General features: G+C 71.0%; 51 protein-coding genes (2 of these 51 running past the window's edge). 21 read left to right on the top strand and 30 right to left on the bottom strand.

Going from position 1 to position 57,057, the window contains the following annotated elements:
- Together AB0E94_RS12980 and AB0E94_RS12975 are read left to right on the top strand one after the other, a co-directional pair.
- A protein-coding gene (locus AB0E94_RS12980) for a BTAD domain-containing putative transcriptional regulator (protein WP_360325773.1) crosses the window boundary here: on the top strand, nt 1–1,573 show its 3' portion. The gene continues 1,124 nt to the left of window position 1, outside the view; only the last 1,573 of its 2,697 coding nucleotides appear in the window; its start codon lies off the left edge, out of view; its stop codon occupies nt 1,571–1,573.
- A gap of 65 nt (nt 1,574–1,638) precedes the next feature.
- Nucleotides 1,639–3,063, top strand: a complete 1,425-nt coding sequence (locus AB0E94_RS12975; protein WP_360325771.1) for a WGR domain-containing protein — start codon at nt 1,639–1,641, stop codon at nt 3,061–3,063.
- 1,371 nt (nt 3,064–4,434) lie between these two features.
- Here AB0E94_RS12975 and AB0E94_RS12970 read toward each other — a convergent pair.
- The 7 genes from AB0E94_RS12970 to AB0E94_RS12940 form a co-directional block, all read right to left on the bottom strand.
- Nucleotides 4,435–5,952 carry a VCBS repeat-containing protein gene (locus tag AB0E94_RS12970; RefSeq protein WP_360325769.1) on the bottom strand — a complete coding sequence of 506 codons (1,518 nt, stop codon included), beginning with the start codon at nt 5,950–5,952 and terminating at the stop codon, nt 4,435–4,437.
- Nucleotides 5,953–6,011: 59 nt separating this feature from the next.
- Nucleotides 6,012–6,677, bottom strand: coding sequence for a response regulator transcription factor (locus AB0E94_RS12965; RefSeq protein WP_360325767.1), 666 nt, complete (start codon nt 6,675–6,677; stop codon nt 6,012–6,014).
- On the bottom strand, nt 6,674–7,843 hold the full coding sequence (locus AB0E94_RS12960) for a histidine kinase (protein ID WP_360325765.1): 1,170 nt from the start codon (nt 7,841–7,843) through the stop codon (nt 6,674–6,676). Before AB0E94_RS12960 ends, AB0E94_RS12965 begins: the two co-directional genes overlap by 4 nt.
- 177 nt (nt 7,844–8,020) lie before the next feature.
- Nucleotides 8,021–8,791 (bottom strand): ABC transporter permease subunit, encoded by a 771-nt coding sequence (locus AB0E94_RS12955; RefSeq protein WP_360325763.1) that lies wholly within the window; start codon nt 8,789–8,791, stop codon nt 8,021–8,023.
- Nucleotides 8,788–9,666: an ATP-binding cassette domain-containing protein gene (locus AB0E94_RS12950; protein ID WP_360325761.1), complete on the bottom strand. Its 879-nt coding sequence runs from the start codon at nt 9,664–9,666 to the stop codon at nt 8,788–8,790. Before AB0E94_RS12950 ends, AB0E94_RS12955 begins: the two co-directional genes overlap by 4 nt.
- A 94-nt stretch (nt 9,667–9,760) precedes the next feature.
- Nucleotides 9,761–9,979, bottom strand: a complete 219-nt coding sequence (locus AB0E94_RS12945; protein WP_360325759.1) for a hypothetical protein — start codon at nt 9,977–9,979, stop codon at nt 9,761–9,763.
- A 220-nt stretch (nt 9,980–10,199) separates the two neighbouring features.
- Nucleotides 10,200–10,439 (bottom strand): hypothetical protein, encoded by a 240-nt coding sequence (locus tag AB0E94_RS12940; RefSeq protein WP_360325757.1) that lies wholly within the window; start codon nt 10,437–10,439, stop codon nt 10,200–10,202.
- Nucleotides 10,440–10,783: 344 nt separating this feature from the next.
- Here AB0E94_RS12940 and AB0E94_RS12935 point away from each other — a divergent pair, with 344 nt between their 5' ends.
- The 5 genes from AB0E94_RS12935 to mmuM all read left to right on the top strand — a co-directional run bounded on the left by AB0E94_RS12935 (nt 10,784) and on the right by mmuM (nt 14,755).
- Nucleotides 10,784–11,674: a helix-turn-helix transcriptional regulator gene (locus AB0E94_RS12935; protein WP_360325755.1), complete on the top strand. Its 891-nt coding sequence runs from the start codon at nt 10,784–10,786 to the stop codon at nt 11,672–11,674.
- Nucleotides 11,664–11,876, top strand: a complete 213-nt coding sequence (locus AB0E94_RS12930) for a DUF397 domain-containing protein (RefSeq protein ID WP_360325753.1) — start codon at nt 11,664–11,666, stop codon at nt 11,874–11,876. Before AB0E94_RS12935 ends, AB0E94_RS12930 begins: the two co-directional genes overlap by 11 nt.
- Before the next feature lie 134 nt (nt 11,877–12,010).
- Nucleotides 12,011–13,057, top strand: coding sequence for a magnesium and cobalt transport protein CorA (locus tag AB0E94_RS12925; RefSeq protein WP_360325842.1), 1,047 nt, complete (start codon nt 12,011–12,013; stop codon nt 13,055–13,057).
- 36 nt (nt 13,058–13,093) lie between these two features.
- Nucleotides 13,094–13,843, top strand: a complete 750-nt coding sequence (locus tag AB0E94_RS12920) for a maleylpyruvate isomerase family mycothiol-dependent enzyme (RefSeq protein ID WP_360325751.1) — start codon at nt 13,094–13,096, stop codon at nt 13,841–13,843.
- A 12-nt stretch (nt 13,844–13,855) separates the two neighbouring features.
- The gene (gene mmuM / locus AB0E94_RS12915; protein WP_360325749.1) at nt 13,856–14,755 is read left to right on the top strand and encodes a homocysteine S-methyltransferase; all 900 of its coding nucleotides are present in this window, start codon (nt 13,856–13,858) and stop codon (nt 14,753–14,755) included.
- 1 nt (nt 14,756) lies between these two features.
- On the opposite strand, the gene AB0E94_RS12910 is transcribed toward mmuM, so the two are convergent.
- From AB0E94_RS12910 to msrA, 4 genes are all read right to left on the bottom strand, one after another.
- Nucleotides 14,757–15,323 carry a hypothetical protein gene (locus AB0E94_RS12910; RefSeq protein ID WP_360325747.1) on the bottom strand — a complete coding sequence of 189 codons (567 nt, stop codon included), beginning with the start codon at nt 15,321–15,323 and terminating at the stop codon, nt 14,757–14,759.
- A 317-nt stretch (nt 15,324–15,640) separates the two neighbouring features.
- Nucleotides 15,641–16,582, bottom strand: a complete 942-nt coding sequence (locus tag AB0E94_RS12905; RefSeq protein WP_360325745.1) for a hypothetical protein — start codon at nt 16,580–16,582, stop codon at nt 15,641–15,643.
- A 66-nt stretch (nt 16,583–16,648) separates the two neighbouring features.
- Entirely contained in the window at nt 16,649–17,500 is an 852-nt protein-coding gene (locus AB0E94_RS12900; protein WP_360325743.1) for a helix-turn-helix transcriptional regulator, read from the bottom strand.
- Between the two features lie 55 nt (nt 17,501–17,555).
- On the bottom strand, nt 17,556–18,059 hold the full coding sequence (gene msrA, locus AB0E94_RS12895) for a peptide-methionine (S)-S-oxide reductase MsrA (protein WP_360325741.1): 504 nt from the start codon (nt 18,057–18,059) through the stop codon (nt 17,556–17,558).
- 155 nt (nt 18,060–18,214) lie between these two features.
- Between msrA and AB0E94_RS12890 the strand changes: the two genes are divergently transcribed.
- Nucleotides 18,215–18,562: a hypothetical protein gene (locus AB0E94_RS12890; RefSeq protein ID WP_360325739.1), complete on the top strand. Its 348-nt coding sequence runs from the start codon at nt 18,215–18,217 to the stop codon at nt 18,560–18,562.
- Nucleotides 18,563–18,566: 4 nt separating this feature from the next.
- On the opposite strand, the gene AB0E94_RS12885 is transcribed toward AB0E94_RS12890, so the two are convergent.
- Genes AB0E94_RS12885 through AB0E94_RS12870 form a run of 4 tightly spaced genes read right to left on the bottom strand, consistent with a single transcriptional unit; the run spans nt 18,567 to nt 21,368 of the window.
- A complete protein-coding gene (locus AB0E94_RS12885; RefSeq protein WP_360325737.1) occupies nt 18,567–19,685 on the bottom strand; it encodes an acetylhydrolase in 1,119 nt (372 codons plus the stop codon).
- On the bottom strand, nt 19,682–20,017 hold the full coding sequence (locus AB0E94_RS12880) for a transcriptional regulator (protein ID WP_360325735.1): 336 nt from the start codon (nt 20,015–20,017) through the stop codon (nt 19,682–19,684). The genes AB0E94_RS12885 and AB0E94_RS12880 overlap by 4 nt, the downstream gene beginning before the upstream one ends.
- Complete coding sequence (locus AB0E94_RS12875) at nt 20,014–20,688, bottom strand: hypothetical protein (RefSeq protein WP_360325733.1); 675 nt, start codon at nt 20,686–20,688, stop codon at nt 20,014–20,016. The genes AB0E94_RS12880 and AB0E94_RS12875 overlap by 4 nt, the downstream gene beginning before the upstream one ends.
- Nucleotides 20,689–20,720: 32 nt before the next feature.
- A complete protein-coding gene (locus tag AB0E94_RS12870; RefSeq protein WP_360325731.1) occupies nt 20,721–21,368 on the bottom strand; it encodes a hypothetical protein in 648 nt (215 codons plus the stop codon).
- Nucleotides 21,369–21,470: 102 nt separating this feature from the next.
- On the opposite strand from AB0E94_RS12870, the gene AB0E94_RS12865 reads away from it, so the two are divergent.
- The 4 genes from AB0E94_RS12865 to AB0E94_RS12850 all read left to right on the top strand — a co-directional run bounded on the left by AB0E94_RS12865 (nt 21,471) and on the right by AB0E94_RS12850 (nt 28,428).
- On the top strand, nt 21,471–24,446 hold the full coding sequence (locus AB0E94_RS12865) for a BTAD domain-containing putative transcriptional regulator (protein WP_360325729.1): 2,976 nt from the start codon (nt 21,471–21,473) through the stop codon (nt 24,444–24,446).
- Nucleotides 24,447–24,536: 90 nt separating this feature from the next.
- Nucleotides 24,537–25,160: a TetR family transcriptional regulator gene (locus AB0E94_RS12860; protein WP_360325727.1), complete on the top strand. Its 624-nt coding sequence runs from the start codon at nt 24,537–24,539 to the stop codon at nt 25,158–25,160.
- A gap of 83 nt (nt 25,161–25,243) precedes the next feature.
- Nucleotides 25,244–27,016, top strand: a complete 1,773-nt coding sequence (locus AB0E94_RS12855; RefSeq protein ID WP_360325725.1) for an NAD(P)/FAD-dependent oxidoreductase — start codon at nt 25,244–25,246, stop codon at nt 27,014–27,016.
- Entirely contained in the window at nt 27,013–28,428 is a 1,416-nt protein-coding gene (locus AB0E94_RS12850) for an MDR family MFS transporter (protein WP_360325723.1), read from the top strand. Before AB0E94_RS12855 ends, AB0E94_RS12850 begins: the two co-directional genes overlap by 4 nt.
- A 215-nt stretch (nt 28,429–28,643) precedes the next feature.
- On the opposite strand, the gene AB0E94_RS12845 is transcribed toward AB0E94_RS12850, so the two are convergent.
- From AB0E94_RS12845 to AB0E94_RS12825, 5 genes are all read right to left on the bottom strand, one after another.
- Nucleotides 28,644–29,111, bottom strand: a complete 468-nt coding sequence (locus AB0E94_RS12845; protein ID WP_360325721.1) for a flavin reductase family protein — start codon at nt 29,109–29,111, stop codon at nt 28,644–28,646.
- A complete protein-coding gene (locus AB0E94_RS12840) occupies nt 29,108–30,094 on the bottom strand; it encodes an amidohydrolase family protein (protein ID WP_360325719.1) in 987 nt (328 codons plus the stop codon). The genes AB0E94_RS12845 and AB0E94_RS12840 overlap by 4 nt, the downstream gene beginning before the upstream one ends.
- A gap of 2 nt (nt 30,095–30,096) precedes the next feature.
- Nucleotides 30,097–31,137: an LLM class flavin-dependent oxidoreductase gene (locus AB0E94_RS12835; RefSeq protein WP_360325717.1), complete on the bottom strand. Its 1,041-nt coding sequence runs from the start codon at nt 31,135–31,137 to the stop codon at nt 30,097–30,099.
- A gap of 11 nt (nt 31,138–31,148) precedes the next feature.
- The gene (locus AB0E94_RS12830) at nt 31,149–32,360 is read right to left on the bottom strand and encodes an MFS transporter (protein WP_360325715.1); all 1,212 of its coding nucleotides are present in this window, start codon (nt 32,358–32,360) and stop codon (nt 31,149–31,151) included.
- 119 nt (nt 32,361–32,479) lie between these two features.
- Complete coding sequence (locus AB0E94_RS12825; protein WP_360325713.1) at nt 32,480–33,394, bottom strand: LysR family transcriptional regulator; 915 nt, start codon at nt 33,392–33,394, stop codon at nt 32,480–32,482.
- A 38-nt stretch (nt 33,395–33,432) separates the two neighbouring features.
- Here AB0E94_RS12825 and AB0E94_RS12820 point away from each other — a divergent pair, with 38 nt between their 5' ends.
- Complete coding sequence (locus AB0E94_RS12820) at nt 33,433–34,365, top strand: LysR family transcriptional regulator (protein ID WP_360325711.1); 933 nt, start codon at nt 33,433–33,435, stop codon at nt 34,363–34,365.
- Here AB0E94_RS12820 and AB0E94_RS12815 read toward each other — a convergent pair.
- On the bottom strand, nt 34,303–34,881 hold the full coding sequence (locus tag AB0E94_RS12815; protein WP_360325709.1) for a TetR/AcrR family transcriptional regulator: 579 nt from the start codon (nt 34,879–34,881) through the stop codon (nt 34,303–34,305). The genes AB0E94_RS12820 and AB0E94_RS12815 overlap by 63 nt on opposite strands.
- A gap of 313 nt (nt 34,882–35,194) precedes the next feature.
- Here AB0E94_RS12815 and AB0E94_RS12810 point away from each other — a divergent pair, with 313 nt between their 5' ends.
- On the top strand, nt 35,195–35,563 hold the full coding sequence (locus AB0E94_RS12810; protein ID WP_360325707.1) for an SgcJ/EcaC family oxidoreductase: 369 nt from the start codon (nt 35,195–35,197) through the stop codon (nt 35,561–35,563).
- A gap of 566 nt (nt 35,564–36,129) precedes the next feature.
- On the opposite strand, the gene AB0E94_RS12805 is transcribed toward AB0E94_RS12810, so the two are convergent.
- Nucleotides 36,130–36,837, bottom strand: coding sequence for an SDR family oxidoreductase (locus AB0E94_RS12805; protein ID WP_360325705.1), 708 nt, complete (start codon nt 36,835–36,837; stop codon nt 36,130–36,132).
- A 43-nt stretch (nt 36,838–36,880) separates the two neighbouring features.
- Nucleotides 36,881–38,116: an MFS transporter gene (locus AB0E94_RS12800; protein WP_360325703.1), complete on the bottom strand. Its 1,236-nt coding sequence runs from the start codon at nt 38,114–38,116 to the stop codon at nt 36,881–36,883.
- A gap of 96 nt (nt 38,117–38,212) precedes the next feature.
- On the opposite strand from AB0E94_RS12800, the gene AB0E94_RS12795 reads away from it, so the two are divergent.
- Nucleotides 38,213–38,719: a helix-turn-helix domain-containing protein gene (locus AB0E94_RS12795; protein WP_360325701.1), complete on the top strand. Its 507-nt coding sequence runs from the start codon at nt 38,213–38,215 to the stop codon at nt 38,717–38,719.
- Nucleotides 38,720–38,728: 9 nt separating this feature from the next.
- Here AB0E94_RS12795 and AB0E94_RS12790 read toward each other — a convergent pair whose 3' ends face one another.
- A complete protein-coding gene (locus tag AB0E94_RS12790; RefSeq protein ID WP_360325699.1) occupies nt 38,729–39,481 on the bottom strand; it encodes an SDR family NAD(P)-dependent oxidoreductase in 753 nt (250 codons plus the stop codon).
- 101 nt (nt 39,482–39,582) lie between these two features.
- Here AB0E94_RS12790 and AB0E94_RS12785 point away from each other — a divergent pair, with 101 nt between their 5' ends.
- Nucleotides 39,583–40,425, top strand: coding sequence for a helix-turn-helix transcriptional regulator (locus tag AB0E94_RS12785; RefSeq protein ID WP_360325697.1), 843 nt, complete (start codon nt 39,583–39,585; stop codon nt 40,423–40,425).
- On the opposite strand, the gene AB0E94_RS12780 is transcribed toward AB0E94_RS12785, so the two are convergent.
- Nucleotides 40,417–40,941 (bottom strand): TetR/AcrR family transcriptional regulator, encoded by a 525-nt coding sequence (locus AB0E94_RS12780; protein WP_360325695.1) that lies wholly within the window; start codon nt 40,939–40,941, stop codon nt 40,417–40,419. The genes AB0E94_RS12785 and AB0E94_RS12780 overlap by 9 nt on opposite strands.
- An 83-nt stretch (nt 40,942–41,024) precedes the next feature.
- On the opposite strand from AB0E94_RS12780, the gene AB0E94_RS12775 reads away from it, so the two are divergent.
- Nucleotides 41,025–42,257 carry an MBL fold metallo-hydrolase gene (locus AB0E94_RS12775; RefSeq protein ID WP_360325693.1) on the top strand — a complete coding sequence of 411 codons (1,233 nt, stop codon included), beginning with the start codon at nt 41,025–41,027 and terminating at the stop codon, nt 42,255–42,257.
- A 92-nt stretch (nt 42,258–42,349) separates the two neighbouring features.
- A complete protein-coding gene (locus tag AB0E94_RS12770) occupies nt 42,350–42,781 on the top strand; it encodes an ATP-binding protein (RefSeq protein WP_360325691.1) in 432 nt (143 codons plus the stop codon).
- Between the two features lie 330 nt (nt 42,782–43,111).
- Here the strand turns inward: AB0E94_RS12770 and AB0E94_RS12765 are convergent, their stop codons facing one another.
- Complete coding sequence (locus tag AB0E94_RS12765) at nt 43,112–44,449, bottom strand: MFS transporter (RefSeq protein WP_360325689.1); 1,338 nt, start codon at nt 44,447–44,449, stop codon at nt 43,112–43,114.
- Nucleotides 44,450–44,525: 76 nt separating this feature from the next.
- On the opposite strand from AB0E94_RS12765, the gene AB0E94_RS12760 reads away from it, so the two are divergent.
- On the top strand, nt 44,526–47,723 hold the full coding sequence (locus AB0E94_RS12760) for a BTAD domain-containing putative transcriptional regulator (RefSeq protein WP_360325688.1): 3,198 nt from the start codon (nt 44,526–44,528) through the stop codon (nt 47,721–47,723).
- Entirely contained in the window at nt 47,720–48,904 is a 1,185-nt protein-coding gene (locus AB0E94_RS12755) for a PLP-dependent aminotransferase family protein (protein ID WP_360325686.1), read from the top strand. Before AB0E94_RS12760 ends, AB0E94_RS12755 begins: the two co-directional genes overlap by 4 nt.
- On the opposite strand, the gene AB0E94_RS12750 is transcribed toward AB0E94_RS12755, so the two are convergent.
- Together AB0E94_RS12750 and AB0E94_RS12745 are read right to left on the bottom strand one after the other, a co-directional pair.
- On the bottom strand, nt 48,891–49,100 hold the full coding sequence (locus tag AB0E94_RS12750; protein ID WP_360325684.1) for a 2TM domain-containing protein: 210 nt from the start codon (nt 49,098–49,100) through the stop codon (nt 48,891–48,893). The genes AB0E94_RS12755 and AB0E94_RS12750 overlap by 14 nt on opposite strands.
- Nucleotides 49,087–49,794, bottom strand: a complete 708-nt coding sequence (locus AB0E94_RS12745) for an alpha/beta hydrolase (protein WP_360325682.1) — start codon at nt 49,792–49,794, stop codon at nt 49,087–49,089. The genes AB0E94_RS12750 and AB0E94_RS12745 overlap by 14 nt, the downstream gene beginning before the upstream one ends.
- Nucleotides 49,795–49,930: 136 nt before the next feature.
- Between AB0E94_RS12745 and AB0E94_RS12740 the strand changes: the two genes are divergently transcribed.
- Nucleotides 49,931–52,480, top strand: coding sequence for an FAD-dependent oxidoreductase (locus AB0E94_RS12740; protein ID WP_360325680.1), 2,550 nt, complete (start codon nt 49,931–49,933; stop codon nt 52,478–52,480).
- 423 nt (nt 52,481–52,903) lie between these two features.
- On the opposite strand, the gene AB0E94_RS12735 is transcribed toward AB0E94_RS12740, so the two are convergent.
- Nucleotides 52,904–54,118 (bottom strand): Wadjet anti-phage system protein JetD domain-containing protein, encoded by a 1,215-nt coding sequence (locus AB0E94_RS12735; protein ID WP_360325679.1) that lies wholly within the window; start codon nt 54,116–54,118, stop codon nt 52,904–52,906.
- Nucleotides 54,115–57,057 carry the 3' portion of an SbcC/MukB-like Walker B domain-containing protein gene (locus AB0E94_RS12730; protein ID WP_360325840.1) on the bottom strand. It continues 378 nt past the right edge of the window, so only the last 2,943 of its 3,321 coding nucleotides appear in the window; the start codon falls outside the window, past its right edge; its stop codon occupies nt 54,115–54,117. Before AB0E94_RS12730 ends, AB0E94_RS12735 begins: the two co-directional genes overlap by 4 nt.

Genomic DNA, 57,057 nt, shown 5'->3' with positions numbered 1-57,057 from the left:
GGAGCCGCTCGGGGTGAGCGGCGAGCAGCTGCTGCCGGTCGACCCGCTGCCCGCCACCGCGGCGATCGCGCTGCTCACCGACCGGATCGCGGCCCAGCGCCCGGACTGGCAGCCGGACGCCGCCGACACCGCGCACCTGGCGCACATCGCCGCGGCGCTCGACGGCATCCCACTCGCCCTCGAACTCGCCGCCGCCCGGTCCCGCATGATCGGTCTCGGTGATCTCAGCGCGATGCTCGGCGACCGGTTCCCCGCCCTCGGCACCGTCCCGCGTGGCGCGATCACCCCGCACCAGACGCTGGAGGCGGCGGTCGCGTGGAGTGTGGACCTGCTCCCACCCGACGACCGGGCGCTGCTGCTACGGCTGTGGCCGTTCGAGGGCGGGTTCCCGCTGGCCGCCGCCGACGACGACCTCGACCGGCTGTCCGCCCTGGTCGCCCGGTCGGTGGTGGCCGCCGACCCGGACGTGACACCGACCCGCTACCGGCTGCTGGAGATCATCCGGGCGTACTGCCGGGCTCATGATCCAAAACCGGCTTCCAGCCGGGAGACCCATGCCGCATGGGTACGCGAACTCGTCGCCCACTGGATCCCGGAGCTGTCCGGCGAGCACTCGCCGCACGCCATGCGCGTGCTGCACCGGGACCTCGCCAACGTGCACGCCGGCATCGAACACGACCTGACCGCGGCACCCGAGGCGGCGCTGCGTACCGCCTCGCTGATGCCCTGGTTCTGGTTCCGCAGCGGCCACACCGCCACCGGGCTGCGGCTGCTCGACGCCGCACTGGCCGCCGCACCTGACGCCCCGGCCGCCGACCGGGCAAGAGCACTGGGGGCCGGAGCGACGGTACGGTTCATCAGCGGCGATCTGGCCGGCGCCCGGCAGTGGCTGGCCCAGGCACACCAGGTCCTGCCGGCACCCGCTCACCGGGCCGAACGCATCGTCTACGCGCAGATCCACTACTACGACTCGGTCGTCCACCACGGGGCGGAGGACTACGCCACCGCCGAAGCACGCGCCCGCGAGTCCGCCGAATCCGCCCGCCGGTTCGGTGAGGAGTGGATCGTCCCGTCCGCCGAGGTGTGCCTCGGGTTCGCCCTGACCGGTCTCGGCCGCCTCGACGAGGCACACGCCGTGCTCACCCGGGCGATCGCCGACGCCACCGCACAACGGCAGGGCTGGGCCGCCGCCCTCGGCGAGATGGGACTCGGCTGGCTCGGCCTGAGCGGCGCGTTCCTGGGCGGCGCCGGCTCACCCGTCCCGCCGGACGAGGCGCTGGCCGCGATCCGCCGCTCGCTGCGCCTGTTCCGCGTCGAGGACGACCTCGGCAACCTGCTGACCTGCCTGTACATGGGCGCGCAGGCGCTCGCCCTGACCGGGCACCGGGACACCGCCGCGGTGCTGCTCACCGCGGTACGCGGCTACGCGGTCCGGCGTGGTCTCGACCCGACTCTGGTCAGTCCTCAGTTGACGGCGGCCATCGAGGCGATGCTGCACGACGCCGACTGGGCCGCGGCCGCCGAAGCCGCCCAGCACCTCGGCGAGCAACAGATGATCGAGCTGCTCGGCTGATCGGTTTTGTCGTACCCCCCGGCTAAGTTCATCCGCGTTCCCCCTCCTGCCGAAAGGTGGCCCGGATGCCGGCCGAAACGACGTATCTCGAACTGTCCGAAGACAGCGGGAGCGCCCACAAGTTCTACGAGGTGACAGTCGACGGCACCGACCTGACCGTCCGTTATGGCCGCATCGGCGACCGCGGCCAGGTCAAGCAGTCGTCGTTCACCACCGAGGACAAGGCACGGTCCGAGGCCGCCAAGAAGATCGGCGAAAAGGTTCGCAAGGGCTACGCCCCGGCGGTCATCGGCGGGCGGCCGCCCCGATCGGTGACCCGGCGGCAGATCGTCAGCACCCGCTCCACCGCCAAGAGCGCGCCGGTCCTGTGGCGTTACCGGTCCGGCAGCCCCGCGTTCGGCGTGTTCGTCGACGACGACGTCTGCATGGTCGGCAACGAGGCGGGCCTGATCACCACGCTCAACCACAAGGCCGAGGTGCAGCAGCAGTTCCGCCTGCCCGACGGGGTGAAATGCATCGTCGCCGACGACAGGTGGATCTACGCGGGCTGCGACGACGGCAACGTCTACGACCTGTCCGGCAAGGTGCCCCGCTTGGCGTACCGGATCGCGCCCGAGATCGACATCTACTGGCTGGACATCCACGACGGTGTCCTCGGTGTCTCCGACGCCAACGGCGGCATCTCGGCGATCGACCACGAGGACGAGTTCCTGTGGCAGCGGCCCGGCCGCGGCTCGTCGGCGTGGATGGTCCGCTGCGACGACAACGCCGTCCACCACGGGCACAGCGCCGGCGTGACCAGCTACGACTGGCGGACCGGCCAGGAGCTGTGGCACTCCGGCACCCGTGGCGCGGTGCTGTTCGGCTGGCAGGAGCGCGACACCGTCTACGCGGGCACGTCCGACCGGCAGGTGGTCGAGCTCGGCAAGGACGGCACACACCGCCAGAGCTACCGGTGTGACGCCGCCGTGTTCTCGTGCGCCGCCGCCGAGGACGGCCGGTACATCTTCGCCGGCGACAGTTCGTCCTCCATCTACTGCTTCGACGCCGCCGGCAACCGCCTGTGGAAACTCGCGACCGGCTGCGGCTCCGCCTACTCCATGCAATATCACGACGAGCGCCTCTACATCGTCACCACCGACGGTTCGCTGGCCTGCATCGACGCCAGCGAGCAGGCGATCCGCTCGGCCGTCGACGGCACGGTCCCCCAGGTGATGGACGTGAAGGCGCCGCCGCGGATGGCCGAGGTCGCCCCGTCCACCACGGTCGAGATCGTCCACGACCCAGCCGACGGCATCGTCGTCGAGTGCGTTGAGGAGTCCGGCCGCCTCCGCATCCGGGTGGTCTCGGCGGGTTACCGAAGCGACTGGCAGGTCCAGTTCCCGAAGGGCATCCGAGAGAACGGCACCCGCTACGTGGTGACCGGCATCCGAGAGGCATCGCGAGGCGGTTTCTACCGCGCCTACGGCGACATCCGCCGCCTGAGCTGACCCGAGGCCGGCACAACCCCGGCCAAACGGCGACCACCCTCGAGGGCAGCCAGGCCTTCGAGGGCGTTCGCCCCTTCAGCGGCAACCGACCCCTTGGCTGCCTTCTCCCGCGCGGCTTTCCGACGTCGGCCCGGTCATCGTGCACCTCGCCCGCCGACCCGGTAGGTCTGAACTCCACACCGAGCACCAACCGCAAGATCTACTTTCGGGTGGATGCCGGCCAGCCCGGGAGTGGCTACGTGGTTCCAGTCGCCGTCGGGGTTTCGCCATGGTCGCCGCGACGACAGGAGCACACGTTGGCCTTGTGTGTGCCCGGGTCGTCGCGGGGACGTGGACGAACGCACGCGATTGGCTCAACGTGTGCGCCCGCCCTCGCCGGGACAACGACCAGCGATCACGATCGGCCAATGTGTGCGCTGATCGTCGCCACCAGCGCAGAGCATCCGGAAAGCGCGAAGGTCGAGCACACGCTTTGCAGATCTTGCACGATTCTCCAGGTCAGGGAAGCGTCTTCAAGGCTTTCGCTGTGTCCGAGCTCGATCCCTCTGCCGGGCGATGACTTCGCGCCCGGCCTGCGGACTGTCGCACCAGTTACTCCGGCGACCGGGACACTGGAAACGAAATGTCGTGCTGGAAACTGGGAACGAAATGTCGTGCTTGCAGAGGATTCAGCCCCGGCCAGCCGCGTAGATCTTGCACGATTCTCCGCCTTCGCGGCGATCTTGCAGGTTTCTTCATGCCTGGGTGTGGTTTGTCGTGCAAGGTCTACTGCGCCGGGGAGACCTTGCAGCTTTCTTCCCGTCGGGACATGGAAAGGGCTGCAAGATCGGCGCGAGGGTGCAGAATCGTGCAAGATCCGCGGCCGGCGAGCGGCGAGCCACGGGCAGCGAACCGGGGTGCCAAGCCGTGCGGAACCAGGCACAAGCCGCCGAGACGCCAAGCCAGGGGGAGGCGTCACGGGCGAGGAGACGTCATTCGCCTGAGGGCTGAGTCTCATGAGATCTGTCAGTTTTGAGGTCCCGGTACATGTGTCACCCAGTGGCGATCTTGGGCCGGCTGGGTGGGACTTGCCCTCGACCCGCTGGACAGCCCGGGAATGCGGCCGGCCCGGCAGGACGCTGCCCGGCGGAACGCTGACCCGGCAGGACGCTGGCCCGGCGGAACGCTGACCCGGCAGGACGCTGACCCGGCCAGACGCTGACCCGGCGAGACGCTCGCCCGGCCAGACGCTCGCCCGGCCAGACGCTCGCCCGGCCAGACGCTCGCCCGGCCAGACGCTCGCCCGGCGGGACGCTGGCCGGGTGGGACGCTGGCCGGGTGGGACGCTGGCCGGGTGGGACGCTGGCCGGGTTTGGGTGGGTTTGCTTCGGGTCAGCCGCCGAGGATCACCAGTTCGGTTCGGCCGCTTGCGGTTCCGGTTTTCTGGACCATCATCAAGTCGGGGCGGGTGTCGGTGTTCCAGTCGGTCACCAGCAGGTCGAGGTGGGCTGACACGCCCGGCGCGGTGTCCACCACGGCCAGCTGGCGGCTCAGCTTGGCCGCGCCGTCGAGGACCCGCACCTGGGTCTTGCCGTCGGTGGTCGTCGACGTCCGCATCACCAGCACGTCGGGGTGGCGGTCGTTGTTGTAGTCGGTCACCGCGATCCGGCGGTCCGCGTTCGCCGGCTCGGCCGTGGCCGTCACCGGGAGCAGGTGGCGCTGGAAGTTCGTGGCGCCGTCGAGCACCTGCACCTCCATCTTTCCGCTGGCGGTGCCGGACGTCTGCGTGACCACCAGGTCGACCCGTCCGTCACCGTTCCAGTCGGCGGCCGAGAACCGGGACCTGTCGTCGGTGGCCGGCAGCGCCGTGGCGACGTGGTCGGCCAGCAGCCGCCGGAACGCCGAGGCACCGTCGAGGACACTCACCTCGGTGTGGCCGCCGGCGGTGCCGGAGCGCTGCACCACGATCAGGTCGGGCCGGCTGTCGCCGTTGACGTCGGCGACCGCGTACGCATGCCGGTCGTCGGTCGCGCCGAGCGCGGTGCTCCTGGTCAGCAGCAGGGTCGCGAAGCCGGTGGCGCCGTCCATGATGCGGACCTCGGTCTTGCCGGTGGCCGCCGACGAACCCTTGACGAGGATCAGGTCGGGTTTCTTGTCCGCGTTCCAGTCGGCGAGCGCCAGCTCGTGCCGCCCGTCGAGCGCACCCAGCTCGGTGCCGGTGGCGACGAGCGCCTTCTGATAGGGGCCGGACGGCACGGCGGGAGGAACCGGGGCGACGGGCGTCGGTGCAGGCGCGGGCCGGCCCCACAGCGCCGACACGATGAGCGACGCGTCGTGCGCCTCCGGCGTATAGGCCAGCGGGAACGCCGACCGTTGCACACGCTGGCAGATCGCCCCGATGTCGCCGCTCATCCAGCTGTCACCCGGGTACTTGCGCAGCATCGAGTCGAGGAACGCGTTCGTGGCGTACACCGGGTCGAGCAGCTGGTCGGGCCGCCCCCACCCTTGCGAGGGCCGCTGCTGGAACAGGCCGAGGCTGTCGTGGTCGTAGGCGACCGCATGGTTGTGCAGGGTGCTCTCGGCGATGGCCGTGGTCAGCGCGATGACCGCGGCGCGGGGCCCGAGCCCGCGGGCCTGCACGGTGTCGATGATCGCCCGGGCGCAGGTGATGCTGCGGCCGCTGACCGCCGGGCCGAGCCGTCGCCCGTTCATCGCCGGCCGGAGCTGGTCGGCGACCGATTCGTCGGCGGCCGTGGTCACACCCGGCTGGCACGGGGCGAGCGCGCTCTGGTGCGGTGGCCGCGCCGTGACAGCCGGCCCAACAGCCTGTGCCGTGGTGGGCGGATAGAGGACCGCCGCCGCGATCGTCGCCGCGGAGAAGCCCGCTCGCCGTGCCCGTTTCGATGCCATGTAGTACCCGACCCCCGTCGTCGAACCACCTGCCGCCCTAATCTGCCACACATCCCCGTTCACCCGAAAGGCGTAGAGCGGGGCGCGAGTCCGTTCTCGTAGGCGTAGACCACGATCTGCACGCGGTCCCGGAGTTCGAGTTTGGCGAGCAGCCGTCCGACGTGCGCCTTCACGGTCGCCTCGGACAGGTGCAGGCCGGCGGCGATCTCGCTGTTCGACAGGCCCCGGGCGACACAGGTGAGTACCTCGCGTTCGCGGTCGGTCAGCCGGTCCAGGCGCTGGTCGGTCACCGGCCGGGGCAGGTGCGGCAGGGCGATGTCGAGCAGCCGCCTGGTCACGGCCGGGGCGACCACGGCGTGCCCGCCGACGACCGCGTGGACGGCGTTGACCAGTTCGGCCGGTGGCACGTCCTTGAGCAGGAAACCGCTGGCCCCGGCACGCAGTGCGGCGTACACGTACTCGTCGAGGTCGAAGGTGGTGAGCATCAGGATGCGGGCCGGGCTGCCGGAGCCGACGATCTCGCGGGTCGCCTCGATGCCGTCGAGGACCGGCATCCGTACGTCCATGAGCACCACGTCGGGCCGCAGCGCCCGGGCCATGGTGACCGCCTGGGCGCCGTTGCCCGCCTCGCCGACGACGGTGATGCCCGGTTGCGCCTCCAGCACCAGGCGGAGTCCGAGCGACAGCAGCGGCTGATCGTCGGCGAGCAGCACCGACACGGTCATCCCGGAACCTCCAGACTCGTGTGGACCCGCCACCCCGGCCCGTCGCGTGGCCCGGCCTCGACCCGGCCGCCGTACGCGGTGGCGCGTTCCGCCATGCCGGCCAGCCCGTGCCGGTCGCGGACCCCGGCCGGCCGCGCGACCCGGCCGGCCCCGTCGTCGACGACTGTCACCTCGACCGACTCCGGGCGGTAGCGCAGCCAGACCTCGGCCTCGGCCCGCGGCCCGGCGTGTTTGAGGGTGTTGGTGAGCGCCTCCTGCACGATCCGGTACACGGCCAGTCCGGTGCCCGGCCCCCACTCGCCGGGCATCCCCTCCCGGTGCAGGCTCACCCGTACTCCCGCGGCTTTGACTCTCTCGACCAGCGCATCGATGTCGCCGAGCCCGGGTTGCGGCACCCGGATGCCCGGCTCCGGCCGGGCCGTGCCGCGCAGCACCCCGACCAGCCGCCGCATCTCCCCCAACGCCTGCCGGCCGGTCGCCGAGACCTGGCCCATCACGTCGGCGGCGCGCTGCGGCGCCGACGCCGCGGTCACCGCGGCGCCGTCGGAGAGAGCGACCATCACCGCGAGATGGTGGGCGACCACGTCGTGCATCTCGCGCGCAACGCGCGCCCGTTCATCGGCGACGGCGAGCCGGGCCCGCTGATCGCGGTCCTGTTCCAGTCGCTGGGCGCGATCTTCCAAGGCCATCAGGTACGCGGTACGCGTCCGCTGGTTGACGCCGACCAGGACGACGGCGACCGTGACCGCGGACACCGCCGCGAACGCGCCCCAGGCCGGCCCGTCCTCGATCCGGTTGCCGAACCCGGGCAGCACCGTGATCACGGCGGCCGGCCACGCGAACCGGGCCGGACGGTAGCGGGCGACCGCGTGCAGGGCGGTGAGGGTGACGGCCAGCGCGGCCGGCGACTGGGCGCCCATCATCTGCGAGACGATGAACAGCCCGGTCGCCGCCGCGAAGACCAGGACCGGCGCCCGGCGGCGCCAGATCAACGGCACCGGGAGCACAGCCACCGAGATCCAGTCCAGCGCGTCGGTGGGTTCCAGGGTCGCGCCGGTACGGCCGGTGAGCACCAGTGCGCAGGCCAGCGCCACGAGAGTGGCGATCCCGGCGTCGGCCAGCAGCGGGTGGCGGCGGGCAGCGGACCGGAGGACGCTCAGGCTCACCGTTCCATTGTGGCCCGCCCGCCCGCCCGCTCGCGCCCGCCCGCTCCCCGGCACCCGCCCTTTCCTCGGCACTCGCCCCCTCCCCGGCACCGGCCCGTTCCTCGGCGTCGTCCCGTTCCTCGGCACCGGCCCGCTCCTCGGCACCGGCCCGCTCCTCGGCGCCGGCCCGCGAAGAGGTCACGGGTCGCGGCGCCACAGCATCGTCCCGCCTGCGGCCAGGGTCAGGACCGTCCACGCGACGACGATCAGGGCGGCCGGGCCCGGCGCCAGCATCTGGAACGGGTTGCCGGTGTCGACGGCGTACATCGCCTGCGCGGCCGCCACCGGCACGTATCGCACCACGTCGTTGGCGAGGTGTTCGGGCAGCGCGGGTTGCAGGATCGCCGGCAGCACCAGCATGGTCAGCACGTAGACGGTGATCGCGGCGGCGGTGTGCCGGACCAGCGCGCCGATCCCGAGCCCGATCAGGGCCAGCGCGACCGGGGCGGCGGCCGCTCCGAGCAGGGCCCGGGCCGGGATGCCGGCGTGCTGTCCGGCCGGGAGCAGCGCCTGGCCGGCGATCATGGCGGCCAGGCAGGCCAGCAGCGTCGCCGGGAACGCCACCAGGATCAGCGCGACCGCCTTCGCGAGCAGCACCGGCACCCGGCGGGGCACGGCCGCGAACGTCGCCCGGATCAGCCCCGAACCGAACTCACCGGTGATCATCAGGACGCCGAACACGCCCAGGATCAGCGAGATCACGTCGACACCCAGGAACGACTGCGCGGTCAGCGCGCGGGGTGAGACCTCGGCCCCGGCCGTACGATAAATGTTGATGTTGATCGCGATCGCAAGGCCGACGGTGATCAGCGCGGCGGCCGACAGCACCGCCCAGGTCGAGCGCAGGACGATCAGTTTGCCGAGTTCGGCGCGGGCCACCCGGGCGAACGAGATCCGGTGGGCGCTCATCGGGTGAGGTCCATGTAGGCCTGTTCCAGCGAGGCCCGATGTGGGGTCAGCTCGTGGAGGATCGTGCCGTGCGACGCCGCGAGCTCGCCGATCCGTTCCGCGGCCAGCCCCGCCACGACGAGCGTTCCCGCCTCGCCCACGGTGACCGTGGCGCCGGCGGCGGTCAGCGTGGTGTGCAGGAGGTCCGGATCCGGCGAGCGGACCAGGCACCGGTTCACGCCGGCCCGCGCGATCAACTCGTCGATGCCCATGTCGGCGAGCAGCCGCCCGCCGCCGATGACCAGCAGATGGTCCGCGGTCACCGCGGTCTCGCTCATCAGATGGCTGGACACCAGGATCGTCCGGCCCTGTGCCGCCAGATCCTTCAGCAGCGTCCGGATCCAGAGCACGCCGTCCGGGTCGAGGCCGTTGACCGGTTCGTCGAGGATCACCACCGCCGGGTCGCCGAGCAGCGCCGACGCCACCCCGAGCCGCTGGCTCATCCCCAGCGAGAAGCCTCCGGCCCGCCGATCGGCCACCGCGCCGAGGCCGGCCGCCGCCAATACCTCGGTCACCCTGCGGGCGCCGATCCCATGGGTACGGGCGAGGCCCGCCAGATGCTGCCGTGCGGTACGGCCGCGGTGCACGGCCCGTCCCTCCAGCAGCGCGCCCACCGCGCAGAGCGGCGCCGGCTGAGTCCGGTAGGGCCGGCCGTCGACAGTGGCCGTACCCGAGTCGGGCCGGTCCAGCCCGATGATCATCCGCATGGTGGTCGACTTGCCGGACCCGTTCGGCCCGAGGAACCCGGTGACCCGTCCCGGCCGAACCGTGAACGACAGCCCGTCGACGGCGGTCGTCGCGCCGAAGCGCTTGGTCAATCCCCGTACTTCAATCATGCGGCCGACGCTATGGGCGCTCGCGCCTGCCCGGGGAGCGCCTGAGGTCGCGTTCCGGCGCCCGCCGGCTACGACCTGGGTAGCATCCGGCCGGTCAGAGGATCGAGGTGACGTCGAACCCGAGCAGGTACGCCGCCGAGGTGATCGCGATCGCGATGACCATGGCGAACCCGATCAGCAGCCCGAGCCCCGCCCCACCGATCAGAACGGTCCGCCCCACCGTGAGCGAACTGTCGACGATCGCCCGCCCCAGCGAGGGGTACACGATCGGGGCGGACTGGAAGGGCGGGAGCTCGATGCGCTGTGCGTTCATGCCGAGAACGATCCACCCGCCACCTCAAGCCAACCTCCAGCGACCGTCAAACCCGGCGCAAACGTCGGGGCCGGTGTCCATCCAAGGGATGGATTCCCGGTTGCCGATTCCCAACACCCTTGTCGTTGGCCTATAGTCTCGTGCATGGACCACGGCTCGTTCACCTGCACTGATGTCGGCGCCCGGGGCACCCGGCGTCCGCGCGATCGGAGGGGTGACGTCATGCCGCCCACCTGACGAAACGCTCGGCCAGCTCGCTCACCGGCTCGTGGCGCAGCGGGCCCATCACGGCGTGCTCCAGCTCGTTCCACATGCGGATGGCCAGCTGCGGGCGGTCGTGACCCATGGTGACGATCAGGTATTCGCGGGCCGGGTCGCACGGCCAGGGCTTCAGGCAGCAGAGGCATTGGTACGACGTACGGTCCGCCTGGTGGGCCAGGCCCATCTCCTCAACGGTCACGACGACCACGTGCCACGAGCTCGGGCCGGCAGGCGATGCAGTCGAGCGTTCGCCCGCATCCCGGGCACCATCGGCCCCGATTTCGTCCGCACAGCAGTCCGGCGATCAGGCCGGTGCAGAGTCCCACAATCGCAGCGATGGCGAACATCGTCACTCCCGGGTGGTCGGTTACGTCGTGCGGGTTCCGATATTCGACGTTTCGGATTTCCGATGGCAACACTTCAGCGCTGTTTTCTCGATTCGATCAAGGCAATTCACCCCGATCGGCAAATGACCTATCAGAATGACGCTCGAAACCTTCCAATCGGTAACCCTGACGCCTCTCAGAACGAACAGGGGAACATGTGTCAGCATCCACCAGCGTCGGTTCCACCATTCCCCGCCGGACACTCGGCATCGCTTTGCGCAGAGCGCGCGAGGATGCTCAGGTCACCATGACCGACGCCGCCGAGGTGATCGGCCAGACCGTGCAGAGCCTGCGCCGGATCGAGCACGGCGCGGTCTCCACCCCCAAGGGCAAGGTCACCCTGCTGTGCCGCTACTACGGTGTCCCCGAGACCACTCGCACGGTCCTCGAGCAGCTGGCCGGCGAGACCAGGTCCAAGGGCTGGTGGCACTCCTACGGCGATGTCGTCCCAGCGTGGTTCGAGCTCTACGTCGCCCTGGAACAGACCGCCGACCGCATCCGGACCTTCGAGCCGTGGCTGATGCCGGGCCTGCTCCAGGACATCGGCTACATGGAGGCGGCGATACTGGCCGTCGAGCCGGGCCTGGGGCCGGAGCAGGTCGCCGCCCGCGTCAAGGTGCGCCGGTCGCGGCAACGGCAGCTGAGTCGCGCGTTTCCGCCGCCACCCCGTTTCGAGGCGATCATCGCCGAATCGGTTCTGCTCGCCGAATTGCCGGCGGGGGTCATGCGCGCTCAGATCTGGCGCCTATTGCAGGCGACCGAGTTGCCCAATGTCTCCTTACGGGTGATTCCACTCTCGGCGGGTTTGCACCGCGCGTCGGTCTCCGGAGCATTCGGATTGCTCGACTTCCCAGCTGAGAACGGAAATAGGCCACCGAGCACCGTCTACAGCGAGAGCCAGACCGGAGCAATTTACCTAGACAAACCATCCGAGATAGATGTATATATGGACGTATGGGCGGCCATGGAGAGAGCCGCACTCACCGAATCCCAATCGGTCGAGTCAATGTCACAAAGGTTGAAGGAGCTGAACGATCATGAATGCTGATCTCACCGGCGCGGAGTGGCGGAAGTCGGCCCGGTCCGGCGGCAGCGGTAACTGTGTCGAGGTCGCCCTCGACCTGCCCAACGCCGCCGGCCACGTCGCGGTCCGGCACAGCCAGCGGCCAGGGGCCGAGGTGATCCTCTACACCGACTCCGAGTGGGCCGCGTTCGTCGGCGGCGTCCGCGACGGCGAATTCGACAAGTAGTCACCGAGCCGGGCCGGTGGTGGGCGCCCGCCACCGGCCCGGCTTGACGTCGAGCGGCTTCTTGCGTACCCCCGGAAAAGCCGTAACGTCGACCCGACGCGGACCGTGACCAATCCGGGGGTGAATCGATCTTGGTGGCGCGTGGCTCCTGGCAACCGCCCCGGCGGGCCGACCACACCGCGATCGTGGGTTGCGACCTGTTCGTCGACGGGGTGTCCGTCGAGAGTCCCGGCTCGGCCGCCGACCTGGAACGACTGCACGAGAGGGCGCGGGAGCAGGCGGACGGCTTCGTCTGGCTCGACCTGCACGAGCCGACCGAGGCGGCGCTGACCCGGGTCGCCGGAGTGTTCGGCCTGCATCCGCTCGCGGTCGAGGACGTTCTGCATCGTGAGCAGCGGGTGAAGATCGAACGCTACGACGACGTGGTGTTCCTCGTGATCCGGGCCGCGCACTACGCCGAGCACGAGCAGTTCACCGCCACCAGCGAGATCGTCAGCACCGGGTTCGTCAGGTTGTTCGTCGGCCCGCACTTCGTGATCGCGGTCCGGCAGGGCACCGTCATGGAGCTCAGCTCGCTGCGGTTCGAGTTGAGCACCAGCCGGAAAAGGCTCGCCGGCGGCCCCTGGTCGGTGGTGCACGAGATCCTGGACCGGCTCGTCGACGTGTACAACGACGTCGCGGCGGCGCTCCAGACCGACGTCGACCTGATCGAGGCGGCCGTCTTCACCCCCGGGCACGACGTCGCGATCGAGCAGATCTACCAGCTGAAACGGCAGCTGTTGCGGTTCAAGGCGGCGGTGCTTCCGCTGCACCGGCCGCTCGTCGCGCTGGCCGGAAGCCAGTTCGCCGACCTGCCCAAGGAGACCCGCCGCTATCTGCGTGACGTCGCCGACCACCACGCGGCGGCCGTCGAAGAGGTGGTCGCCCTCGACGAGGTGATGAACGCGCTGCTCCAGGCCCGGCTGACGCAGCTGAGCGTGAACCAGAACAACGACATGCGCCGCATCGCCTCCTGGGCGGCGATCGCCGCGCTGGTCACCACGATCGCCGGGATCTACGGCATGAACTTCACGAACATGCCCGAACTGAGCTGGCGGTACGGCTACCCGAGCGTGACCCTGTTCATGCTGGTCAGCGTGGCCGTCCTGTACCGGCTCCTACGCCGCGCCGGCTGGCTGTAGCACCGCTGTCACGGACCGGCGTGCCAGGATGAGCGAATGCTTGTCGATCAGTTCGTCGAGACACTCCGGGTCGATGGCGAGCGGCTGGCCGGGGCGGCCGAACGGGCCGGCCTCGACGCCCCGGTGCCCACCTGCCCCGGCTGGCGGGTCACCGACCTGGTGCGGCACGTCGGCGGGGTGCATCGGTGGGCGGCCGCCCACGTCGTACAGCAGCGGAAGAAGCCTTTCGAACCGGATGACGAACGCGTGTTCTTCGCCGCCCCCGACGACGACGGGCTGCTCGACTGGTTCCGGGACGGGCACCACGCCCTGACCGTCGCGCTCGGCGCCGCCGATCCGGGGCTCGACTGCTGGACGTTCCTGCCCGCCGGATCGCCGCTGGAGTTCTGGGCCCGGCGGCAGGCCCACGAGACCGCCATCCACCGCGCCGACGCCGAGGCCGCGACCGGCGCCCGGCCGCTGTGGCGTCCCGAGTTCGCCGCCAACGGCATCGACGAGATCCTCAACTGCTTCTTCCAGCGCCGGCCGGAACGGCTCGCCGCCGACCCCCCGTTGAGCGTGTCGCTGCGCGCCACCGACATCGAACAGTCCTGGACTCTGAGGATGGAGAAGGACCGGCTGTACGTGGACGCCGGGCACCGGCCGGCCGGTCTGAACCTCACCGGAACCGTGTCGATGCTCTACCTGCTGCTGTGGAACCGGGCCGGCACCGAGGACCTGACCGTCGACGGCGACCCGGAGATCTGGGAATCCTGGCGCGGCCGGGCCACCATCAACTGGACCTGAGAGGCATCCACCGTGGAATCCCTGGCCACCGCGTTGTCCGCCGGCCCGGTCGTGCTCGACGGCGGCCTGGCCACCGAGCTCGCCGCCGCCGGCCACGACCTGTCCGACCATCTGTGGTCGGCCCGGCTGCTGCACGACGAGCCGGCGGCGATCATCGCCGCGCACCTGGCGTTCCTGCAGGCCGGTGCACAGGTCGTGATCACCGCCAGCTATCAGGCCACCTTCGAAGGACTGGCGCGGGCCGGTTTCGGCGACGACGTGGCGACGGCGCTGCTCACCCGGAGTGTCACGCTGGCCCGGGAGGCCAGGCAGCGCGCCGGCACCGACCGGCCGCTGTGGGTGGCGGCCTCGGTCGGGCCGTACGGAGCGATGCTCGCCGACGGCTCCGAGTACCGCGGCCGTTACGGGCTGAGCGTCGACGAGCTGGCCCGGTTCCATCGACGGCGGATGGGGGTGCTCGCCGAGGCGGGCGCCGACGTGCTGGCGCTGGAGACGGTTCCGGACGTGGACGAGGCCGAGGCGATGCTGCGGGTGGCCGGGGAGCTGGGGATGCCGGCGTGGCTGTCGTACACGATCGACGGCGACCGGACCCGGGCCGGCCAGCCCCTCGACGAGGCGTTCCGGCTGGCCGCGGGCGTGCCGGAGGTGATCGCGGTGGGCGTGAACTGCAGCGACCCGGGCGATGTGGCGCACGCGACCGGGGTCGCCGCCAAGGTGACCGACAAGCCGGTGGTGGTCTACCCGAACAGCGGCGAGATCTGGGACGCCACCGCCCGCGAGTGGACCGGCTCGCCGGGCTGGGGCCCGGAGCCGGTGCGCTCGTGGCTCGACGCCGGGGCGAGACTGGTCGGCGGCTGCTGCCGGGTCTCCCCGGCCCAGATCGCCGGCCTGACCGGCCACATGCGAGCCTGACTCAGCCGGCCGGTTTGCTGATCGCCTGGATGTACAGCTCGTAGGCCAATGGCGCCAGCTCTTCCTGCCCGGCGACCTCGGTGAACTTGATCGGCCGGGGCCAGCCGCCGCGGTGCCGGAACGCGAACATGGTCCGCGCTTTGGCGCCCACCACCTTCACCTGCATCTGCAGTGGAACGCCCATGCCGTCGATGCGGGCCAGCCGGTGCCACGGGATGGTGCGGATCACCCGGCCGGTCGGGCCGGTGGCGACGTAGCCGCCCGGATAGAGATAGATGGCCCGGCGGGTGACGTTGCCGATCGCGAGTTGGGCGAGCAGGTACGCGAGCCCGCCGCCGACGACGGTGTAGATCAGGACGACCAGCCACTCCGGTTCGCGGCCGGAGCCGGCCAGGTACATGACGATCGACCCCACCATGACCAGCAGGAGGGCGGCGACCATCGCGAAGTAGGCCCAGGTGATGACCGCGAAGACGCGGGCGTTCGGGTGCCGGAACCGCTGCACCAGCGGTCCGAAGTCGGCGGTCTCGGCGGCGTTGCGGACGCGGGGCGGAACGATCTCTGGCACAGGCTCTCCCGAGGGCGGCGACGTCGCGGCCAGGGTAGACACCGGCCGCCATGGGCCGTTCCGGCGAATCCGGAAGAGTGAGGCCTAAAGTCCCTACTTCTGCGGATATGCGCGGAGTTCGCCGACCGGCGTGATCAGCTATCTCACGTCGCGGCGCTGCGGTTCCGGTTGGTTGCTTGATCCGCTAGCGGTAAGGGGCGCTCAATAGCGCCTCTGCCGTGACCACCGCTGCCTCGAGTTCCGCCGAGGCGCGACGGTGACGGTGCCGGCCCGGGAGGTCTCCCGCCGGCACCGTCACTGGGGTCGCCCCCGTCCGCTCAGTGCCTGATCGCCGGAAGCGTGGTCAGGATCAGGTTGGGATCCTGTCCGGTGAGGTATCCGGCGCTGGTCACGTACGCGGTCGCGCCGCGGACCGCGACCGACGTCGGGTTCTGCAGGCCGTCGGCGGTGGTCAGCAGCGTGGTCGCCCGGCCGGCCCGGTCGATGGCGGCCACCGTGTTCTGCCCGACGAGCGCGGCGATCACCGTGCCGTCCCTGGTGATCGTGAAGTCGTCGATGCCGGTCAGTCCGGTGGCCCGGACCTCCACCGGCCCCGGCCGGCCGTGGCGCACCGGGATCCGCAGCAGCGTGCCCTGGTCGAGGTTGGTGGCCCAGACCGCGCCGTCGCGGACCTTGATGCCGTTGACGCCCAGGAAGCCGGTCGACGCGAGTTCCGGCGCCGACGACCACACCGTCGCCGGGCCGCCGGACTGCCGCACCGCCGAGATGGTGCCGTGCACCGAGTCGGTGATGTAGAAGGTCCGGCTGTGGTCGTCGAAGGCGAGCCCGTTGGGCAGGCCGTCGGCCGGCAGGGCGGCGATCCGCTGCGGTGCGCCGCCGGGCCGGAGCCGGTACAGGCCGGTCGAGGTGGCGTCGCCGCTGGCGTACAGGAAGTACAGGGTGCCGTCCGGGTGCCGGACGATGCCCGTGGTCAGGGCGAACCCGAGCACCGGCGCGCCGGCGCCGCCGGCCGGGGCGGGCAGCGTCGCCAGGATGCGGACCGTTCCGGCCCGGCTGATCGCGGCGACCTGGCGGGCGCCGGCGAACGTGACGTAGGCGGTGCCGTCCGGTGACAGCACGATGTTCTCCGGCATCTGGCCGCCGGCCAGATCGAAGTGCACCGCGATCCGGGTACCGGCGACAGCCTCGGCCGCCGACGCCGGGCCGGTGCTCAGCACCGTCACCACCGCGAGTCCCGCAGCGATCATGTTCTTGCGCATCTGAAGTCCTTTCGGGCGCACGGATTCGCCGCGCCCGGTCCGGGCGCGGTCACAGGGGTGTGGAAGTCAGCGAGTGCCGGCGGCGTGCATCAGCAACGTCATCGCTGCATGTGACGGGGAGCCCGCCTCGGTGGTGGCGACCACCACGTTCTGGCCCGGCTCGGTACGCAGGCTCTGCTGGGTGACACTGAGCAGCCCGACCAGCGGGTGCCGCATCTCGTACACCGGTTCGCCGCCGGATTTGACCCGGTGCGCGGCCCACATCCGGCTGAAATCCGGGCTCTTGACCGACAGTTCGCCGATCAGCGCGGCCAGCGCCGGATCGTCCGGGTGCTGACCGGACGCCATCCGCAGGGTGCCGACGACGGCCCGGGCCTTGGCCGCCCAGTCGACATACAGGTCGCGGGTGTGCGGGTCGAGGAACACCAGGTGCGCCATGTTGGGCCGGGTCTCGGCCCGCTGCGGGGCGCTGCGGTCGAGATGCCCGGCGAACAGGGCGTGACCGGCCCGGTTCCAGGTCAGCACGTCACTGCGCCGGCCCAGCACGAGCGCGGGCACCTCGCCCAGCGCCGTGATGAGCTGGCGTACCGCCGGGGTGACCCGCTCGGGCACGGCCCGGCGGGCGGCCGGCCGACGGCGGGTGCCGTCGGCCAGGTCGTGCAGGTGCCGGCGTTCGGTCTCGTCGAGGCGCAGCGCCCCGGCGAGGGCGTCCAGCACCTCGGCCGAGGCGTTCGACGACTGCCCCTGTTCGAGCCGGGAGTAGTAGGAGGAGCTGACTCCGGCCAGCAGCGCCAGCTCTTCCCGGCGCAGCCCGCTCACCCGCCGCCGGTCGCCGTAGGTCGCCAGGCCGACGTCCTCCGGTTTGAGCTGCGAGCGGCGGGTCTGCAGGAACTCGCCGAGCTGTCGTTTCGCGTTCACATCAGGAAGTATTCGGCGGTCCGTGGCCGCCAGCCACACCCTGCGAGGGAGACCCTCACCCGTTGCGGCGGGGCAGCTTCCAGTCCGGCCGGGGGAAGTGGCAGGTGTAGCCGTTCGGGATGCGCTCCAGGTAGTCCTGGTGCTCCGGCTCGGCCTCCCAGAACGCTCCGGCCGCGGTCACCTCGGTGACCACCTTGCCCGGCCACAGCCCGGACGCGTCGACGTCGGCGATGGTGTCCTCGGCGACGTGTTTCTGCTCGTCGCCGTCGTAGAAGATCGCCGACCGGTAGCTGTCGCCGATGTCGTTGCCCTGCCGGTTCAGGGTGGTCGGGTCGTGGATCTGGAAGAAGAACTCGAGCACCTCCCGGTACGACGTGACCGCCGGATCGAAGATGATCTCGATGGCCTCGGCGTGGCCGGCGTGGTTGCGGTAGGTCGCGTTGTCCACGTGGCCGCCCGTGTAGCCGACCCGGGTGGTCAGCACCCCGGGACGCTTGCGGATCAGGTCCTGCATCCCCCAAAAACAGCCACCGGCCAGAACCGCCTTCTCGGCAGCCATCGTGCACCCCTCTCGTCGTCGTGCCCGTCCAGCATGCCCGATCAGGTTCCCGGGCCGCCGCCGGCGTCGTCCGCACCATGGGAAACAGTGTTCCGGCGAAAACGTCGAGCGGATTGGCTGACGCTCGGTTTGTGTATCGCGACTAGATTGCTGTCATGTCAGTGTTCGACCGCGGCACGGAGTATCTCAGCGTGTTGCGAAGGTGCGGGGCGGCCACCACGGTGACCGACTCCGAGTTCACCATTCTCCTGACTCAGCGATACCGGCTGGGCACTCCCCTGCGCGATGTCGAATGCGAACTGGCGTCCGAGCACACCGAAAGCCATATCGCTTTCGCGATGGCGGCCGACAACGGTGAGCAGTGGTGGTGGGTCCGATGGAATCCGTTGGTCCACGAGGTCGCCGCCCTGGAGATCTGTCCGGCGGTGTCCGGGCCAGGCCAGGACGACTGCCTGCTACCGAAGGGTCATGCCGGCGGGCACAGCTTCGACTTCCTGCTCTGAGCGGTCAGCGATTGAACCGTACCTCCGGAAACGCCTTGTCCGGTCCGTCGAGCAGACGCTGCCGCCGGCCGCGCAGGTGTTGTTCGAAGAACGCGAGCGGATAGGCCTGCTGGATCCGGACCGCGCGGTCCGGGGCTAGGGTGCCGATCCATCCGGTGAGTTCTTCGTCGCTCATGCCGAGGATGTCGGCCAATTGCGGAATCAGCCATTGGTGATCGATGTATGACGAATGCACCGCCCCTTCGGCTCGCACGTCGAGTTTCCATCCGCGCAGGCACTGTTGCCACACTTCGTCGACACTCGGCTCGGCGTCCCGGGTGTTGTCGGCGGTCATCAGCATGAACGGTCTGTCGATCACGTCGACGGGTGGCTGCGCCTGCATCGGGCCGTCCAGGGCGAGCCCGGCCCGGACGCGCCTGTCGGCGTTCATTGTCACAGCGGTCGCGGTGGCGCCCTTGGACCACCCGGCCATGCCGACCCGGCGCAGGTCGAGGGCGGTTCCGAGACCGGCCGGCAGGGGCCGGCACCCGGCGTCGGGGTTGCGGCCGGCGACGATGTCCTCGATCCGGTCGAGCACGAAGCGGACGTCGTCGCTGTGGTCCCACGGCGTGTAGCCGATCTCCTCGGAGGGCACCGTGAGCCGGCCGTCGGGGAACTCGCTGTACGCGTCGTAGGTGGTGTCCACGGTGACCACGGCGAAGCCGTGACTGGCGAGTTCCTGAACGATGATCGTCGCCTCGGCGCGGGTGCTGTTGTTGCCGTGCGAGTAGAGGATCACCGGCAGTCTCTCGCGGGTCCGCAGCACGGGCGCGCCGAGGCGGGCGGCGGTGATCGGGGCGGCCGCGGTGTCGGCGCCGAAGTCGCCCGAGTCGAGCAGGGCCCGCCAGGCAGCGGTGGGCAGCCATGGCGCCCGTGGATGCGCGGAGGCTCCGGCCGGATACCAGACGCTGGCCATCAGATCCCGGGACCGGCCGGTCAGGTGCAGCGGCACGGTGCCGATGCGGTGCGGGCCGGTGGGCCGGGGCAGGGCGAGCCGTGGTGCGGCGGCTGCGGCCGGGTCGATCGGCAGCGCGGCGAGGGTGGCGGCGGCGAGCAGGGCACGGCGGGACAGGGTGACGTTCACGGGGCCTCCCGGATGGTTTCGACGCGTGCGATGAGCTGCTTCAACCTGTCGATCTCGGCGGCCAGCGCGGCGTCCCCGGCGGCCGTGAGGGTGATCCAGGTCCGGCCGCGCTTACCCTCGTACCCCTTCTCGATCTCGACCAGACCGGCCGTCTCCAGCACGCCGAGGTGCTGGGAGAGGTTGCCCGCGGTCAGCTGGAGCTGGGTCCGCAGGTAGCCGAACTCGACCTTGCGGGCCTCGTGCGTGATGGTCAGGATGCCGAGCCGGACCCGCTGGTGCACCACGTCGTCGAGCCCGGTGACCGGGTGTGCGCCGGGCGCCTCGGCGGTCATCGGCGCCACCGCCGGGCCAGGGCGAACACGGCCGCGCCGAGCAGCAGCACCACGCCGTTGAACACCTGCTCCGGGACGAAGGCGCCCCGGCCGTTGGCGCCCATCAGCCAGTCGGCCCGGATCGGGGCCAGCACCGCCGCGAGGTAGACGACGGTGAAGGCGAGCAGGCCGGGATTGCGCTCCAGCCAGGCCAGCACCAGCAGTGCGATCCCGATGGTGCCGGCCGGCGCGACCAGCCGGTCCAGGGCCAGCGTCCACTCCGCCTGTGGCACGGACTGCGGCTGGAGGTCGACCCAGATCCGGAACACGACCCAGACCACGACGTAGAGCAGGGCCAGGGCGGCGCCGGTGTACGCATACGGCAGCACCCGGGCGCCGACACCACGGGACCTGGCGATCCGCACATACCAGTACGCGATCGCCGTGTAGGCCAGCAGCAGGGCGGGCGGCCAGAACCAGACCACCCCGTCGCGGGACAGCCGGCACCAGTCGTCGGTGCACTGCACGTCCATCCCGTAGTAGTCGGCCGGGATCGCCAGGAACGTGACGACGGCCAGCACGAGCAGGGCGGCCCAGGTGACGCGCTGGTCGCGGCGCACCCGGTGGGCGAGGGCACGTGTGTCGGACAGCAGCCGGCGAGGGTCCTCGCCGGGCAGCGCTTCAGTAGTCATGCCAATAGGTTTCCATAACAAACCGATTGGCGCTAGTGCACCAGCTCCGGAGTGCGGACCCGCAGCAGCACCACCGCGAACGCCACCAGCCATCCACTCCACAGCACGTAACCGATGAAGTTGGCGAAATCGACGCCCGGCACCTCCAGCGGCGACACCACCCCGGCCGCGATCAGCACCGCGGACAACCCGCCGAGCAGTGTGAACCAGCGGCCGGCGATGGTCCCGCCGATGGCCACCAGCACGAGGATCGTCCAGGCGGCGGTCAGCGCGTACCCGAGGGTCTCGCCGATCAGCGTGCCCAGAATGTGGTGGGCCGTCGCGAAATCGTCGGTTGCCCCGTCAGCCGCGAAACCGGGCACCAGCAGCGGCCAGCGGGCCAGCCCGATCACCTGGACCACGGCGGCCGCGACACCGACCGGAACGGCCGCACGCATCGCGGCCGACCGGGACAGCCGCCCGACACCTATCGCGATCGGCGCGAACAGCGCGGCGGACAGTGCCAGCACGGTGAACCACCCGACGATCGCGCCCTGCTCGGCCCGGAACGCGGTGAGGATCTCGCCGACCGGCTTCTTCAGCACATCGGGATAGTCGAACACCGATCCGAGCACGGTGAACGCGACATTGGTCAGGACGGCGGCGAGGATCAACAGGCAGGCGGTCAGCTTGCGGTTCATTCTCAAAACCTTTCGGGGGGTACGGGTGAAGCCGCCCCCAGCCTGGCGAAAGGCGCTGACGCGGCACTGACGCGAGGCTGCGCCCGGCCCTATGCTCGCCTCGTGCTGACCGTGGCGATCCTCGGGCCGGTCGAGGTGCGCCGCGACGGCGAACTGCTCGCCGTGCCCGCCGGCCGGACCACCGAGGTGCTGGTCCGGCTCGCGATCGAGGCGGGCCGGCCGGTGCGGGCGGCCGCCCTCATCGAGGACCTGTGGCCGGGTACGGTCGGCGTCGCCCCGAACTCACTTCAGGCGAAGGTCTCCAAACTGCGCCGGGTGCTCGGTGATCCGGGGCTGGTCAGCTCGGACGGGCGCACCTACACGCTGCACGTCGACCCGGCCGACGTGGACGCCCTGGCGGTTCTGGACGGGCCGGCCGATCCGGTGGCGGCGCTGGCCATGTTCCGGGGCGAGTTGCTGCCCGCGGCCGGCGGGTGGGCCGACCCGTGGCGGGCGCGCCTCGAGGAGGCCCGGCTGCGGCTGACCGAGGAGAACGCCCCGGCGACCGTGGCTGAGCTGCGTGAACTGGTGGCGGCTCACCCGTACCGCGAAAGGTTTTGGGAGCTTTTGATCACCGCCCTTTATCAGGGCGGCCGTCAGGCCGACGCTCTCGCCGCCTACCGGGAGGTCCGGGCGCTGCTCGCCGGCGACCTCGGGCTGGATCCGGGGCCGGGCCTGCGCGAGCTGGAGAGCCGGATCCTGCGGCACGACGCCACGCTGCGCCCACCCGCCGGGAATCTGCCGGTCACCGGCGGCGACCTGATCGGCCGGCACGACGACCTGACCGAACTGGGCGCGCTGATCAAGGAGGAACGCCTGGTCACGGTGACCGGACCGGCCGGTGTCGGCAAGACCCGGCTCGCGATCGAGGTGGCCCGGCAGGCCGGCGGCGCCTGGCTGGTGCGCCTGGAGAACGCCCGCCCGGCGACGATCTGGCCGACCGTCGGCGAGGCACTCGGCCTCAGCGAGGCGACCGCCGAGATGGTCCTGGCCAGGCTGCACGGCCTCGACCCGCTGGTCCTGCTGGACAACTGCGAGCACCTGGCCGACGAGTCGGCCGCCGTCGCCGACCGGCTCCTGGAGTCGGTGCCCGGCCTGCGGATCCTCGCCACCAGCCAGGCGCCGCTCGGCACCGCGGACGAGGCCGTCCACGTGCTGCGGCCACTGCCGCTGCCGGATTCGATGGCCCTGTTCCGGCGGCGGGCCACCCGGCAGCGACGGACGTTCCAGGCCGGCGACGACGTCGTCGAGGCGCTGTGCCAGGCCCTGGACGGGCTGCCGCTGGCCATCGAGCTGGCCGCCGCCCGGGCCAAGGCACTGTCCGCGCCGGAGATCGCCCGCCGGCTCGACGACAGGTTCGCCCTGCTCAACGACCCGACGAGCCGACGGCCGGCCCGGCAGCGCACCCTGCACGCGGCCCTGACGTGGAGTCATGACCTGCTGTCGGCGGACGACCAGCGCGGCCTGTGGGGCCTGGCGTGGTTCGCCGGGGGCGCCGGCCTGGACGCGGCCGAGCACGTGCTGGCTGCCCTCGACGTGCCCGCTCCGCTGGCCCTGGACGTGATCACCCGGCTGGTCGACAGGTCCCTGGTGACCGTCGACGAATCCCCGGACGGCCGGGTCCGCTACCGGCTGCTCGACAGTGTGCGGGCCTTCGCCCGGCAGCGGCTGCCGTCGCCCGAGGTCGCCGGCCGGGCCCACGCCGAGTGGTTCGCCGCGGCGGCCGCCGGCGCCGCCATCGGGCTGCGCGGGCAAGATCAAGGTCAACATCTCGCTCTGGTACGGACCGAGCGCGCCGACATCGAAGCCGCGCTCGCCTGGACGGCTGCCCATGACCCGGCGCTCGGGCTGCGAATCGCGAACGGATTCGGGTGGGCGTGGGTGTTCCTCGGCGGCGGACGGGACGCGGCGGCCAGACACCGGGGCGCTCTCAACGCCGCCACCAGGCCCGGGACCGCCCTGGACGCGGCGGACGGAGCGGCGGTGCCGGACCGGGTCGAGGGGCTGCTGTTCACCGGCTGGTTCGAGGCGTCCGGTGGCGACCTGGCCCGCGCCGAAGCCGGGATGCGCGAGGCGATCGCCCTGGCCGACACCCCGCGCCTCCGGGCCCGCGCCCACCTGTTCCTGGCGTTCGTGCACAGTCAGCAGGGCCGCCCGGCAGATGCCCTGACCGCGCTGGCCGCATACCGTGCCCCGACCGCTCTCTCCACCGACCATTCCTCGGCCGCTCTCTCCACCGGCCGAGCCCCGGACGCCGACGCACGGGAGGGCGGCGCGGCTTGGGAGGGCGGCGCGGCCTGGCTGCTCACCGCCTGGGCCTCGCTCGCTCTCGGCGACGTCACGGCCGGCCGGCAGGCCTGCGTCGAAGCCGTCCGGCAGCTCGAACCGACCGGTGACGCCTGGGCCCTGAGTCACGCCGAAGGCCTGCTCGGCGGGCTCGCCCAGGCCGAACACCGGTTCGCCGACGCGGTCGCCCACCTGTCCCGGGCGGCCGACGCGGCGGGCGCCCTCGGTTTCGCCGCGGCGAGCGCCCTGCACCTGACCAACCTCGGCCGCGCCCAGCACCAGCAGGGCGACATCGCCGCCGCCAAGGCCACCCTGACCCGCGCCGCCGATGACGCCTACACCGCCGGCGACCTGCGGATCGTGGCCCTGGCCCGGGTGCGGCTGGCCCGCATCCTGCGCGCCGAAGGCGACCTCGGCGAGGCGGAATCCCAGGTTCGCACAGCTCTGCACTGGTATGCGACGGCCGGTGGCGGTGACGGCGAACGCCTGGCCGCCCACCTGTCCGCCGCCCTGGCCGCCGACCGTGGCGCCCCGGAGGCGGGCGCCGGACTGGATCAGGTCCTGGCCGCGGCCCGGGCCGCCGACGACACCGAGATCGCCCTGCTCACCCTGGACCGGCTGGCCCGGCTGCGGTTCGACCCGGAGCTCGCCGCCCAGGCCGACGCCCTGCTCCCGGCCGTCCGCCACCTGGTCACCGACGCTGATCGCTTCGATCGCTCAGCCGTACCCTCGGTTTCCAAACGCTTGGCGTAAAGCTCGCTGGAGGCCCGCAGCGTGTCGCCGTCCGCGGTTCGGATCTATCCTGGCCACCACCGCCCAGCCCAGTGCACCCGGAGTCCGCAGTTGACCAGTCCCGTCCGTCGCCTACGCGTCGACCAGGTCGAACAGACCCGTAACGGGCTGCTCGACGCGGCCGAGCGGCTGTTCGCCGAGCACGGCGTGTCGAACGTCTCCAACCGGCAGATCAGCGAGGCCGCCGGGCAGGGCAACGTCACCGCGGTCAGCTATCACTTCGGCGCGAAATCCGATCTGGTCCGGGCGATCATCGCGCGGCACGCCACGCCGATGGAACAGATCCGCAAAACCCTGATCGATGAGTACGGGCAGAGCACCGCCCTGCGTGACTGGGTGACCTGCACGGTGCGCCCGATCACCGACCACCTGATCGCGCTGGGCAGTCCGAGCTGGTACGCCAGGTTCGCCGCGCAGGTGATGACCGAGCCGACGTTGCGGCAGCTGGCCGGGGCCGAGTTCGGGGCCGACGCGAGGCTGCACACCGTCCACGACCGTCTGCACGCCTGTCTGCCGCACCTGCCGTCCTCGGTCCGCCGGGAGCGGGACAGCATGGCCCACACCCTGATCGTGCACTTCTGCGCCGAGCGGGAACACACCACCGACCCACCCTGGCCCGCCATCGCCGAGGCCCTGATCAGCGCAGTCGAGGGCCTGTACCGGGCCCCGGCCTGAACGGTCCACATCGGCCAGTGCGCTGGGCCACAGTTTAAGTCATTCAGTTGATTTAAATTGAGCGGTTCGGTTGGCTCCTCGGCATGTCCCCCACGCCACACCGCTACCGGCCCGAGGAGATCGAGGCGCTGCGCGCCAAGTACCGGGCCGAGCGTGACCGCCGCATCCGCCCCGACGGCGCCACCCAGTACCGCCGGGCGGCGGGCGAGTTCGGCTACTACGCCAAGGATCCGTACACGCCGTTCCAGGAGCGTGCGCCCCGCACCGACCGGGTCGACGCGGTGGTCGTCGGCGGCGGGTTCGGCGGGCTGCTCACCGGCGCCCGGCTGCGGCAGGCCGGCGTGCAGCGGATCCGGATGATCGACGAGGCGGGTGACTTCGGCGGCACCTGGTACTGGAACCGCTACCCCGGCATCCACTGTGACATCGAGTCGATGGTCTACCTGCCGCTGCTGGAGGAGGTCGGTTACGTCCCGAAGTGGCGCTACGCCCCGGGCGAGGAGATCCGGCAGCACTCCATGGCCATCGCGCGGCGCTTCGACCTGTACGACGACACCATGTTCCAGACCCGGGTCACCGAGCTGCGCTGGGACGACGACGACGCCGAGTGGACCGTCACCACCGACCGCGGCGACGTCTTCCCGTCCCGCTACGTGGTGGTCTCCTCAGGCACCCTCACGAGCCCGAAACTGCCCGGCATCCCGGGCATCGAGACGTTCCGCGGGCACACCTTCCACACCAGCCGCTGGGATCACGGCTACGACCTGTCCGGTAGGCGGATCGGTGTGATCGGCACCGGCGCGACAGGCATCCAGGTCGTCCCGGAGATCGCCAAGGAGGCCGGTCACCTCTACGTCTTCCAGCGCACCCCGTCGAGCATCGACGTCCGCGACAACCGGCCGATCGACCCGTCGTTCGCCGACTCGCTGAAGCCGGGCTGGCAGCAGGAGCGGATGGAGAACTTCCTGACCCTCATCACCGGCGGCCACGTCGACGAGGATCTGGTCGGCGACGGCTGGACGGCGACCGCCCGGCTCCAGCGCCAGATGCTCACCGGCTCGGTCGACAACACCCTGTCCGCTGAGGAACGTGACTACCTCGACGAGCTGGCCGACTTCCGCAAGATGGACGAGATCCGCGCCCGGGTCGACACGGTGGTCGACGACCCGGCCGTGGCGGAGCTGCTCAAACCCTGGTACCGGTACATGTGCAAGCGGCCCGGGTTCAGCGACCACTATCTCCAGACGTTCAACCGGCCGAACGTGACCCTGGTCGACACCGCCGATCACGGTGGCGTCACCGCGATGACCTCGTCCGGCGTCGTCGTGGGCGATCGGGAGTATGAGGTCGACTGTGTCGTCTTCGCCACCGGTTTCGAGGTCGGGATCTCCGGTGTCGTGTCCGGCACTCTGCCCGTTCTCGGGCGCGGTGGGATGCCTCTGCTCGGCCACTGGCGCAACGGTCCCCGTACCCTCCATGGATTTTGCAGTAATGGTTTTCCGAATCTTTTCCATCTCGGCTCGTTGCAGAACGCGGCGAGCGTCAACTTCGTGCATGTGCTCCAGGAACAGGCCACCCACATCGGCGCGCTGGTCGCCGAGGCCGGAAAACGCGGCGCGAAACGTATCGAGCCGACCGCCGAGGCCGAGCAGGCGTGGGTCGACACGATCCGCGCGCACGCGATGGACAATTTCCAGTTCCAGGCCGATTGCACGCCCGGCTACTACAACGGCGAGGGAAGGCCACGTCCGGTGAACAATTCGTTCGGTCCCGGCCCGGTCGTCTTCCACGACCTGCTGCGCGCCTGGCGAGCCGACGGCGGCATGGACGAGGTGCTCCCCGCGGAGTCGCGATGAGCGGCATTCTCAAGGCGCTGACCGGGCTGCTGCTGGCCCTGTTCATCTCCACCCTGGCCAGCACCGTGGTGTCCACCGCGCTGCCGCGGATGCTCGCCGACCTGGACGGCACCGCCACCCAGTACACGTGGGTGGTCACGGCGACCCTGCTGGCGGCGACCGCGGCCACCCCGATCTGGGGCAAACTCGCCGACCTGTTCAGCAAGAAGAACCTGATCCAGATCGCCACCGTGGTGTTCATCGCCGGGTCGGTCGCCTCCGGTCTCGCGCAGAACGCCGAGCAGCTCATCGCCGCCCGCGCGGTCCAGGGCGCCGGGGTCGGCGGGTTGCAGGCGCTCGTGCAGATCGCGATCGCCGCGATGATCCCGCCGCGCGAACGGGGCCGCTACGCCGGATACCTCTCCAGCGTCACGTCGGTGTCGACGATCGGCGGGCCGCTGCTCGGCGGGTTCATCGTGGACACGTCGTGGCTGGGCTGGCGGTGGTGCTTCTTCATCGGGGTGCCGTTCGCGCTGCTCGCGCTGGTCATGCTCCAGCTGACCCTGCGGCTGCCGGTGACCCGCCGTGACGACGTGAAGATCGACTACTGGGGCGCCGCCCTGATCACCGGCGGCGTCAGTCTGCTGCTGATCTGGGTGTCGTTCGTCGGTGACGCGTTCGCGTGGGGGTCGTGGCAGACCGCGGCCATGGTCAGTGGCACGCTGGTCCTGCTGGGGCTGGCGGTCGTGGTGGAGCAGCGGGTGCCGGAGCCGGTCGTACCCCCTCGGATTCTGCGGAGCCGGACCACCGCCCTGGCCATTCTCGGCAGCCTCGCGGCCGGCACCGCGATGTACGGCGCAGCCGTCTTCCTGAGCCAGTATTTCCAGGTCACCCGGGGGCACACGCCCACCGAGGCGGGGCTGCTGACGATCCCGATGATGGCCGGAATCCTGGTGTCGTCGCTGGTCGCCGGGCGGATGATCAGCCGCAGTGGCCGGCTCAAGCCCTACCTGATCACCGGCGCGACCAGCCTGACCGCCGGTTTCGCGATCCTCGGCCTCCTCGACGCCGGCACCCCGCTGCCGTTGATCGGCGCCGCGATGATCCTGATCGGCGCCGGTGTCGGCATGACCATGCAGAACTTCGTCCTGGTCGTACAGAACACCGTCGCCCTGACCGACATCGGCGCGGCGAGCGCTACCGTGGCGTTCTTCCGTTCGCTGGGCGGCACGATCGGGGTGGCCGTGCTCGGCGCGATTCTGGCCCGTCAGGTGGCCACCGGCACCTCCTACGGCGACGCCACCGGCCACATCTTCGCCGTCTCGGCCGGGGTGGCCGTCCTCGGCATCCTCGCCGCCGCCCTGCTCCCGCCCATCACCCTGCGCACCAGCCTGGACAAACCGGCAACCGCCGGGACCGCCAGCCGTCGCTGAACACCGGAATACAAGCCGCATTACCGCGCTGGGCGACGGCCGAGACCGCCAGCCGTCGCTCACCACTGGAATGCGAGCCGCATTACCGCGCTGGACGACGGCCGAGACCGCCAGCCGTCGCTCAGCACCGGAATGCGAGCCGCATTACCGCGCTGGGCGACGGCCGAGAGCCCGAGCCGTCGCTCAGCACCGGAATGCGGGCGGGTTTACCGCGCTCAGCGACGGCTGGTGGTCCTGAAGGCGCGCCGGAAGTAGACCAGCGGCGGCGACTCGCTGCGATCGGCGGCCAGGACCTGACCGAGGACGATGACGTGGTCGCCGCCGTCGAACAGGTCGGTCACCTCGCACGCCAGCCACCCGGGTACGCCGTTCAGGCGGGGCACACCGTGTTCGGTGGTCCAGTCCACGTCGTGGAAACGCGATGTGCCGGACCGCGCGGCGAAGGTGGTGGCGAGTCCGGCGTGGGATGCGCCGAGCACGTTGAGGCCGAACCGGTTCGAGTCGCGGACACGGGCCAGCAACTCGGAGGTGCGGGCCAGCGAGACCAGCACCATCGGCGGGTCCATCGACAGTGAGGCGAAGGCGCTGACCGTGGTGCCGTGCGGCTGGTCACCGGTCATTGTGGTGACGACGGCGACCGGGGTGGCCACGGCGGCCATCACCTCCCGGAAGTCGGCGATCACGTCGGCAGGCGGAGCAGTTTGGCCGCCCGCACGTCGAGGATCTGGTGTTTCTCCTCGTCGGACAGGTACGGCGAGTCCTCGATGTAGCGGACCGCCTCGGTCAGGCCGGCGAAGATGGCGTCACTGCCGAGCAGCAGCCGGTCGGTGCCGAAGCTGTGCTGAACGAGGAACATCACCTCCGGCACGTCCTGGAACGCGGTGTCGTACCAGAAATCCTTGAGCAGTCCCATCGGGTCGGCCCGGTCGATGGGCAGGTCGTCGATCCAGGAGAAGAAGTTGCGGCCGACGGCCGCGACGGCGCTCATCCGGATGCCGCGGAACATGTTCACCTCGTGGCGTTTCCACAGCAGCGGCAGGGTGCCGCCGCACATCGCGAAGATGAACGTGAGCTGCGGATATCTGGTGGAGATGCCGGAGAAGGCAATACGTACGGCCGCCGCCGCGACCTGGGTCGGGCTGCCGTACGCCATGTTGAGCCCCCACTCGGCCAGCCCCGGATGGCACGAGCTGTGCGCGCCGACCGGATGCACGTAGACGACCGCTGACCGTTGCGCGAGCGCCGCCCAGAACGGCTCGAACTCCGGGTCGTCGAGCGGCCGGCCGTCGAACGAGCAGGGCAGCGCGATCCCGGCCATGCCCAGGCCGTCGAGGGCACGGACGGCTTCGGCGACCGCCCGGTCCACCCAGGGCAGCGGCACACTGGCGAACGCCGCGAACCGGCCGCGGTAGCGGGTGACGACATCCGCGTACACGTCGTTGATGTGCCGGCAAGCTGTGGTGTCGCCGTCCGGGTCGCCGACGTGGGTGTCGAGCCCGATCGCGGACAGGATCTGCACGTCGACCCGGTTGGCGTCCATCTCGGCGACCCGTTCGTCCAGGTCGTCGCGCTGCCGCCCGGCGTGGGCCAGGTCGCGGCGGCCGAGGGCGACGAGCTCGTCGAGGTAGGAGGCGGCCCAGTAGTGGGCGTGCACGTCGATGCGCATGTTCAGAACCTCTGCGGTTTGAGGGCGGGCAGGACCTCGTCGCGGAACAGCGCGAACGAGGCGTCGACATCGGGCGGCAGTGAGGTGCCGACGGTGAAACGGACGTTGAGGTGCTGGATCTCGGCGTCGGCGTACGCCTGGATCTGTGCCGTGACCTCGTCCGGGGTTCCGGCGATGATCCAGCTCTGCACGTGTGCGGCGTTGCGGTCGGCGACGTCGGCGGTGGACAGTTCGCGCAGCGACCGGCGGTCGGTGGTGCGGTCCATCATCGGGTTGCGCCCGGCGAGACGTTCCGCGCGTTCCCAGGCCTCTTCGCTGCTGGCGCCCACGATCACGTGCCTGGTGACGAGCGATTTGCGGGCCGCGTCACCGGAGTGCCCGGCCGCGGCGAGCCCGTCCCGGTGCCGGGCGAGCAGACCGGCCGCGACGTGCGGCAGGCACGGCCCGAGAAACAGCGGCAGACCCTGCCGGGCGATGCCGTCGATCTTCTCCGGCGTGTTGGTGCCGACCGCGATCTGCGGACCACCCCGGCGGTACGGCGTGGGCATGAGCCGCCCGATCAGGGTGCCGGTGTCCCACTTGGTGTTAAGGTCCAGCGGCATGTCGCCCGGCTGGTGCGCGAAGATCGCCTGGAGCAGGGCGAGTTTGCTGTCGAAGGCGGCCGGCCGGTCCTCCGGGTCGACGCCGAAGACCTCGAACTCCGGCGCCGGCCCACCGCGCCCGGCCGACACGCCGAGCAGGAACCGCCCGTTGAGCAGGTAGTCGACGATCGCCGCGTGTTCGGCGAGCCGCAGCACGGGCCGCAGCGGCAGCGGCACGATGGTGGTGCCGAACCAGCAGTCGCCGAGCACCGGCGCGAGGCGGGCGGCCATCAGGAACGGGTCGCAGTACGGCTCGTACCCGTTGAGGTGCTGTTCTCCGAAGGTGACCATCGCGAACCCGGCGGCCGCGGACTCCTCGGCCTGCCGCAGACAGAGGTCGATCATGGGGCCGTCGTGTGCCGGTGACAGCGACAGCGGTCCGAGGAAGTTCGACAGATACACAGGGGGTCCTTTCAGCGGGTGCCGCGGATCGGCAGCACGGAGACGGCACTGATGACGGCGAAGACGGCCCCGGCCACGAACAGCGCCGGATAACCGCCGAGGGAGAGCAGCAGCGGGGCGATCGCCGGGGCCAGCGACTGCGGCAGCAGGTTGGCGACGTTGACGACTCCGAGGTCCTTGGCGGCGTCGCGTCGCCGGTCCGGGAGCACGTCGGTGATCAGGGCCAGGTCGACCGAGAAGTAGATGCCCTGGCCGAGGCCGAGCAGGATCATCGCGGCGAAGTAGCCGGGCAGCGTGGTCGCGGCGGCCAGCACGAGCAGCCCGGCCGCGCAGGACAGCGCGGACGCGACCACGAAGATCCGGCGCCGGCGCAACCTGTCGGACAGCCATCCGGAGGTGCCGCTGGCGACGATCACGCACGCGGTCTGCGCGCCGGTCCCGGCCGCCACGATCCCGGCCGCCGCACCGGAGTCCAGACCGAGACGGGCGACGAGATAAAAGAGCTGATAGTTGAGTACGGCAGCAGTCGCCATGAAGATCGCGAAGCGGGACAGCAGCGCCCATCCGAAGTCGGGGTGCCGCCGGGGCGAGAAGGTGTAGGCGCGCAGGATCTCGGCGAGCGACCACGCCGGCCGGTCCTCGGGCGACAGTCGCCTGTCGTGCAGCACGAGCACCACCCCCAGCCCGCAGGCCAGGCCGATCACCGCCGGGATCAGGATCGCCGCGGTCAGGTTGTTCTGTGCCACGCTCCCGGCGATCCCGGCCGCCACCACCGCGGCCAGCCCCTGCCCGAGCCCGAGCAGCCCGCTGACCAGGCCGCGCCGTTCCGCGCCGACGTGGTCGGGCAGCAGCGCGAGCAGCACGGCGAGGGTGGTGTTGAAGCCGGCCTGGGCCAGCGCCCAGCCGCTGAGCAGTCCCGGCACGGTCGGCACCAGCGCCATCACCAGCGCTCCGGCGAAGGCGGTCAGGGCGCCCGCGACCAGCCACGGCCGGCGCATCCCGTACCGGCTGGTGGTGCGGTCGGAGAGGCGGCCCACGATCGGGTTGACGAGCAGCCCGAGGATCGCGCCGATCGCCAGGACCAGCGACAGCACGCCGGCTTCCCGGCCCGGGGCGAGCGACTGCACCCGCAGTTGCAGGGTGATGATGATCGGGGCCAGCAGCGACACCCACAGCCCGAAGTGGGCGACCGTGAACGCGGCGACGAAGGTTTTTCGAAGCATCGGCACTCCTGGAGTAACCGGTCGGAAATCGCCGTGTCATCACTGCGACGCCGATCACAGTCCCAGGACCAGGAGTTACAACGCCAACGAAGGTTTCCGATGGCCCCCATAGACGGCGTCTATGACATGAGGGCGGCCAGCCTGTCCCGCAGCCAGATGTGCTCCGGATCCAGGTCGTAGACCGGATGCCACCACAGCGCCTGCACCAGCGGAACCGCGTCGAACGGGCACTCCAGCAACCGCAGGCCGGGCAGCTGGCGGGCCAGCCGCTCCTGGAGCAGGGCGACCCGGCCGGTGCCGGCCAGGAACAACGGGACCGCCACGAAACTGTCGACGACGATCTGCGCGGACGCCTCCACACCCAGAAGTTGCAGGTGACGCCAGGCCGCGGTGCCCGAGCCGCCGCCGGAGAACGTCACCACCCACGGCAGGTCCCGCAGCTCGTCGAGGCTCAGCTCGGCGCCGACCCGTGGGTTGTCGGCGGCGGTGACGATCACCCAGCGGTCGGTGTACAGGTCGAGGTGCGGCAACGCCGACGGGAGCAGGCCGTGCGGCATCAGCAGGCCGTCGACCTCACGCAGCCGCTGCTCGAACGGGGCGTACTCGAGCGGGCTGGCCTGACGCAGGTGCACCCGCATCGACGGCGCCTCGGCGGCCAGCACGCGAGCCAGTGGCGGGCCGGCCACCGAGGCGCCGTAGTCGGAGGCGATCAGGGTGAACTGCCTGGTCGAGGTGGCCGGGTCGGCCGGTGACGCGGTCGCGAACACCCTCGACACCACCCCCAGGGCGGTCGCCACCAGAGGGGCGAGCACCACACCGAGCGGCGTCAATTCGTTGCGGTTGCCCACCCGTACCAGAAGCTCGTCTTGAAAATGGCGGCGCAGCCGTCGCAGTGACGCCGAAAGAGTGGGCTGGGTGAGGTTCAGGCGCTCCGCGGCCCGGGTCACGCTGCGCTCACGCAGCAGCACATCCAGCGCGACCAGCAGGTTCAGGTCGAGCCGGGCCAGATCCGCGGCCGACGGCGTCTCCCCCATCCGGTGATGATGCATCACGTCGGCCTAGGGTGGGTGCTGTGGAACTACGGCAGCTTCGCTATTTCGCCGCGGTCGCGCAGGAATTGCACTTCGGCCGGGCGGCGAAACGCTTACACATCTCCGGGCCGGCGTTGTCGCAGCAGGTCATCGCGTTGGAGCGGGACATCGGGGTGCCGCTGTTCATACGTGATCGGCGCTCGGTGGAGCTGACCGCGGCCGGCAAGTCACTACAGCAGGACGCACGGCAGCTGCTCGCACTCGCCGAGAGCGCCGCCGAACGGGCCCGCGAAGCGCACGGCGAGACCACCACCCCGCTGCGGATCGGATATGTGAGCTGGCTGCCCGACAACGTCGAGACGCTGGGGTTCTCGCTGCAGGTCGACAGCTGGGTGCTGCCGTCACACGCGCAGGCCGACCGGGTCAGCGACGGCAGCCTCGACCTGGCCATGGCGTGGGTGACCGCGTCCGGCGCGGCCGAGCGCAAACTCGCCGCCCATCTGCTGTGCGCCGAGGAACTGCACGCGGTCGCCCCCGGGGCGCTCACTCACGATCCGCTGCCCGCGTCGGAGCTGACCGTCCTCGTCGACGCGGACGAGGCGGCCTGGTCGTCGTGGAACGTGTTCGCCGAGGAGTTCGCCGAGACGGTCGGCGCCCAGGTGGCCCGGATCAGCGACGGCGGGGTGGCCGGGCCGGCCTTCTACGCGCACGTGAGCCGGCTCGGGCGGCCGGTGCTGGCCTCACCCAAACGGCTGGCCGGTGCGGCGCCGCCGGGTTTCCTCAGGCGAACCGTCACCGGCCCGGTCCCGCTGTGGACGTGGTCGCTGCTGCACCGCGCCGGCGACGACCGCCCGGCCGTCCACGCGGCGGTCGAATCGCTGCTGGCCGTGGGCCGGGGCCACGGCTGGACGTCACCGCCGCGCGACAGCTGGTGGGTGCCGGTCGACGACCCCTACCGTCTGCTGCTCGCCTGACAGCACCCGGATGCTCGGCCACAGCGCGTCCAGACGGCGGATGTCGTTGTGGAGCTTGGCGAACATGATCTGACCCTCGATCTGCGCGACCACCGCCCGCGCGGTGTCCGGCCCGGTGACCTGCGCGATCAGGTCGACCTGGGCGTCGAAGATCTCCCGGAGCCGGTCACGGATCGCCTCGGTCCGCTCGTTGCTGAGCTCCAGAGCGAGATTGCCGTACAGGCAGCCGGTTACCTGCTCGCTGTTGAGCGTGCTCACGATCATCTCGCACAGCCGCCGCAGCGGATCCTCGCCGTCCAGGATCCGCGCCCAGTCGGCCTTCTGCGACTCCCACTGCGTGTCGATCACGGCCAGCGCCAGGGCATCCTTCGAGGCGAAGAAATAATAGAAACTTCCCTTGGGTACGCCGGCCGACGCGCAGATTTCCGCGACGCCGATCTGGGAGTAACCCCGGAGCTCGATGAGCTGCTGCGCGGCGGCGAGGATGCGCGTCTTCGAGTCACTCCGGCGTCCCATCCCGGAAGTCTATCCCCGCTAGACGACTGGTCGGTTAGCCGCCGGATGTGCTCAGCAGCTCGGCCATCCGCCTGCCCGGCCGCCCACCTGCCCGGCCGCCCACCTGCTCGGCTGGCCGCCCGCTCGGCCGCCTGCCTGCTCGGCCGCCTGCCTGCTCGGCCGCCTGCCCGCTCGGCCGCCTGCCCGCTCGGCCGTCCGCCTGCTCGGCTTGGGAGCCGCTGGTTCTCAGCAGCGAGGAAACACGTCCTGGAACAACGCGGGCGGCCCGGCCACGATTGGGTAGTCAACCGGTCTACTATTCAGGAGCCAGATCATGACCGACCTCAGCCGGATCGTCGCGGAAACCCTCGACGGCTGGAAGAACGGCATCGACGAGCAGCGGCCCGCCGATGTGGCCACGTTCTTCACCGAGGATGCGCTGTTCCAGGGCGCGCTACCGGCACATTCGATCGGGCGCCAGGGCGTCGAGGACTACTACAGCCGGCCGCACGCCGCCGGGCTGCACGTGGACTACGTGGTGCGGGAGATCCGCCCACTCGCCGACGGGGTGCTGTCCGCCTATGTGGACCCGACGTTCAGCCGCCCGGACGGCAGCGTGCTGCACTACCACCTGACCGTCATCCTGAAGCGGATCGACGAGCGCTGGCTGATCAGCCACTACCATGCAGCACTCGCCGCCTGACACGTTTCCAACGACCTGTCGTTGGTCTGCTGACTCAGTCGCGGCCGAGACCACGCCGTGGTCTGTGAGCTCGGTCGCGGCCGAGACCACGCCGCGGCCTGCCGGCTCGGCCGCGGCCGAGACCACGCCGTGGCCTGTCGGCTGGCGGTCGCGGCCGAGACCGCCAGCCGTCGCTCACCACTGGAATACCAGCGGCTTTACCGTGCTCAGCGACGGCTGATGGGGTCCGCGACCGAGCCGCGGACCGCCGCCGTCTGACGAGCATCGGAGCTGAGACCGCGTTTCCCACCTCGGCCTCAGCTCCGAATCGGGCCGCGGCGGCGGCTGCCGGTGGCGCGGGTCGGCAACGTCGACCAGCGCACACGTTGGCCGATCGTGTGCGCTGGTCTTTGCCCGAGCAGGGGCAGGAGCACACGCAAGGCCGATCATGAGCGTTCATCCACGCCGGGACGACTACCCGAGCACACGCAACGCCAACGTGTGCGCCCGTCACCGTTGCCGCGATGCCTCCCGGCACTCGACATGCCGGGCGGTACTCGACATGCCGGCCGACGGGCTACAGGTCGTCAGTGGCCGGCGTTCTGGCCGCCGTCGACGTGCAGGATCTCGCCCGTGACGAAGGGGGCGTTCTCCAGGTAGATCACGGCGTCGACGATGTCGCTGACCTCGCCCATCCGGCCCATCGGGTGCAGGGCGCCGCGCTCGGCGTACGTCTCCGGTGGGTTCATCGGTGTCTTGTGGATGCCCGGCGCCACCGCGTTGACCCGGATGCCGCGACGGGCGTACTCGATGGCGAGCGCTTTGGTGGCGGCTTGCAGGCCGCCCTTGGTCAGCATCGCCACCGCCACCGGCAGGTTTCGGTCGGCCTGGTCGACGAGGCTCGTGGTGATCTGCAGGATGTGACCGCCGCCCTGGGCGAGCATGTGCGGGATCGCCCGCTGCGTCATGTGCATGAACCCGGCCAGGTTGACCCCGACCAGCCACTGGAAGTCCTGCTCGGTGTACTCGGTGAACGGCTTCGCGGCGAACACCCCGGCGTTGTTGATCAGCGTGTCGATCCGGCCGAACCGTTCGATCGCGGTCCGTACCACCCGATCCGCGGTCTGCGGGTCGGCGATGTCACCGGCCACGTTGACGACGGCCGGGTCCGACGACTCGCCGACCGACCGCGAGGTGCCCACCACCGCGTAGCCCAGCTTGCGGTATCCCTCGACGATCCCCGCTCCGAATCCTTGCGACGCGCCCGTCACGATGGCGACCTTCGGTGAGCTCATGGCCCTGCACTCCTTGGTAGTAGACCGGTTGTCTACTAAATTTCTAGCGCCCGGCCGCCACCCCCGTCCACGACCGATCTCCTCGCTGCTGGAAAGCCCGGCCTCTCAGGCTCAGGACCAGCGCAAGGGCCGACACCAGGGCCAGGACGACACCGAAACCGATCGCCATGTCGGCCACTCCGACCGCGGTCGCGATCGGGCCGGCGACGATCGCCGAGACCCCGAGCGCCAGGTACGCCACCACGAACACCGCGGTGAACAGGCCGGCCCGCTCGTGCGCCTCGACCTGCGGCACCAGTCCGCGGATGGTTCCGGAGAAGGTCGCGCCCATGCCCGCGCCGGAGAGGATCGCGGCGATCCACACCAGCGGGAAGGCGCCGAGCGCGATCCCGCCGACGAACAGGATCGACCCGGCGGTCAGGCCGAGGTCGCCGGCGACCTCGAGATCACGCGGGCGTACGCCACTGGTCGCGGCCGAGACCACAGCGCCCGCCCCGAACAGCACGAAGGCGGCCAGTCCCCCGACGACCGGGCCGCCGGCCGCGAAGACGGCAGCGAACACGATCGGGACCAGGCCGAGGAACAGCGCGGTGGTCATGAACACCGAGGCGACCCCGGGCGCGGTCGCGGCGAACTGCCGGCGGACCCGGGCCGGGACCGAGATCCGCGGGGTGAGCGAGGCGAGCGCGCCGGACCGCCGGGTGACGGTCTCCGGGGTGAAGACGGCGAAGACGGTTCCGGCGGCCATCACGATCACCAGGACCAGCCAGACCGTGAACGCCGCCTCGGCCGGTACGGACTGGGCGACCAGACCGGAGAGCAGCGCGCCGATGCCGAGCCCGGCGGTGGACGCGAGGCTGGTCATCAGGGCGCCGAGTTTCTTGTGCCGTTCGGGGGCGAGTTCGACGACGGCCGCTCCGAACGCGCTCGACGCCGCTCCGGTCGCGATCCCCTGGAGGACCCGGCCCGCGATGATCCAGCCGATCGAGGGCGCGGTGACGAAGACGAGCATCGCGGCGAGTTCGAGGGCGAGCGCGCCGACCAGCACCGGACGGCGGCCGACGTGGTCGGACAGCGATCCGGCGACCAGCAGGGCGGCCAGCAGCGCGATCGCGTAGACGCCGAACGCCAGGGTCAGCGTCGAGTGCGGGAAGCCCCAGCTCTTCTCGTAGAGCGGAAGCAGCGGCGTGACGGCGCCCGCGGCGATGAAGAACGCGACCAGGGCGGCCGAGATGCCGACGAACCCGGTACGGCGCGGGAGGGTGTTCACGACTGTCATGCCGCCACCATATGCATCAACCACTGAACCAAATAGGTACAGTGGTTGAAGTAACATGGTTCGGTAGTTGAACCGGACCGTGTTAATTTGGCTGCTATGCCCCTGGGAACCGACTACGTGCGGCAGAACTGCGCCATCGCCCGCTCACTGGAGATCGTGGGCGAGCGCTGGACGCTGCTGATCATTCGAGATCTCTTCTACGGCCTGCGCCGATACAGCGACCTGCGCAAGCACATCGGGCTGCCGCCGGCCGTGCTCACCGACCGGCTGGCCCGCCTCATCGAGGAGGACGTCGTCGAGCGGGTGCCCGGGCGCGGGGCCCGCGAGGAGTACGCGCTGACCACCAAGGGCGCCAAGCTGTGGCCGGTGCTCAACGGGCTCAGCCAGTGGGGCAACGAGCACTACGTCGAGCCCGAGTCCCGCTCCCGCCTCACCCACGCCGTGTGCGGCGCCCAGCTCGACGAGGTGGGTGGCTGCCCGCAGTGCGGCGTGACCCCGGCCGCCGCCGACGTCGAGATCCAGAAACCGAGCTTCGGGACCGCCGACCCGTACGCCCAGGCGTTGCGCACCCCGCACCGCCTGCTGGAACCGCTCCGCCTGTAGAGAGCCGCGTCAGCCGTGCTCGTTGACCAGCGTCACCACCTGGTCGTAGTCGCCGCGCTGCTCGGCGTACCGCAGGAATTTGACTCTTTCGACCTGGATCTCGGTGGCGTCGGGCCGGGTCTCGATCAGCTCGATCACCTCGCTGATGAATTCGTTGAGCGGCATCGACGTGGGGCTCTCCTTCTGGCCCGGGGTCAGGTCGGTGGCGACCTTCGGCGGGACGAGTTCGAGGACTCGCACCGACGTGCCGGCCAGCTGGAGCCGGATCGCCTCGCTCAGCAGGTGGATCGCGGCCTTGGTGGCGCTGTAGGTCGGGTTGGCCGCGTACGGGATGAAGGCCAGCCCCGACGAGACGGTGACGATCGTGGCGTCCGGACGGGTGCGCAGGTGCTCGATGAACGCGGCGATCAGCCGGATCGGGCCGAGCAGGTTGGTGGTGATGTTCTCCTCGGCCGGGGCGAGGAAACCGGCCGCCGTGGTCCAGTCCTCGAAGCGGATGATGCCGGCCATCGGGATCAGCACGTTCACCTCGGGGTGCTCCGCGATGACCTGCTTGGAGACGGCCGCGATGCGGTCCGGGTCGGTGACGTCGAGGCGGTACGCGTGCAGGCCCGGATTCTCGGCGACGATCCGGTCCAGCAGTTCGGTGCGGCGGCCGGCGATGATCACCTCGTTGCCCCGGGACCGGAGTTCGAGGGCGAGCGCCAGTCCGATGCCGCTGGTGGCGCCGGGGATGAAGACGGTGTTTCCGGTGATGTTCATGTCCACCAGGATTGGCGGGGCGCGGATCGCGTACCAGAGACCGGATGTCGGGGGATCGCCGATCCCTGTTTGCCGCCGGGCGACTCCCCGATACTTCCTGCATGGATCGTGATGGCCTGGCCGACTTCCTCGTCCGGCGCCGGGAGGCGCTGCAGCCGTCGGACGTCGGCCTCAGCCCGGGGCCCCGCCGGCGCGCGGCCGGGTTGCGCCGTGAGGAGGTGGCCCAGCTCGCCACCATGTCGACCGACTACTACACGCGGCTGGAGCAGCGGCGTGGGCCGCAGCCGAGCCCGCAGATGCTGGCGTCGCTGGCCCGGGCGCTGCGGCTGACCGCCGACGAGCGGGACTACCTGTACCGGGTGGCCGGGCACAGCGCCCCGGATCGGGTGGCGGTCACCGACTACGTCGCGCCGGGGCTGCTGCGGATCTTCGACCGGCTCGCCGACACCCCGGCGCTGATCTTCAACGTGCTCGGCGAGACCCTGGTCCAGAACGAGCCGGCCCGTGCGCTGCTGGGCGACCCGAGCCATTTCGCGGGTCCGGAGCGCAGCAGTTTCTACAGGTGGTTCAGCCGGCCGGAGCAGGAGCGGCGCGCCTATCCGCCGGCCGACCACGATCGGCAGAGCCGGGCCCAGGTGGCGTCGCTGCGGGTGGCGTACGGCCTGCTGGGTCCGGCGTCGCGGGCCGGCGAGATGGTGCGTGACCTGATCTTGCGAAGTCCCGAGTTCGCGCGGTTGTGGGAGGCGCAGGAGGTGGCCCGGCGGTTCGAGGACCACAAGACGCTGATCCATCCGCGGATCGGGCCGGTCGAGGTCGACTGCCAGGTGCTGTTCACCGAGGACGAGTCGCAGGCGCTGCTGGTGCTGACCGCGGCGCCGCGCAGCGAGTCCGAGAGCAAACTGCGGCTGCTGACCGTCCTCGGCACCCAGGAGTTCTCAGCGTGAGCCGAGGCCGTCCAGGATCAGGGCCAGCATCGGCTCGGTGCGGTCCGGCGCGGCCCGCCACAGCGCGCCGGTGAGCTGGAGGAAATCGACCGGTTCGGCGTCCTCGCGGATGCTGCCGGCACTCTTGCCGGCGTCGAGGAGCTGGGTGATCGCGCCGATCACCGGCCCGTAGCTGCGCGCCGCGATCGACTGGTGGGTGTCCGGGCTGAGGGCCGACCCGAACGCGTGTTTCTTGCGCATCCCGTCGACCAGGTCGAGGGTCCACCGGCGCAGCGCCTCCACCGGCGGGAGCGTGGCCTGCAACTCGGACACCGAGCCCACCAGACGTTCGATCTCCTCCTGATATATCTCCAGGATCAGCGCCTCCCGTGACGGATAGTTCCGGTACAGGGTGCCCGGGCCGACCCCGGCGAGCTGCGCGATCCGGTTCATCGAGGTGTCGTCGTCCTCGGCGAACGCCTGCCGGGCAGCGGCCAGGATGCGGGCCCGGTTCTCCCGGGCGTCTGAGCGGACCATGCCCCTCCTTGCGATCCGGAGATCTCTCCGTTATCTTACTGGAGACCTCTCCACAACGATGACGGAAACGATAACGGAGCAGCATGCGCGACATCAAGCGACGCCGCCGCTGGTTGCGCCGCACGGCGGCCGGCATCAGCGCCCTACTGCTCCTGGCCGTCGTCGGCGGCCTCGTCTACGTGCGCACCGAACCGTTCGGCGCCTCCCCGGCCGGCGACCGGCTGGCCCGCAACGAGCAGTCGCCGCAGTGGCGCGACGGTGAGTTCACCAACCCGCAGCCGCAATGGCTCTCCCTCTGGCAGGCGACCACCAGCTCACTCTTCACCGGCGGCGACACGAGCAGCCCCGATCAACCCCTCGACATCAAACCGACAGACACCGGGGTGTACGCCGTGAGCCCCACCACCGGACTACGGATCACGTGGTTCGGCCACTCGTCGACGCTCGTCGAGATCGACGGGGCACGTGTGCTGCTCGACCCGTTCTGGGGCGACTACTCCGGCCCGTCCAGCCTGCTCGGCACCAGGCCGTTCTATCCCCCACCGGCCGCGCTCACCGACCTCGGCCCGATCGACGCGGTCCTGATCTCCCACGACCACTGGGACCACCTCGACCAGTCCACGATCACCGCGATGGCCGGCTGGACCAGCACCTTCGTCGTGCCGCTCGGCATCGGCGCCCACCTGGAGCGCTGGGGCATCGCCCCGGACCGGATCCGGGAGCTCGACTGGTGGCAGAGCACCACCGTCGGCCCGGTCGAGCTGACCGCCACCCCGTCCCGGCACAGCTCCGGCCGCGATCCGCTGCACAGCAACGAGACCCTCTGGTCGGGCTGGTCGCTGCGCGGCCCACAGCACCGGACCTGGTATTCCGGCGACTCCGGCTACTTCGCCGACCTCGAGCAGATCGGCCGGCGGCTCGGCCCGTTCGACGTCACGCTGATCGAGTCCGGGCAGTACGACCCGGGCTGGCCCGACAACCACCTCGGTCCGGAGCTCGCCGTCAACGCCAACGCGCTGGTCGGCGGGAAGCTGATGATCCCGGTGCACTGGGGGCTGCTCAACCTCGCCCCACACAACTGGACCGAGCCGGTCGAGCGGGTCCGCGCCGAGGCCCGCTGCCGCAACCAGGAGCATCTGGTCCTGGTCCCGGGCGTGCCGACCGAGCCGACCGCGGACGCCGTCGCCGCTCAGCAGCAGTGGTGGCCGCGGCTGCCGTGGCGGACCGCCGCCGACACGCCGCTCGACCCGACCGTGGCCGGCGACCCGGACGAGCGGATCGGCTTCACCCCTTGCGTGCTGGGCCCCGGTGGGTGAACTGGACGCGGCCTGGAAACGCGGCATCGACGGTTTCCAGGCACGCGACCTTCAGCCCCGAAACGGTTGATCCGCCCCGGAACGGGGTATAGGTGATCGCTGTCACGGGGGACGGGAAAGCCGATGTGGTCAGTGAATTGAATGCCGAGATCGAACTACCGGACGGCAACGGCGCGGCGGCGGCCGCCCGGGCAGCGCTTCGCGCCCTGCTCACCGGCTGGAACCTGACCGACGAGGACTGGCTGTACGACGCCACCCTGATCGTCAGCGAACTCGTCACCAACGCGGTCCGGCACGGCGGCGGTCTCCTGGCCCTGCACGTACACGCCTCGGACGGCCGGGTGAGCCTGTCGCTGACCGACAACTCCGCCCGCATGCCACACCGCCGCGACACCGACGAACGCAGCGCCGGCGGCCGGGGCCTCGTCTTCGTCGACGCGTTCGCCCAGACGTGGGGCGCCCACCCGCACGGCCCCGGCAAACAGGTCTGGGTCCAGCTGACCCCCTACCCCCACCAGTCCTAACCCCCGCCGGCCCGTCCCCGCCAGCGCCAGCTCACGCCCCCAGCCGTCGCTGACAACGGTTACGCGTGCCCCAAAACCAACGTCAGCGACGGCTCAGGGCCTCGGCCGTCGCCCACAACGGTTATGCGTGCCCCGAAAGCCACGTCAGCGACGGCTCACGGTCCCAGCCGTCGCCCACAACGGTTATCGGTACCCCAAAACCCACGTCAGCGACGGCTCACGGTCCCAGCCGTCGCCCACAACGGTTATCGGTACCCCAAAACCCACGTCAGCGACGGCTCGCGGTCTCGGCCGTCGCCCACGACGGTTACGCGTGCCCCGAAAGCCGCGTCAGCGACGGCTGTGGGCGGGGGCTGGGGTGGGGCGGTCCAGGGCGTAGTTGCGCTGTAGCAGGGCGGCGAGTGTCATCAGGGCGGCCGGGACCAGGGTGGAGCCGTAACGGACCGCGGACAGTGCGCCCGGTGACTGGGTGATCTGGTCGCCCGCGGTGCTCGCCACGAAACCGCCGGCCAGCAGGACCGCCGAGAAGATGTAGGGGCCGACCGCGCCACCGGTGGCCTCGGCCGCGGTCCACAGGCCGGTGTAGGCGCCGGCCCGGGCCGGACCGCCGGGGCCGGACGCGGCGATCACGTCCGGGACCATCGACAGGGGCATCAGCTGCATCGCGGCGAACGAGACGCCCAGCAGCGCCATCGCGATGACCAGGACCGGCAGGCCGGCTCCGGCGCCGAAGGCCAGCACCAGCGAACCGGCCACGAAACCGGACTGGGCGGTCAGCAGGCAGCGCTGTTTGCCCAGGCGCCGGGCGGCCAGCACCCACAGTGGCGTGGTCAGCACCGCCGGGCCCATGAACAGGGCGACCAGGGCCGGGGTGAGTTCGGGGCGGCCCAGCTCGTACTTCGCGAAGTACGGCAGGGCGGCCAGGACCAGGCTCATCGTGATGGCCATGGTCAGGTACGACGCGGTCAGCACCCGGAACTGCCGGTCCCGCAGGGCCGCCAGCAGTCCGCCACGGTGATCCGCCGCGGGCGCCGGCGCCGGCGGTGCCGCGACGTTGAGGCGGGCCACCCCGAGGATTCCGGTGAGCATCGCGGCGAGCATGACCACGCCGAGGACCGCCGCCATCCGCCCGTAGTCGCCGACGTCCGGGGTGGTGCCGGTGAGCAGCGGCGCGACCACCCCGCTGAGCAGCACCCCGATCGTGATGACGGTGTTGCGGAAGCCCATCAGGCGGGTCCGCTCGTGGTAGCCGATGCCCAGATCGGCCGGGGTGGCCAGGTACGGCACCTGGTAGGCGGAGTAGAGCAGGTTCCCGGCGACCAGCGCCACCGCCACCCAGATCGCGGCCGGCGTCCCGCGCAGCCCGGCCGGCACCGCGAACAGCGCGACGAACGTGACGACCACCGCGCAGCCCACGAGCATCACCCGGCGGCGATGACCGACGGCGGCCCGGTCGGTGTCGGTGACCCGGCCCATCCACGGGTGCAGCACGATGTCGGCGATGTTCGGGATCAGCAGGGCCAGGCCGGCCACGGCCGGCGGCACGGCGAGCACGTCGGTCAGGAAGTAGAGCAGCAGGATCCCCGGCACGGTCACCCAGATCCCCATGCCGATCGAGCCGGTGGCGAACGGGACGACGGCACGCAGCGGCAGCCGGTGATCGATCATCAGGATCCCTTCGGGGTTCGGACAGGCGTCAATGTGTAACGGCAGCACGGTACGATCCGCGCGGAGGTCGAGAAAAGTGCCCGTCGATGCCGTTGGTGAGCTGCGGTTTCAGGTGCTCGGCCCGTTGCGGCTCTGGCGTGACGGGGCCGAAGTGGACACTGGTCCCCGTCAGCAGGCGCTGCTGCTCACCCTGTTGCTGACCCGGGCCGGCCGGCCGGTCAGCACGGCCGAGCTGATCGACCTGATCTGGGGTGACGAGGCGCCGGCCAGCGCCCTCAACGTCATCCACAAGTACGTGGGGGCGCTGCGCCGCATCCTCCAACCGCGGCTGCCGGCCCGGGAGTCCGGCGCGTATCTGCATCGGCGCGGCAACAGTTACCTGTTCACCGCGGGCGCGGACCGCCTGGACCTGGCCGCCTTCCGCGAACACGTCGGCGCCGCTGCCGCCGCGTCCGGGGAGGCGGCTCTCGACCACTACACGCGGGCACTGGAGCTGTGGCGCGGACCGGCCGGCGACGGTACGGCCACCGCCCTCGATGACGAGTTCTACCGCGCGTGCACGGCCGCCGCCGATCTCGCCGTGTCCGCCGGCCGCCCGGACCGGGTGCTGCCCGCCCTGCACCTGGCCGCGTCGATGGCGCCGTTCCACGAGCCGGTGCAGGCCGCCCTGGTGACGGCGCTCGGCGCGGCCGGCCGGCAGGCGGAGGCGCTGGCGGTGTTCCGTACGGTCCGCGACCGGCTGGCCGACGAGCTCGGCATCGATCCGGGCCAGGCACTCCAGGAGGCGCACCACAACGTCCTGACCCGGCCCCCGGCGCCGGCCACCACCACCGGCCCGCCCAGACGAGAAAGCCCGCCCAGAGGAGAAAGCCCGCCCGGGCGAGAAAGCCTGTCCGGGCGAGAAAGCCCGCCAGGACGAGAGAGCCCGCCCGGACAGGTGAGCGGCCCGGCCGAGAAGGAGAGCAGCCTGGCCGGGCCGGAGAGCGACCTGGTCGGCCGGATCGAAGAGTTCGCGCTGCTCCGGCGTACCGTCGAGGGCGCTCTGGCCGGCGGCACCGCGATCGGTGTCGTCGAAGGCGAACCCGGCGCCGGGAAGACCCGGTTGTTGCAGGAGGCCGCCGCGGTCGCGGCCCGCGGTGACGCCCTCGTGGTGTGGGGCCGGTGCCTGGAGGGTGACGGCACCCCGTCGATGTGGCCGTGGGAGCAGGCGCTGGGCCGGATCGTGGCGAGCCTGCCGGCGCCGTCCCGGGAGAAGTGGCTGGCCAGCGAGCTGGGCATCATCCTGGAGCCGAGGGACGGCGCGGACCGGACGGTGCCCGACGGCAACGCCCAGTTCCGGCTCTTCGAGCAGGCCGTCGCGCTCGTCGGGGAGGCGTCGGCGCAGCGGCCGACCCTGCTGGTCCTCGACGACCTCCAGTGGGCCGACGTCGCGTCGCTCCAGTTGTTCCATCACCTGGCGGCCCGGCTGCCGGGTGGCACGGCGATGATCGCGGCGCTGCGGGACCGCGCGCCGACGCTGAGCCAGGCCCTGTCCCGGGTGCTGGCCACCGCGAGCCGGGTGCCTGGTCATCGGCGGCTGCGGCTCGGCCCGCTCGGTGTCGGCGAGGTGGCGGCGCTGGTCCGGAACGAGGTCGGCCGGGATCCGGACGGTGATCTCGCGCAGGCCATTCACGACCGTACGGCCGGAAACCCGTTCTTCGTCCTCGAACTGTCCCGGCTGCTCAATGAGAAGGGGCTCAGCGAGAGGGGTGTCCCGAACACGATCCGGGACGTGGTCCGCAGCCGGATGGCCGGACTCGACGACGACGCCCGTGACCTGTTGCAGGTGGCCGCGCTGATCGGCCGGGACGTCGACTTGCGGCTGCTGTCCCGGGCGACCGGGGTGGGCGTGGCCGACTGTGTCGACCGGCTGGAGCCGGTGCAGGCGCTCGGCCTGCTCGAACCGGGGCCGGACGATCCGTCGTCGATGCGCTTCGCCCATGACCTGGTTCGCGAGTCGGTGTCCGAGACGACGGCGAAACAGCAGGTCGTCCGGTTGCATCTGCGGGTCGCGGACGCGCTGGAACGGACCCACGCCGACGACGAGGTGGTCGCTGAGCGGCTCGCCTACCACCTGTGGGCGGCGGGGCCGCTGGTCGAGCCGGTGCGGGCCGCGGAGGCGCTGATCCGGGCCGGCCGTTGTGCGGCCGGCAAGCTGGCTTTCGACTCCGCGAACCGGCAGCTGCGGTACGCCGTACAGGTGACAAGATCGTCGGGTTTGATGGATCTTGAATTGGCGGCGCTGACGCTGCTCGCGATCGTGGTCCGGCGGCAGGCCGGATTCGACGACTCGACAGTCGACCTGCTGGATCGCGCCGAGTATCTGGCCGGCACCCTGGGCCGGCCCGCGGAGGCCGCCGACTTCCTGTTCATCCGCACGATGGGCGCCTACACCGCGCTGGAGAAGGACCGGGACCGGCTGGCCCGCCGCATGCACGAGATGGGGCAGGCGTCCGCCGACCCGGCCGTGCGGCGGTACGCCCGGCAGTCGTGGGGCCTGCACCAGTGGGATGTCGGCAACATCGGCGAGGCGGTCCGTCTCCTGTCCGCCGACGACGACGGTGACCGGCTCGCCCAGGAGACTCCGTTGCGGCGGGACGGCGCCATCCCCGGCGAGGGACCGGGCTGGCTGGCGGTGACGACCGCCCTGCACGACGACGTGCCGGCCGCGCTGGCCGTGGTCGACGGCTGGGACGCGCCGGGTGACCCCTATGCGGCGTCGGTCTGGGTCTACTACACCACGATGATCGCGTCTATGGCCGGTGACGCCGGCCTGGCCCGCCGCGCCGGCGACCGCTGGGTGGCCGAGGATCTCGAGCGGCTGAACGCGCAGATCGGCCACTACGTCCGGCAGAGCCGCTGCTGGGCGCGGGCGCTGACCGGCGACGATCCAGCGGGCGCGGCGGCCGAGGCGGAGGAGCACCTGGCCGCGAGCCTGGTCGACCCACCACAGTGGGGTGTCGCGTTCCATCACGCGCTGGTCGCCGAGATGTGGCTGACAGCGGGCCGCTGTGACCGGGCGACCGCCGCCCTGGACCGGGCCGACCGGGCCGCCCGGGAGTACGGCCAGCGATACGCCGAAGGCCTGTGTCTGCTGCTCAAAGCACGCCTCCTGCAGGCGAGAGGGGAACCGGTGACCGTGGTCAGGGCTGCCGCTGAACAGGCGTCGAGTCGTTCCCGGGCGAGCGGGGCGCTGCTGTTCGCCCGCCGCGCCGACGAGTTCCTGGCCGCATGAGCGGGCTGTCCGAGCTGGCCCGTGGACTGTCCGGGCCGCAGGGGTTCGTCGTCGCCAGCCAGGCCGTCCCCGCGCCCGACGCGATCCGGCTGGTCGGTGGGGTCCCGGCGGCCGAGGCGCTGCCGGTGCGGGAGCTCGCGCGGGCGTCGGCCGAACTGTGGCAGGACCCGGCGGCCGCGATCGCGAGCCTCCAGTATTCGGCGCCACACGGGTTCCCCGGGCTGCGGGCCTGGATCGCCGGCCGGGAGGGCGTCCACCCGGACCGGATCGTGATCACCAACGGTGGCATGCACGGGCTCACCCTCGCGGTGCTCACCCTGGTCGAGCGGGACGCGACGGTCGCCGTCGACGACCCGGTGTTCCCCGGGTTCCGATGGGCGCTGGAGGTCGCCACGAAGCGGGTCCTGCCGGTGCCGCTGGACGCCGACGGGCTCGACGTCGACCACCTGGCCCGGCGCCTGGCCGCCGGGGAACGGATCGCCGCCGTCTACACGGTGCCCGACTTCCACAATCCGGCCCAGGTCTGCCTGTCCGCGGAGCGGCGCCAGGCCCTGGTCGAGCTGGCCGAGCGGCACGGGTTCTACGTGATCGTCGACGACCCGTACCGGGAGCTGCGGTTCGCCGGCCGGGACCAGGGCGCCGGCGTGTTCCACGATTCGGACCGGGCGGTCCACGTCAACACGTTCACCAAGACCCTCGGCGCGGGCTGGCGGGCCGGCTGGATGGTGCTGCCCGAACACCTCGTCGACCCGGTCATCCGGCTGCGCAACCGGCTCGACGTGCACACCGGCTCGGTCACCCAGGCCATCATCGAACGGGTCGTCACCAGCGACGACAAGTGGTTCGACGGGCTGGTACGCGACGCTTCCGCGATCTACCGGGAGCGCGCCGGGGTGCTCGTCGACGCGCTCCACGAGCATCTTCCCGGCGCTTTCGAGATCCGGCCGCCGGAGGGTGGCCTGTTCCTGTGGGCGCGGCTCACCGACGACCGCCTCGACCCGGCGGACCTGTTCCGGCGGGCGGCCGCCAGCGGTGTGCTCTACCAGCCGGGAGAGTTCTTCGCCGCGGACCCCGGCAACAGGTCGTCGGACCGGTTCCTGCGGTTCGCCTACAGTGACCGGACGCCCGCGGAACTGCGCGAGGCGGCACGGCGGCTGGCGTCGGCCTTCAGGTCCGGATGACCCGGTTGGTCGCGGCCCGGACTCCCCAGATGTGCGCGATCAGCCCGGTGCCCCAGCCGATGATCGACCAGATCGGCCAGAAGTGCAGCCCCGGGGTGAACAGCCACCACGCCAGCGCCTGGATCAGATTCGCGGCGACATAGCAGAGGGCATGGATCTGTACGCCCCGCCGCATCCCCTCTTCACTCTTGGACATTCTCGGCAACCGCCTTCTCGATGAGGGCCACCGCGGCGGCCGGGTGGGAGACGAACACCAGATGGGAGGCGCCGTCGACAACGGTGACCGTGGCGCCGGAACGCTCGGCCATGAACTCCTGGGCGGCCGGCGGAATGATCCGGTCGGCGCCGCTGATCAGGTGGTAGGTGGGGATCGAGTGCCACGCCTGCGGCCCGGACGCGGGCTCGCCCAGGGCGGCGCCGGTCGCCGGCCGCTGGGTGAGCGCCAGCAGCGCGGCCTGTCCGGCCGGCAGGTCACCGGCGAAGTTCGGGTGGAACACACGCGGATCGATGTAGAGGTCGACCTGCCCGTCGGCCAGCGGCACCGGCTTCAGCGACTGGCCGACGGTGCTGCCCGGGAACCGCTCGACCAGCTGCTGCACGCTCTCCCCCGTTTCCGGGACGAACGCCGCCAGGTAGACGAGGGCCTGCACGTTCTCGGTGGCGGCGGCCGAGATCACCGCGCCGCCGTACGAGTGACCGACCAGGACGATCGGTCCGGGGATCGACGCCAGCAGCGCCCGGACCTGGGCCGCGTCGTAGGACAGCCCGCGAAGTGGGTTCGGCGCCACCACCACCGGATATCCGGCGGCCACCAGCTGTTCGATGACCGGCTGGAATCCGCTGCCGTCGGCGAAGGCCCCGTGCACCAGCACGATCGTCGGCAATGTCATTGATGAGCCCTTTCTCTCAGGTGTCGGCAGAAAGCTAACGCCGGCCACTTGACGGGAAATGGATCGGATCATTCAGTCGAAATAAAGTCGCCGTCACCAGGCTGACCCCGAAAAGACATTGATCTGAGGGGTACGGATGGACGCGCTCGAGGAATCCGATGTGGTCGTGATCGGATCAGGAATGGGTGGTCTCGCGGCCGCCCGCACGATCGCCCAGTTCGGCCGGCGGCGTGTCCTCGTCCTGGAACAGCACTACACGCCGGGTGGCATGACCCACGAGTTCACCAGGGACGGCCGCTACCGGTTCGGCACCGGGCTGCACTACATGAGCGCCGACGCCGGCCCGTTCCTCAACTTCATGACCGACGGCCGGGTGCAGCTCCAGCCGCTGCCGGACGACTACGACGTGCTGCACTTCCCCGATTTCGATTTCACCGTCCCGGCTGGACGCGACCGGCTGCGCGAGCGTCTGGCGCAGTGCTTCCCCGACTCGGCAGGCGAGATCGACAGGTTCTTCACCGCGATCCGGCGGGGCATGACCGGCCTGGCCGCCCGCAACGTGCTCGCCGCCATGCCGGCCGGGATCCGCCGCCTCGGCACCCCCATCGTCGAACGGCTCTACCCGTCGACGTACCGGTCGCTGGCCGAGCAGATGAGCCTCAGCTTCCGCGATCCCGAACTGCGGGCCGTCCTCGCCGCCCGCTGGGGGCTCTACGGGATCCCGCCACGAGACAGCGCGTTCGGTTACCACGCCGCGGTCCCGTTGACGTTCTTCATGAACGGCACCGCCCATCCGGTCGGCGGCCCCGGCGAGATCGGCCGGATCATTCTGGAGACCCTTCAGCGGTACGGGGTCCAGGTGCGCCCGAGGCAACGCGTCGAACGGGTCACCGTGGACAACGGCCGGGTCACCGGGGTGGACGTGGTGGACACCGCGAGCGGGCGCCGGTACCACGTGAAGGCCGGCACCGTCGTCTCGGCGACCGGGGTGCGCAACACCTACGCCCTGATCGGCCGCGAGCAGGAGCTGGCCGATCTGCCCCCGGAGCCGTCGGCGGCCATGCTGTTCCTCGGGATGAAACGGTCCCCCGCCGAGTTCGGGCCGCGCGGCGAGAACCACTGGTTCATGCCCGACCTGGACGGCGGTGACGGCACCCTCTACGTGTCGTTCCCGTCGCTGAACAATCCGGCCGCCCGCACCCACACCGTCGAAGTGCTGGAACTGGTCGACCCGGCGATCGTCGACAGGTGGCCGTCGACGCCCGCCGACCGGCGGCCGGACGACTACCGGCGGTTCAAGGAGGAGACCACCGAACGGCTGCTCGGCCGGCTGGAACGGCAGTGGCCCGGGTTCCGTGCGGCGGTCGAGTTCACCGAGCTCGCCACCCCGCTCACGTTCGAGAACTATCAGCACAGCGTGCGGGGCTCGTTCTACGGGCTGGCGGCCACACCGCAGCGGCTCCGATCGTCGCGCGCGGGTTGCCGTACCCCCGTGAAGAATTTGATCGTCGCCGGTCAGGACGCCTGGGGCTCCGGGGTCGTCGGGGCGCTGGCCGGCGGTTTGATGGCCGCGAACGCGGTGCTCAGCCCGCGGCAGACCGGCGCCATGTGGCGGACCGTGCGGTCCGCCGTCCCGGTCCGGAATCCGGAGACGCCCTGGTCGGGATACCTGCGAGTGGCCGTGGTCGAGGAGCTGACGCCTACCGTCCGGCGGATCCGGCTGGCGCCCCTGGACGGCGGCACGATGCCGTTCACGTTCGCCGCCGGGCAGTACCTGAAGATCGAACTGCCGGTCGCGGTCGAACCGATCGAACGCTCCTACTCGATCTGCAGCGGCCCCGGCGAGACCGGGTTCGTGGAGATCGCGGTCAAACACGAGCCGGGCGGGCTGGGGTCGGGTTTTCTGCACACCGAGGTGGAAGCCGGGCAGGCGCTGCGGGTGAGCGGCCCGCACGGCGACTTCACCTGGCAGCCCGGCGACGACACCGGGACGCTGCTGCTGATCGGTGGCGGGGTCGGGATGACACCGCTGATGAGCGTGCTCGCGGCGGCGGCCGACGCCGGGCACGACGGGCGGATCGTGCTGCTGGCCGCCCACCGGTCCGAATCGGAACGACTCTTCGGTCCTGAGCTGACGGCTCTCCAGGAGCAACTGCCCGGGTTGCGGCGGCTCACCTTCGTCAGCGGGCGCAACAGCCGGATCAGCGCGGGCACCCTGCGTCCGTTCGTCACCGCGACGGCCCGGGCCCACCTCTGTGGGCCGGCGCCGATGATGCAGGACCTGATCGGGCACCTGACCGAACTCGGGCTGCCCCGCGACCGCATCCACACCGAGGCGTTCGTGTCCGGGCACAGCCGCCAGACCCGGCGGGAGAAGGCGCAGGCCATCGCCCGTGCCGCCGAAGAGGCCGGGATCACCGCCTTCCGCATCGACGTCGAGGACTCCGCGCCGGGCTTCCCGTGCCGGCCCGGGCAGACCGTCCTGGACGCGGCGAACGTCGCCGACGTCAAGCTGCCGCAGTCCTGCGGGGAGGGCTCCTGCGGGACCTGCCGGGTGGTGGTCCGGGCCGGCGAACACGAGACCGACAGCCGTGGCATGTTCTCCGCCGCCGAACTGGCCGACGGCTGGCGGCTGGCCTGCCAGACCCTGCCCACCGGCGACCTCACCATCGCACTCGACAAATAAGGAATCCTCGACCGCGGTGGCATCGGAGGCCAGGCCGCGAGAAGCCCGTACCGAGGAGGTAGTCGCCCATCCGCCGGCTCTCTCGCCGCCCGGGCTGTCGAGCACCGCCGGCGGGCGTCCCAGTAGCGGTGACGGGCGCACACGTTGACGTTGCGTGTGCCCGCGTAGTCGCCCCGGCGTGGATGAACGCCCACGATCGGCTTTGCGTGTGCTCCTGTCTCTGCTCGGGCAAGGACCAGAGCCCACGATCGGCCAATGTGTGCGCTGGTCGACGTTGCCGACCCGGGACGCACACCACCCGGCCACGCCAGGGCCGCCGTCATGTGAGGCGCCGTTGGGTGGGGCCGGGTGGTGGGCATCAGGCGATCCAGGCCAGGTGGGACAGGCGGATCTGGGCGCGTGCGTTCGGCGTTCAGATGGCCCTCACCCCTGCGAGATCTGTAGCAGTCGCGCCGCCGCGTCGGTGAGTGGGATGGCTTCCTGTTCGATGCGGCGGAACGGGGTGAGGCCCGCGGTGGCGATGGTGGCGTACGCGAGGGTCTCGGTCTCGGTCAGGTGCGGCAGGACCTCCCGGGACGGCTTGATGGGCCGGCCGGCCTTGTCGTGGTTCACGCCGTGCGGGGCGTAACGGTGCAGGTCGGTGGCTTCCATGAGGATGGAGGTGACCTGCGTGGCCGGTGCCCCGTCCGGCGTGGGCACGGCGAGTGCGGCGCGGAAGTGGTCCAGGATCGCGTAGCCGTCGGCGTCGATGTCGCCCCAGTAGAGGACGTGATCCGCCGAGCGGATCCAGGGCACGTTCGCGAGCAGGGCGGCCGCTGCCTTGCCACCGCCCTCCACCACGATCGTGTCGCTGACCGGCGGGAACCAGAGGCGGGAGTCACGGTTCTCGACGACGAGGACGACATGCGGCGGGTAGGCGATGTCGTGCACGTCCCCGGTGGTCCAGGCGTCGTGCCTGCGCCGGCCGGACGCAACGTGGCGCGGGTCGACATAGGTCAGATGCATGACGGCCGGCCGGGGCCGGACCTCGTCGCGGACCTCACGCCCGGCGACCGCACGCAGCAGCGCGCCGTGCTTGTCGAGCCATTTGGTGTGCATCCCGGGCACCGGAAGTTGCCGCTGCGTCCAGTCACCGGCGTCGGGGTGCCGGTGTAACCAGGTCACCGCGTTGATGAGCACGTCCACGTCGTTGGGTGACAGGGTGTCGACGGCCCGCAGCGTGGCCGGGGTGAGGGTGGCGCCGGCGGATTTCAGGGCCGATGCCCGCGCACGGGCCCGGCCGATGTCCACGGCCGGTGGTCCGGCGTCGGCGAGGAGCGCGGCGGCGCCGTCCAGGCCGGCGTTGAGCACCTCCGGGAAATCGCCGGCGACTCCCCGGATCGTCACCGCGGCACGGCCGACCTCCACTCCGCGGGGGAGCCGGGCGCAGAAGTCCCGCCACCGCATGTGCCAGCCCTGCCAGGCGGGATACCCGAACTGCTCGACCGCCCGGCCCGACGTCACCCCGGGACGCAGCCGGACCGAGAAGACCACGCGGTCGCCGACGCCGAACTCGGCGCACACGGCCTCCGCCCAGTTCTTCTCGAACCTGCGGCGGACGGTCGCGACGGCGTCTTCCGGGGTGACGAGTGCGCTCATGCGTCCGGAACGCCGACGAGGAGTTTCGCCCAGGATCGGCCGTGGGTGTTCTTGAGGATCACGTACTCCGCGTCCACGTGCGGCTCGATCGCGCTGTGCTTGTCGTTCGGGGCGCCGATGACCAGCTGGAAGCCCAGGCCGCGCCACGCGCCGATGGCACGGCCGGTGAAATGCGCATCCGCCTTGATCAGCGCCTCGTCGAGGAAGACCGGGGCATAACGGGGCCGGGTGGCGCCCGCATCGCCCAGTTGGTACCGCAGTGCGGCGCCGACGATGAACGCGACCAGCTCCTGTGACTCGCCGCCGGATTTCTCACCGATGTGGTCGTAGACGGCGACGTGCGTACCGTCGAGGTCGATCTTCTCGGCGCTGATCCGCACGTGGTTTCGGACGTCGACGAGGTCGGCGAAATCCGGCGCGGCACGGCGGATCCGGTCGATCACCTTGGTCATCCGGTGATAGGCGCGTTCCCGGTCGTCCTCGGTCTCGGCCTTGTCGATGAAGGCGCGTACGTCGCGCAGCTCCTTGCGGAAGCGGGCACGTGTCGTGGAATGGCTCTCCTGCGGGTCGATGCGCAGCCGGTGCCCGTCGTCGGCGAACGGCAGTTCGGCGAGGATCCGGTTGACCGGGTCGATCCGGTCGCGGATCTCCCGGACCGCGGCCGCGAGCTCGCTGTCCAGGCCGGTCAGGTCGTTGCCGGACAGGTTGAGCAGACTGTCGCGCCACTCGGTCTCCAGCTCGTGCAGGCCGCTGGTCGTAAGGTCGGTGAGCAGGTGGTCGAAGTCGCGGTAGGAGGCGTCCGGGTCGATGCCGAGGTTGGGGTTCGGCCAGCGTTCGAGGAACGTCGAGAAGGTGTCGTGCAGTGCCCTCCTGGACCGGCCGATCGCCTCCGTCGCGTTCTGCCGATCGGCACGGAGCCGCTCGGTGGCGTGTCTCGCGGCCGCGTCGAACTGTTCGAGCGCGTCCGTGTCGCCGTCGAAAAGGGTCTCCAGGTAGTGCCGGTGCTCCTCGCTGACCTCGACGCCAGACTCGGCGGCCGTGTCGAGCGCCGCCTGGACGCGGTCCACCTCGTCGACGATCGCCGCCCAGGACTTCCCGACCGCCTCCAGGGTGTCCTTCTGCCGGCCGACACGTTCGGTCATCTCCCTGACCTGCTGCTTCAGCTCGTCCAGTTGGTGTTGCAGCTGATCGATCTCCGGGTTGCCGGCACGGATCTCGTCGATGACGCGTCTCCACCGGTCCTGTTCGGCCCGGACCGCCGCGACGTCCACCTGATCCCACGACAACTCGGTGACGCTCTGGTAGGCGGTACGCCGAGCCTCCGCCGAGTCGAGGTTCGCCTCCTCCCCCGACATTCGCGCGGCGGCATCGTCGAGGCGTTTCTGCGCGAGGGTGATCCGCTCGTCGAGCTCGGCGAGCGTCCGGCTGTTCGTGAAGCCGAGCACGTTGGCCCGGCCCTGGCCGCCGTGCGCGCCCCGGCCACCTTCCGACGTCTGGCCGGTGATCGTGAGCGCCTTGGCGTACTGGGGCAGCAGCCGCGGCGTGTCGACGCAGACGTACGCGAAGCGGCGGGCGAGCTCACCCTTGAGCCAGGCGGTGAACGGCGACGGCCGGTAGTCGAGCCGGCCGGGCAGCGTCTTGCCGTCGAGGCCGACCTCGTCACGCTGCCCGGTGCGCACGCCCTCGAACTGGATCCGCCGTGCGGTCGGCACCGCGTTGATGGCCTCGCGGAACGCGTTCAGCCGGCCGATGTCGATCAGCATCCGGGTGGCGAACCCGCCGAGCGCCAGGTTGAACGCCTCGCGCCACGGCTCGAACTCCGTCCGGACCTCGATCAGCTCGCCGACGAACGGCAGGTCCTCCGGGGTGAGTCCGGCGGCCTCGGCCAGCGCCGCGCGGGCCGCGTGCAGGTCGGTCGGGATGTTGCCGCGGCGGTTCTTGACCGCGTTGCGCTCGGCGCGCAGCCCGCCCAGCTCCCGCTCGGCCTCCTTCTTCTCCGCCGCCGCGTCGGCGTACGACTGCTGAGCGGTCCGCCGGGCGTCGACGTCGGCCACCGAGCGATGCGCCGTCTCGATCAGCGCGGCGAAGTCCGCACCGGTCTCGACCGAGGCCCCGATCGTCGCCAGCACCCGGTCCAGTCGCTCCCGTACCCGTTCGACGTCGGCCAGCCGCTGCTCCACGACGCGGATCTCCCGCTGTGCGGTCTCCATCCGGTCGCCACCTGACGCACGAATCGTGTCGGTCACCCCGTCACGCTGCGCCTCGGCCGCTTCGACCAGGGCGCTGGTCTCCGACAGCGCCGCCTGGGCCCGGCGGTTCTGCTGGTCCAGGTCCGTTTCGGCCGAGCGCAGCAGATCCAGCCGGCGCTGATGACGCCACAACGCGGCAGGCGACGACGTGTCGGCGAAGGATCCGATCTCGTCGATCGCATGCAGCCGGTCCACCGCCTCGTCGATGGTGCGCCGGTGTTCGCGGATCGGGGTCAGCGCCTTCACCTGCTGGCGAGCGGTGATCATCCGGGCCCGGGTGCCGGACAGCTCGTCGAACTGCTGCACGACCGCGTCGGCGGTGGCCAGCGTGGCCGGCTCCTCCAGCACCATCGTCTTGTACAGGGCGTCGACCGTGGTGATCTGCTGGCCGGCCTGGATCCGCCCCAGCAACGCGATCGCCTTGTGCCCGTCGCCGGCGGCGCCGATGCCGAGCACGGTGTGCAGGCGCGCGGTGAACTCCCGGTCGGTGTCACTCCAGGTCAAACCGGTTGCCACCACATCGGTACGGGCGAACCGGTTGCCCGCCGGGCCTTCCAGCGTCCGCAGCTGATAAGCGTGGTCACAGCTGGCCCGGACCGCCACGACGTCGTCCAGGTTGCGGGCCGACGAAGGGACATACCAGGCCCGCAGCGCGGTGAACTCGGCGCCGGTGTGGTCGACCCACGTCAT

Origin of the sequence: Actinoplanes sp. NPDC026670, assembly GCF_040638175.1 — a bacterium.
Taxonomy (GTDB): Bacteria; Actinomycetota; Actinomycetes; order Mycobacteriales; family Micromonosporaceae; genus Actinoplanes.
This window is presented reverse-complemented; position numbering and strand designations above follow the sequence as displayed.

Bases quoted from the DNA above. Each gene is read 5' to 3' on its own strand.
- AB0E94_RS12975 (WP_360325771.1), top strand. From the start codon at position 1,639: ATGCCGGCCGAAACGACGTATCTCGAACTGTCCGAAGACAGCGGGAGC.
- AB0E94_RS12970 (WP_360325769.1), bottom strand. From the start codon at position 5,952: ATGGCATCGAAACGGGCACGGCGAGCGGGCTTCTCCGCGGCGACGATC.
- AB0E94_RS12965 (WP_360325767.1), bottom strand. From the start codon at position 6,677: ATGACCGTGTCGGTGCTGCTCGCCGACGATCAGCCGCTGCTGTCGCTC.
- AB0E94_RS12955 (WP_360325763.1), bottom strand. From the start codon at position 8,791: ATGAGCGCCCACCGGATCTCGTTCGCCCGGGTGGCCCGCGCCGAACTC.
- AB0E94_RS12950 (WP_360325761.1), bottom strand. From the start codon at position 9,666: ATGATTGAAGTACGGGGATTGACCAAGCGCTTCGGCGCGACGACCGCC.
- AB0E94_RS12945 (WP_360325759.1), bottom strand. From the start codon at position 9,979: ATGAACGCACAGCGCATCGAGCTCCCGCCCTTCCAGTCCGCCCCGATC.
- AB0E94_RS12930 (WP_360325753.1), top strand. From the start codon at position 11,664: ATGAATGCTGATCTCACCGGCGCGGAGTGGCGGAAGTCGGCCCGGTCC.
- AB0E94_RS12920 (WP_360325751.1), top strand. From the start codon at position 13,094: ATGCTTGTCGATCAGTTCGTCGAGACACTCCGGGTCGATGGCGAGCGG.
- AB0E94_RS12905 (WP_360325745.1), bottom strand. From the start codon at position 16,582: ATGCGCAAGAACATGATCGCTGCGGGACTCGCGGTGGTGACGGTGCTG.
- msrA (WP_360325741.1), bottom strand. From the start codon at position 18,059: ATGGCTGCCGAGAAGGCGGTTCTGGCCGGTGGCTGTTTTTGGGGGATG.
- AB0E94_RS12890 (WP_360325739.1), top strand. From the start codon at position 18,215: ATGTCAGTGTTCGACCGCGGCACGGAGTATCTCAGCGTGTTGCGAAGG.
- AB0E94_RS12880 (WP_360325735.1), bottom strand. From the start codon at position 20,017: ATGACCGCCGAGGCGCCCGGCGCACACCCGGTCACCGGGCTCGACGAC.
- AB0E94_RS12875 (WP_360325733.1), bottom strand. From the start codon at position 20,688: ATGACTACTGAAGCGCTGCCCGGCGAGGACCCTCGCCGGCTGCTGTCC.
- AB0E94_RS12870 (WP_360325731.1), bottom strand. From the start codon at position 21,368: ATGAACCGCAAGCTGACCGCCTGCCTGTTGATCCTCGCCGCCGTCCTG.
- AB0E94_RS12855 (WP_360325725.1), top strand. From the start codon at position 25,244: ATGTCCCCCACGCCACACCGCTACCGGCCCGAGGAGATCGAGGCGCTG.
- AB0E94_RS12850 (WP_360325723.1), top strand. From the start codon at position 27,013: ATGAGCGGCATTCTCAAGGCGCTGACCGGGCTGCTGCTGGCCCTGTTC.
- AB0E94_RS12840 (WP_360325719.1), bottom strand. From the start codon at position 30,094: ATGCGCATCGACGTGCACGCCCACTACTGGGCCGCCTCCTACCTCGAC.
- AB0E94_RS12830 (WP_360325715.1), bottom strand. From the start codon at position 32,360: ATGCTTCGAAAAACCTTCGTCGCCGCGTTCACGGTCGCCCACTTCGGG.
- AB0E94_RS12825 (WP_360325713.1), bottom strand. From the start codon at position 33,394: ATGGGGGAGACGCCGTCGGCCGCGGATCTGGCCCGGCTCGACCTGAAC.
- AB0E94_RS12815 (WP_360325709.1), bottom strand. From the start codon at position 34,881: ATGGGACGCCGGAGTGACTCGAAGACGCGCATCCTCGCCGCCGCGCAG.
- AB0E94_RS12810 (WP_360325707.1), top strand. From the start codon at position 35,195: ATGACCGACCTCAGCCGGATCGTCGCGGAAACCCTCGACGGCTGGAAG.
- AB0E94_RS12805 (WP_360325705.1), bottom strand. From the start codon at position 36,837: ATGAGCTCACCGAAGGTCGCCATCGTGACGGGCGCGTCGCAAGGATTC.
- AB0E94_RS12800 (WP_360325703.1), bottom strand. From the start codon at position 38,116: ATGACAGTCGTGAACACCCTCCCGCGCCGTACCGGGTTCGTCGGCATC.
- AB0E94_RS12795 (WP_360325701.1), top strand. From the start codon at position 38,213: ATGCCCCTGGGAACCGACTACGTGCGGCAGAACTGCGCCATCGCCCGC.
- AB0E94_RS12790 (WP_360325699.1), bottom strand. From the start codon at position 39,481: ATGAACATCACCGGAAACACCGTCTTCATCCCCGGCGCCACCAGCGGC.
- AB0E94_RS12785 (WP_360325697.1), top strand. From the start codon at position 39,583: ATGGATCGTGATGGCCTGGCCGACTTCCTCGTCCGGCGCCGGGAGGCG.
- AB0E94_RS12780 (WP_360325695.1), bottom strand. From the start codon at position 40,941: ATGGTCCGCTCAGACGCCCGGGAGAACCGGGCCCGCATCCTGGCCGCT.
- AB0E94_RS12775 (WP_360325693.1), top strand. From the start codon at position 41,025: ATGCGCGACATCAAGCGACGCCGCCGCTGGTTGCGCCGCACGGCGGCC.
- AB0E94_RS12765 (WP_360325689.1), bottom strand. From the start codon at position 44,449: ATGATCGATCACCGGCTGCCGCTGCGTGCCGTCGTCCCGTTCGCCACC.
- AB0E94_RS12755 (WP_360325686.1), top strand. From the start codon at position 47,720: ATGAGCGGGCTGTCCGAGCTGGCCCGTGGACTGTCCGGGCCGCAGGGG.
- AB0E94_RS12750 (WP_360325684.1), bottom strand. From the start codon at position 49,100: ATGTCCAAGAGTGAAGAGGGGATGCGGCGGGGCGTACAGATCCATGCC.
- AB0E94_RS12745 (WP_360325682.1), bottom strand. From the start codon at position 49,794: ATGACATTGCCGACGATCGTGCTGGTGCACGGGGCCTTCGCCGACGGC.
- AB0E94_RS12740 (WP_360325680.1), top strand. From the start codon at position 49,931: ATGGACGCGCTCGAGGAATCCGATGTGGTCGTGATCGGATCAGGAATG.
- AB0E94_RS12735 (WP_360325679.1), bottom strand. From the start codon at position 54,118: ATGAGCGCACTCGTCACCCCGGAAGACGCCGTCGCGACCGTCCGCCGC.